This window comes from Rudanella paleaurantiibacter (assembly GCF_009184635.1).
In the GTDB taxonomy this organism is placed as follows: Bacteria; Bacteroidota; Bacteroidia; order Cytophagales; family Spirosomataceae; genus Rudanella; species Rudanella paleaurantiibacter.
Genome location: NZ_WELI01000001.1, coordinates 980,416 through 1,038,086, shown reverse-complemented (window position 1 = coordinate 1,038,086; position 57,671 = coordinate 980,416). Strand labels below are relative to the sequence as shown.

43 protein-coding genes (2 of these 43 only partly in view) are annotated in these 57,671 nt (G+C 55.9%); 19 read left to right on the top strand and 24 right to left on the bottom strand.

The genetic code is table 11. The annotated features are described in order from the left end of the window. Positions 1 to 1,007: the 5' portion of a site-2 protease family protein gene (locus F5984_RS03995; RefSeq protein WP_152122949.1), read on the bottom strand. Its footprint begins 160 nt before the window's first position; only the first 1,007 of its 1,167 coding nucleotides appear in the window; its start codon is at positions 1,005 to 1,007; its stop codon lies beyond the left edge, outside the window. A 31-nt stretch (positions 1,008 to 1,038) separates the two neighbouring features. Beyond that, positions 1,039 to 1,677, bottom strand: a complete 639-nt coding sequence (locus F5984_RS03990; protein WP_152122948.1) for an HAD family hydrolase — start codon at positions 1,675 to 1,677, stop codon at positions 1,039 to 1,041. Between the two features lie 237 nt (positions 1,678 to 1,914). On the opposite strand from F5984_RS03990, the gene F5984_RS03985 reads away from it, so the two are divergent. Next, entirely contained in the window at positions 1,915 to 2,700 is a 786-nt protein-coding gene (locus F5984_RS03985; RefSeq protein ID WP_152122947.1) for an SDR family oxidoreductase, read from the top strand. A 90-nt stretch (positions 2,701 to 2,790) separates the two neighbouring features. On the opposite strand, the gene F5984_RS03980 is transcribed toward F5984_RS03985, so the two are convergent. Then, positions 2,791 to 3,744, bottom strand: a complete 954-nt coding sequence (locus F5984_RS03980) for an acetyl-CoA carboxylase carboxyltransferase subunit alpha (RefSeq protein WP_152122946.1) — start codon at positions 3,742 to 3,744, stop codon at positions 2,791 to 2,793. A gap of 95 nt (positions 3,745 to 3,839) precedes the next feature. Further along, positions 3,840 to 5,270, bottom strand: a complete 1,431-nt coding sequence (locus F5984_RS03975) for an MBL fold metallo-hydrolase RNA specificity domain-containing protein (protein ID WP_152122945.1) — start codon at positions 5,268 to 5,270, stop codon at positions 3,840 to 3,842. A gap of 223 nt (positions 5,271 to 5,493) precedes the next feature. Between F5984_RS03975 and dacB the strand changes: the two genes are divergently transcribed. Continuing rightward, complete coding sequence (gene dacB, locus F5984_RS03970; protein ID WP_152122944.1) at positions 5,494 to 7,047, top strand: D-alanyl-D-alanine carboxypeptidase/D-alanyl-D-alanine endopeptidase; 1,554 nt, start codon at positions 5,494 to 5,496, stop codon at positions 7,045 to 7,047. Here the strand turns inward: dacB and F5984_RS03965 are convergent. From F5984_RS03965 to F5984_RS03950, 4 genes are all read right to left on the bottom strand, one after another. After that, complete coding sequence (locus F5984_RS03965) at positions 6,962 to 8,500, bottom strand: sensor histidine kinase (protein ID WP_152122943.1); 1,539 nt, start codon at positions 8,498 to 8,500, stop codon at positions 6,962 to 6,964. The two genes, dacB and F5984_RS03965, sit on opposite strands and share 86 nt — an antisense overlap. Before the next feature lie 99 nt (positions 8,501 to 8,599). After that, complete coding sequence (hslV, locus tag F5984_RS03960; RefSeq protein WP_152122942.1) at positions 8,600 to 9,142, bottom strand: ATP-dependent protease subunit HslV; 543 nt, start codon at positions 9,140 to 9,142, stop codon at positions 8,600 to 8,602. Continuing rightward, positions 9,142 to 10,038: a hypothetical protein gene (locus F5984_RS03955; protein WP_152122941.1), complete on the bottom strand. Its 897-nt coding sequence runs from the start codon at positions 10,036 to 10,038 to the stop codon at positions 9,142 to 9,144. Before F5984_RS03955 ends, hslV begins: the two co-directional genes overlap by 1 nt. A gap of 95 nt (positions 10,039 to 10,133) precedes the next feature. Beyond that, positions 10,134 to 11,834 (bottom strand): pyruvate dehydrogenase complex dihydrolipoamide acetyltransferase, encoded by a 1,701-nt coding sequence (locus tag F5984_RS03950; RefSeq protein ID WP_152122940.1) that lies wholly within the window; start codon positions 11,832 to 11,834, stop codon positions 10,134 to 10,136. Positions 11,835 to 12,108: 274 nt separating this feature from the next. On the opposite strand from F5984_RS03950, the gene F5984_RS03945 reads away from it, so the two are divergent. Then, the gene (locus F5984_RS03945; protein WP_152122939.1) at positions 12,109 to 12,480 is read left to right on the top strand and encodes a DMT family protein; all 372 of its coding nucleotides are present in this window, start codon (positions 12,109 to 12,111) and stop codon (positions 12,478 to 12,480) included. Positions 12,481 to 12,598: 118 nt separating this feature from the next. Here F5984_RS03945 and aspS read toward each other — a convergent pair whose 3' ends face one another. Then, positions 12,599 to 14,356, bottom strand: a complete 1,758-nt coding sequence (gene aspS / locus F5984_RS03940; RefSeq protein WP_152122938.1) for an aspartate--tRNA ligase — start codon at positions 14,354 to 14,356, stop codon at positions 12,599 to 12,601. A gap of 154 nt (positions 14,357 to 14,510) precedes the next feature. Then, a complete protein-coding gene (locus F5984_RS03935; protein WP_152122937.1) occupies positions 14,511 to 17,033 on the bottom strand; it encodes a S9 family peptidase in 2,523 nt (840 codons plus the stop codon). A gap of 135 nt (positions 17,034 to 17,168) precedes the next feature. On the opposite strand from F5984_RS03935, the gene F5984_RS03930 reads away from it, so the two are divergent. Then, the gene (locus F5984_RS03930; protein WP_152122936.1) at positions 17,169 to 18,044 is read left to right on the top strand and encodes a PE-PGRS family protein; all 876 of its coding nucleotides are present in this window, start codon (positions 17,169 to 17,171) and stop codon (positions 18,042 to 18,044) included. Then, entirely contained in the window at positions 18,041 to 19,594 is a 1,554-nt protein-coding gene (locus F5984_RS03925; RefSeq protein ID WP_152122935.1) for a phytoene desaturase family protein, read from the top strand. The genes F5984_RS03930 and F5984_RS03925 overlap by 4 nt, the downstream gene beginning before the upstream one ends. A 59-nt stretch (positions 19,595 to 19,653) precedes the next feature. Here the strand turns inward: F5984_RS03925 and F5984_RS03920 are convergent, their stop codons facing one another. Together F5984_RS03920 and F5984_RS03915 are read right to left on the bottom strand one after the other, a co-directional pair. Beyond that, complete coding sequence (locus tag F5984_RS03920) at positions 19,654 to 21,573, bottom strand: DUF3857 domain-containing protein (RefSeq protein ID WP_152122934.1); 1,920 nt, start codon at positions 21,571 to 21,573, stop codon at positions 19,654 to 19,656. Between the two features lie 2 nt (positions 21,574 to 21,575). Beyond that, the gene (locus F5984_RS03915; RefSeq protein ID WP_152122933.1) at positions 21,576 to 23,606 is read right to left on the bottom strand and encodes a transglutaminase domain-containing protein; all 2,031 of its coding nucleotides are present in this window, start codon (positions 23,604 to 23,606) and stop codon (positions 21,576 to 21,578) included. A gap of 354 nt (positions 23,607 to 23,960) precedes the next feature. On the opposite strand from F5984_RS03915, the gene F5984_RS03910 reads away from it, so the two are divergent. The 3 genes from F5984_RS03910 to F5984_RS03900 all read left to right on the top strand — a co-directional run bounded on the left by F5984_RS03910 (position 23,961) and on the right by F5984_RS03900 (position 28,971). Next, positions 23,961 to 25,142, top strand: a complete 1,182-nt coding sequence (locus F5984_RS03910; RefSeq protein ID WP_152122932.1) for a cation:proton antiporter — start codon at positions 23,961 to 23,963, stop codon at positions 25,140 to 25,142. A gap of 73 nt (positions 25,143 to 25,215) precedes the next feature. Beyond that, positions 25,216 to 27,300 carry an alpha-1,4-glucan--maltose-1-phosphate maltosyltransferase gene (locus F5984_RS03905; RefSeq protein ID WP_394367379.1) on the top strand — a complete coding sequence of 695 codons (2,085 nt, stop codon included), beginning with the start codon at positions 25,216 to 25,218 and terminating at the stop codon, positions 27,298 to 27,300. Between the two features lie 45 nt (positions 27,301 to 27,345). Further along, the gene (locus tag F5984_RS03900; RefSeq protein ID WP_152122931.1) at positions 27,346 to 28,971 is read left to right on the top strand and encodes a putative maltokinase; all 1,626 of its coding nucleotides are present in this window, start codon (positions 27,346 to 27,348) and stop codon (positions 28,969 to 28,971) included. A 141-nt stretch (positions 28,972 to 29,112) separates the two neighbouring features. Here the strand turns inward: F5984_RS03900 and trxA are convergent, their stop codons facing one another. Next, positions 29,113 to 29,442: a thioredoxin gene (gene trxA, locus F5984_RS03895; protein WP_152122930.1), complete on the bottom strand. Its 330-nt coding sequence runs from the start codon at positions 29,440 to 29,442 to the stop codon at positions 29,113 to 29,115. 202 nt (positions 29,443 to 29,644) lie between these two features. Between trxA and pgmB the strand changes: the two genes are divergently transcribed. The 7 genes from pgmB to F5984_RS03860 all read left to right on the top strand — a co-directional run bounded on the left by pgmB (position 29,645) and on the right by F5984_RS03860 (position 38,125). After that, positions 29,645 to 30,325 carry a beta-phosphoglucomutase gene (gene pgmB / locus F5984_RS03890; protein ID WP_152122929.1) on the top strand — a complete coding sequence of 227 codons (681 nt, stop codon included), beginning with the start codon at positions 29,645 to 29,647 and terminating at the stop codon, positions 30,323 to 30,325. A 32-nt stretch (positions 30,326 to 30,357) separates the two neighbouring features. Next, on the top strand, positions 30,358 to 30,924 hold the full coding sequence (locus F5984_RS03885) for a DinB family protein (protein WP_152122928.1): 567 nt from the start codon (positions 30,358 to 30,360) through the stop codon (positions 30,922 to 30,924). A gap of 22 nt (positions 30,925 to 30,946) precedes the next feature. Then, complete coding sequence (locus tag F5984_RS03880; protein WP_152122927.1) at positions 30,947 to 33,316, top strand: glycoside hydrolase family 65 protein; 2,370 nt, start codon at positions 30,947 to 30,949, stop codon at positions 33,314 to 33,316. Positions 33,317 to 33,680: 364 nt separating this feature from the next. Then, positions 33,681 to 34,463, top strand: a complete 783-nt coding sequence (locus F5984_RS03875; RefSeq protein WP_152122926.1) for a hypothetical protein — start codon at positions 33,681 to 33,683, stop codon at positions 34,461 to 34,463. A gap of 168 nt (positions 34,464 to 34,631) precedes the next feature. After that, positions 34,632 to 35,495, top strand: a complete 864-nt coding sequence (gene ypfJ, locus F5984_RS03870) for a KPN_02809 family neutral zinc metallopeptidase (protein ID WP_152122925.1) — start codon at positions 34,632 to 34,634, stop codon at positions 35,493 to 35,495. 621 nt (positions 35,496 to 36,116) lie between these two features. Next, positions 36,117 to 37,169 carry an SDR family NAD(P)-dependent oxidoreductase gene (locus F5984_RS03865; RefSeq protein WP_152122924.1) on the top strand — a complete coding sequence of 351 codons (1,053 nt, stop codon included), beginning with the start codon at positions 36,117 to 36,119 and terminating at the stop codon, positions 37,167 to 37,169. Beyond that, positions 37,166 to 38,125, top strand: a complete 960-nt coding sequence (locus F5984_RS03860) for a tryptophan-rich sensory protein (RefSeq protein ID WP_152122923.1) — start codon at positions 37,166 to 37,168, stop codon at positions 38,123 to 38,125. The genes F5984_RS03865 and F5984_RS03860 overlap by 4 nt, the downstream gene beginning before the upstream one ends. Positions 38,126 to 38,290: 165 nt before the next feature. Here F5984_RS03860 and F5984_RS03855 read toward each other — a convergent pair whose 3' ends face one another. From F5984_RS03855 to F5984_RS03835, 5 genes are all read right to left on the bottom strand, one after another. Beyond that, complete coding sequence (locus tag F5984_RS03855) at positions 38,291 to 38,764, bottom strand: hypothetical protein (RefSeq protein ID WP_152122921.1); 474 nt, start codon at positions 38,762 to 38,764, stop codon at positions 38,291 to 38,293. Between the two features lie 203 nt (positions 38,765 to 38,967). Then, positions 38,968 to 40,125, bottom strand: a complete 1,158-nt coding sequence (locus tag F5984_RS03850) for a zinc-dependent alcohol dehydrogenase (RefSeq protein ID WP_152122919.1) — start codon at positions 40,123 to 40,125, stop codon at positions 38,968 to 38,970. A gap of 94 nt (positions 40,126 to 40,219) precedes the next feature. Continuing rightward, positions 40,220 to 41,221 (bottom strand): bile acid:sodium symporter family protein, encoded by a 1,002-nt coding sequence (locus F5984_RS03845; RefSeq protein WP_152122917.1) that lies wholly within the window; start codon positions 41,219 to 41,221, stop codon positions 40,220 to 40,222. Positions 41,222 to 41,245: 24 nt separating this feature from the next. Further along, positions 41,246 to 42,478 carry a DUF819 family protein gene (locus F5984_RS03840; RefSeq protein ID WP_185155412.1) on the bottom strand — a complete coding sequence of 411 codons (1,233 nt, stop codon included), beginning with the start codon at positions 42,476 to 42,478 and terminating at the stop codon, positions 41,246 to 41,248. A 105-nt stretch (positions 42,479 to 42,583) separates the two neighbouring features. Further along, entirely contained in the window at positions 42,584 to 44,866 is a 2,283-nt protein-coding gene (locus tag F5984_RS03835; protein ID WP_152122913.1) for a GH92 family glycosyl hydrolase, read from the bottom strand. Positions 44,867 to 45,091: 225 nt separating this feature from the next. Between F5984_RS03835 and porQ the strand changes: the two genes are divergently transcribed. The 3 genes from porQ to F5984_RS03820 all read left to right on the top strand — a co-directional run bounded on the left by porQ (position 45,092) and on the right by F5984_RS03820 (position 46,848). Next, on the top strand, positions 45,092 to 46,138 hold the full coding sequence (porQ, locus tag F5984_RS03830; protein ID WP_246168806.1) for a type IX secretion system protein PorQ: 1,047 nt from the start codon (positions 45,092 to 45,094) through the stop codon (positions 46,136 to 46,138). Between the two features lie 97 nt (positions 46,139 to 46,235). After that, positions 46,236 to 46,433, top strand: a complete 198-nt coding sequence (locus tag F5984_RS03825; RefSeq protein ID WP_152122909.1) for a hypothetical protein — start codon at positions 46,236 to 46,238, stop codon at positions 46,431 to 46,433. Next, positions 46,417 to 46,848 carry a putative toxin-antitoxin system toxin component, PIN family gene (locus tag F5984_RS03820; RefSeq protein WP_185155411.1) on the top strand — a complete coding sequence of 144 codons (432 nt, stop codon included), beginning with the start codon at positions 46,417 to 46,419 and terminating at the stop codon, positions 46,846 to 46,848. Before F5984_RS03825 ends, F5984_RS03820 begins: the two co-directional genes overlap by 17 nt. A 3-nt stretch (positions 46,849 to 46,851) precedes the next feature. Here the strand turns inward: F5984_RS03820 and F5984_RS03815 are convergent, their stop codons facing one another. From F5984_RS03815 to F5984_RS03790, 6 genes are all read right to left on the bottom strand, one after another. Further along, the gene (locus F5984_RS03815) at positions 46,852 to 47,775 is read right to left on the bottom strand and encodes an FHA domain-containing protein (protein WP_152122905.1); all 924 of its coding nucleotides are present in this window, start codon (positions 47,773 to 47,775) and stop codon (positions 46,852 to 46,854) included. A 159-nt stretch (positions 47,776 to 47,934) separates the two neighbouring features. Next, a complete protein-coding gene (locus F5984_RS03810; protein WP_317163078.1) occupies positions 47,935 to 51,918 on the bottom strand; it encodes an FtsW/RodA/SpoVE family cell cycle protein in 3,984 nt (1,327 codons plus the stop codon). Positions 51,919 to 51,936: 18 nt separating this feature from the next. Then, complete coding sequence (locus tag F5984_RS03805) at positions 51,937 to 53,226, bottom strand: serine/threonine-protein kinase (protein ID WP_152122903.1); 1,290 nt, start codon at positions 53,224 to 53,226, stop codon at positions 51,937 to 51,939. Between the two features lie 5 nt (positions 53,227 to 53,231). Beyond that, a complete protein-coding gene (locus F5984_RS03800) occupies positions 53,232 to 54,797 on the bottom strand; it encodes a serine/threonine-protein kinase (protein ID WP_152122901.1) in 1,566 nt (521 codons plus the stop codon). A gap of 5 nt (positions 54,798 to 54,802) precedes the next feature. Continuing rightward, positions 54,803 to 55,861 (bottom strand): PP2C family protein-serine/threonine phosphatase, encoded by a 1,059-nt coding sequence (locus tag F5984_RS03795; RefSeq protein ID WP_152122899.1) that lies wholly within the window; start codon positions 55,859 to 55,861, stop codon positions 54,803 to 54,805. A 98-nt stretch (positions 55,862 to 55,959) separates the two neighbouring features. Then, on the bottom strand, positions 55,960 to 57,018 hold the full coding sequence (locus tag F5984_RS03790; protein WP_152122897.1) for an FHA domain-containing protein: 1,059 nt from the start codon (positions 57,016 to 57,018) through the stop codon (positions 55,960 to 55,962). A 173-nt stretch (positions 57,019 to 57,191) separates the two neighbouring features. Here F5984_RS03790 and hslU point away from each other — a divergent pair, with 173 nt between their 5' ends. Continuing rightward, positions 57,192 to 57,671 carry the beginning of an ATP-dependent protease ATPase subunit HslU gene (gene hslU / locus F5984_RS03785; RefSeq protein WP_152122895.1) on the top strand. The gene runs 933 nt beyond the window's last position, so the window shows 480 of its 1,413 coding nt (coding positions 1-480); its start codon is at positions 57,192 to 57,194; its stop codon lies off the right edge, out of view.

Sequence of the window (57,671 nt, the reverse complement as noted above, 5' to 3'; positions counted from 1 at the left end):
CCGGGGTAGCCCTCAAGCGTCGGAACGGCCCACGACAGAGCCAGTTGCGTTACCACCACCGACAACGCCAGAATCCAGGCATTGGTCCGGTTTTCGGATAACCGCGAGAAGCAGATAAACAGGAAGAAGACGTACAGCCCCAGATTAAGCAGTTTATCATAAAATGCGCCATCCTGCACTACATCGAACTCCTCGACCCGAAACCAACCCAGGCCCGCGTAAAACGCAAAGCCTACAAACAGAACCGGAGCTACCCACCGGAACCGGTCGCGGCCGATAAGCGCATAAAGTACATGGCCTCCGTCGAGCTGCCCAATCGGAATCAGGTTGAGCGATGTAAAAAACAGGGCCAAATATCCCGCCAGCAGGTACGGATAATGGATCATCTCGTAGGGATGCGGCAGCCGGGCGGGATCGGCCACGTAGGTTTTGAAGAACCAGAACAACAGGTTATCGCCGAAGCCGATAGCGCCCCCTTCGGGCAGGTTTTTGTACACATACTGCCCGAAATACATGCCGTACTTCTTGTATTCGGGGTGGATGGTGAAAATATACGAGGGGTCAGGCAGGTTCGTGAATCCGTACCAGAGCACAATCAGGGCCAGCACAAACCCCGCCAACGGCCCCGCAATACCAATATCGAAGTACTTCCGGCGGCTGTTGATGTAGTCCTGGATTCGGATAAATGCCCCCAGCGTGCCGATGCCCGTACTGCCAAACCAAAGCGGAATGTAATACGGGAGGGTAACACGAACCCGGTTGGCTTTGGCCGTGAAATAATGTCCAAACTCATGGACCGTCAGAATAGCCAGAAACGGAACCGAGTAGTGCAGGCCCGCCCAAAACTCCGACCAGCCCAGGGGAATCACTTTTTTTATCAGCGCGGGGTCGTCGGTCAGCCACGATGTCGGAATAAACGACCGCCCAAACATCCACTCAGCACCCGCCAGGGTAGTGGTGATGAGCGTGAGCAGGAAAAGCCCCCCGTGAATCAGGTACTTACGCATTCAATGTGTGAGTAAAGTTTGGCGCAGCGCCCTACAGGCCCTGCAAATAATCAATGATGGTTTGGGGCGGCACCACATGCACGGCCTCAATTCCCAACTGAGCAGCCGCTTCGATATTGGCCGCATTATCGTCGTAAAAAGCGGTTTCTGAGGCCTCCAGACCGGCTTCGGTCAGCACATGCTCATAAATGGCGGGCGAGGGCTTGGCCATACGAACGTCGTGCGAGTAAAACACCCGCTCAAACAGGTCTTCGAGGGTGGGCTTACCCAGCGCAGCGAGCATCTTGTTGACCTGCCGGATATGAATGGCGTTGGTATTACTGAGCAAAAACAACCGATACCGGCCCGACGCCCGCAACTCCTCCAGCCGGTCGACGCGCTCCACGGGTAGGTCGAGCAGAATCGAGTTCCAGGTGGTATCAATCACCTCGTCGGTCCACTCCTCGCTCGACGGTTGCCCTTTCTGCCGAAGCAACGCGCGCACGTGTTGCCGGAAGGCCGCATCGTCGACCATACCCGTTTCGTATTGCCGCCACAAATCATGCTGTTTCCAAAGGGTAGTCACATCGGCTTCGGGCAGACCCGCAAGCACCGAAAAATTACGAATTGGCGCACCCATATCGATGGGGATAATCACGTCGCCAAGGTCAAAAATCAGATTCTTCAGCATACTATCAGTAATGAGACGGGGCAGTGCGCCCGTGGTGCAGGACAAGTTTATTTTATTTCGACAGGATTACAGGATATACAGGATTTTCTTCTATAAAAATAATCCTGTATATCCTGTAATCCTGTCGAAGAAAGCTTTCATCGGGCTTATCACAAAGAACTTGTCCTACACCCGTGTGCCCAACAAGATAACCCAGAAGCCAAAGATACCGTTAGATTTGCAGACAACCCTTTTTGTATGCCCTTTACCATTGACCTTTCCGATAAAGTGGTGCTGCTGACCGGCTCAACGGCCGGCATCGGGCTCGGTATAGCCAGGCAGTTTGCCCGCGCCGGTGCCCATGTGGCCGGTTGCGGCTTAGAAGCCATTGAGCAGGCGCGCGAATTTATCCAGACTGTCCAGAGCGAATCGGGACAGACGCCCCTGTACGTACAAGCCGACGTCACCCAACCCGACGACTTAGCCCGGCTCGTGAGCGAAACCGTAGCCCGGTACGGGCGAATTGATATTCTGGCGTCGAATGCAGGCACCAATGTGTTTGCAGGTGTCGACGGATGCTCGGAAGCCGAGTGGGAAATAAACCTGAATTTGAATCTGGCCTCGCATTGGCGGCTGGCGAGGCTATGCAAGCCCTATCTGGAAGCCGCGCCCGGCGGTGGAATAATTGTGGTCAATGCGTCGTGCCATGCGTACAGCAGCCTGCCGGGCTGTTTTCCGTACAATGTAACCAAAACAGCCCTGATGGGGCTGGTACGCAGCCTGACGCTGGAGTGGAGCCCGACCATCCGAACGGTGGGCGTAGCACCGGGTTTTATCGACACCCGGCTCAACGAAGCCTGGTTCGATACGTTTCCCGACCCAGCCGCCGAACGAGCCCGCACCGAAGCGCAGTTTCCGATGCGCCGATTGGGTACGCCCGACGAAATTGGCGGCTGGTTTGTGTTTTTGGCGAGCGATTACGCCCGCTTCTCCGCCGGTCAAACCTACCTCATCGACGGTGGCCGGTCGGTAGTGATGATGTAAAAAGAGGAGAAAGGAGAAGGGAGGAAAGGAAGAAGGGAGTTGCCGCGCCTGCGTCCTTTCCTCCCCTCTTCCTTTCCTCCTTTTCCTTTTTTATTCCAACACCACGCCCATGTTGCAGAACTTGTCGATGCGCTGACTGATGCGCTCCTGCGGGGTCAAGGCGTTTAGTTCTTCGAGGGTAGCCAGAATGACGGTTTTCAGAATATCGGCCATCGCGGCATGGTCGGTATGGGCTCCGCCGATGGGCTCCTCCACGATACCGTCGATCAGGCCTGCCTGTTTCATGTCGCGGGCGGTGGGCTTCATAGCTTCGGCCGCCTGCTCTTTGTAGTTCCAGCTCCGCCACAGAATGGTTGAGCAGTTTTCGGGCGAAATCACCGAATACCAGGCATTTTCGAGCATCAGCACACGGTCGCCGATAGCAATACCGAGGGCTCCGCCCGATGCGCCTTCACCAATAACAATACAGATGACGGGCACTTTGAGGGTCATCATCTCACGCAGGTTGCGGGCAATAGCCTCGCCCTGACCACGCTCTTCAGCTTCAAGGCCGGGAAAAGCGCCCGGCGTGTCGATCAGCGTAATGATAGGCTTGTTGAACTTCTCGGCCAACTGCATCAGGCGTAGCGCCTTGCGGTAACCCTCTGGGTTAGGCATTCCGAAGTTGCGGTGCTGCCGCTGCTTGGTATTCCGGCCTTTTTGCTGCCCGATGATCATCACCGACTGCCCGCCGATTTCACCAAAACCACCCACCATGGCCGGATCGTCGCGCACGGAGCGGTCGCCGTGGAGCTCGATAAACTGATCGCACATGCGCTCAATATAGTCGAGCGTATAAGGCCGGTCGGGGTGCCGCGACAACTGAACCCGTTGCCAGCGCGTCAGGTTCTGAAAAATCTCGAACTGAAGCTTATCAATGCTTTTTTCGAGTATGTCGACGGCATCGCTAACGTCTACACCGGTCCGTTCGGCCAATTTTCGGGTTTCTTCCAGTCGCGCTTCCAGATCAGCAATGGGCTTTTCAAAATCGAGGTAAGTTCTCATAAACACAGGAGAATGGAAGAAAGGATAAGGGAGAAAGAAGTGGGCTAGTCATCACAAACCCTCCTGTTCCTTTCTACCTGTTCCCTTCTCCCAATTTAAAGTTCATACGTTTGTCCTTTGGTAGGAATTTCAACCTGATTATAGCCAACTTCAGACAGGGCTTCTTTGAAGGCTTCCATACCCGACAGCTCGCCGTGTACCAGAAACACCTTCCGAAGCGAGTCGGCCGGTTGCATTTTGACGAAGTTAATTAGATCATTACGGTCGCCGTGTCCGCTGAACACGTCGATTTTCTCAACCCGCGCATTCACAGCCTGCTCTTTGCCCTTGATGGTAAGGGTGGGCTGCCCGTTGAGCAAACGCCAACCGAGCGTGCCCTCGGCGCAGTAGCCGATCATCAGAATAGTGCAGTACGGGTTACCGATGTTGGCGGCAATGTGGTGCTCCACACGCCCCCCCTGCACCATACCCGACGACGAGATGATAATGCAGGGCTCGTTGTAATCCGACACGGCCTTGCTTGCCTTAGTCGACTCCAGAAACGTGAAGTTTTCAAAATCGAACAGGGCCTCGTTTTCCTCGTAAAAGTCGCGGGCCTCCTTATTCAGCAAGCGTATATTTTTGGTGTACACCCGCGAGCTATCGTAGGCCATCGGGCTATCCGAGAAAACCTTGATGGGCGGGAAATTATGCTCTGAATACAGCTTGTTGAGTGTGTACAACAGGGCCTGCGTACGGCCCACACTGAACGAGGGGATAATCAGCCGACCCGGAATATCGATACAGGTTCGCTTGATTACATCAGCCAAAGCCTCCTCGGGGGTCTCGGTATTTTCGTGGAGCCGGTTGCCGTAGGTGCTTTCGCAAATCAGGTAGTCAACCGGGGGTACCGGTGCCGGATCAATCAGCAGCGGGTAGTTTTTGCGGCCAATATCGCCCGAGAAACAAATGCTCTTCCGCTCCCCGTTTTCAAACACGTTGATTACAATGTGAGCGGCCCCGAGCAGGTGTCCGGCCGGAATAAAGGTAACGTCGAGCCCTTCGTGTACCCGAAACCGCCGGTTAAACGCAATAGGCACCACGTTTTCCATGGCGTCGCGGACTTGCCGCTCTAGATACAAATCATTTTGCATCTTGGCCTGCCGGTCTTTCACCCGCTTTTTCTTACTCGCGTTGAGGTCGTTGATGCGCTTCTGGTTAATGGTAGCGGCATCTTTCAGCAGAATTTCAGTGAGCGCAAACGTTGGTTCGGTGCACAAAATCTGCCCTTCGTACCCCTCGCGGTAGAGGTTAGGCAGGTTGCCCGAGTGGTCAACGTGGGCGTGGGTCAGCAAAACAAGGTTAATACCAGAAGCCTCAAACGGAAAGAAACTGGTAGCTGGCGTGGTGGGAGGTGCCTGCCCGTTCGAGGAAGAACGTTCGAGGTCCGAACCGCAGTCGATCAGGATTCGGTAGTCGTCCTGAACTTCCAGCAGGTACATACTGCCCGTCACCTGCCGGGCGGCCCCCAGAAAAGATAACTTCATGTGTATCGTTTAAACGTCGTAGAGAACGCCGATACTGGATACTGCCCACCTGATTACGGCCTGCCGCCACCGGTAGTCAACCTCCATTATCCAACGTTCATGTATAAAAACGCCCGTCGGGCGTATCAAATTCCGCTATTTTTGTCTTCCGGGGTTCAGTAACCCCAGGTTTGCAAAGTTACTAAGATAGAGCCGAATCGCCTAACCCGGCTTTAATGCCTCCATGCTTCCAGTTGCTCACTTCCATCGACTATACCTGACTCATCGGTTAGTTTTAAGTATCTGCCTGATTCTGGGCTCAATCCCACTTTGGGCTCAATCCGATACCGACTCTACCAACACCCAACGGTTGCTGTTACTTCTCGATCAGTTTCAGCAGGGCACCGTGGCCCGGCATGGTACGGTAGCCCTTTCGGTTCGGCGGGTGCGCGATGGTGAGCCGCTTATCGGCTACAACTCGCGGCAGAGCCTGTCGACGGCATCGACGCTGAAACTCGTCACCACCGCTACCGCGTTGGCCGTGTTGGGCGGGACCTACTCGTACACCACCGTTCTCGAATACGACGGACAGCTTCGCGATAGCACGCTCACGGGGAATCTGTACATCCGGGGTTCGGGCGATCCCTCGCTGGGCACCTGGCGGTATTCGAGCGGAGGCTCACTGCGCTCACCCGATCTGCCTACCTTGCTGGCCATCTGGTCCGACGTTATTCGGCGGGCCGGTATTCGTCGAATTGAAGGGCGGGTGGTTGGCGACGGGTTGATTTACAACGACCCGCCCGTGCCCGATACCTGGCCGTATGGCGATCTGGGCAACTACTACGGGGCCGGACTGAGTGGCCTCAATCTCAACGAAAACCTGTACCGGGTGTTTTTCAGACCGGGCAAGACCGTTGGCACGGCCGCAACCCTGCTCCGTACCGACCCGCCCCTGCCCTACCTGACGCTGCACAATACCGTGTCGACCGATGCCGCCGACACGGGCGATCAGGTCAATATTTACGGGGCTCCGCTCGCCAATCAGCAGTGGCTCACAGGTAAAATTCCGGTCGACAGCAAAGAGTTCAGCGTGAAAGGTTCGCTACCTAACCCGGCTTACTTTGCCGCCTACGCCCTCACCGAACAACTCCGGCGCGACAGTGTACGGGTAGGCAACGAGCCCGCAGCCTACGGGTCAGGGTTGCCCGCACCCAAACCGGCGGGCCGGCGCACCCTTCTGTACACCCACCGCTCCCCGTCGCTGACCGAGCTGGCCCAGCAAACCAACTTTCAGAGTGTGAACCTCTACGCCGAAGCTCTGCTCCGAACGGCGGCCCTACAGCTTAATCCGGGCGTTCAGAACACCGATGAAGCGGTGGCAGCGGTGGCTAAATTCTGGCGGAGCAAAGGCGTTAACCTCGACGGGTTTCGGATGCGCGACGGCAGCGGGCTGTCGACGGTGGGCGGGCTGTCGGCCGACAATATGACGGGAATCCTGAGCCGCATGGGTGCCGAGCGTACGTTTCCAGCTTTCTACGAAACCATTCCGGTCGTGGGGCAGTCGGGCACGGTACGGAGCCTGGCACGCAACACCGCAGCCGCGGGCAACGTGCGGGCCAAAAGTGGTTCTATTGAGGGTGTGCGGGCCTACGCGGGCTACTTCACCGCAGCCGACGGCGAACTGATGGCGTTTTCGGTTATGGTAAACCGGTTTACGCCGGGTCAGAACCGGGCGCTAACGGCCCAACTGGAGCGGATTCTGGCGGCAATGGTACAACTGAACGGGAAGAAGGAATAAGCAGTACGCCCTCATCGTCGGTTTCGGCCATAGCCAGTTTTTCGGGGAGAATGAGGTCAAACGTAGCCCCTTCACCCGGTTTGCTGTGGGCTCTGATATAGCCCTGATGCGCCATCACGATTCGCTTGCAAACCGCCAGGCCGATGCCGGTACCATCGTAAGCTGTTTGCGGGTGCAACCGCCCGAACAACTGAAAAATCCGCTCGGCATACTTCTCATCGAAACCAATTCCATTGTCAGAAACCGAGATTTTGACGTACGAACGATTCGAGGTAAGGTCGGCACAATCGGCTTCGTCAACCGGTTCCCAGGTAACCCGCACCATCGGGCGCGTGTCGGGTTTGCGGTATTTGATGGCGTTACTAATCAGGTTGGCAAACACCTGCTCCATCTGGCTCGGAATCACGGGCAGAACCGGCAACTGATCGACCCAAACGTCGGCAGCGAGCCCCTTAATCTGCAACTCCATATCGTCGAGCACCCGCCCAACAATATCGTTCATACTGACCATCTGGTAGTTATGCGCCTGATTAGATACCCGCGAAAACTCCAGCAGGTCTTTAATCATACGCGACATGCGATCGGCCGAACCGGTGATCTTACCCATAAACAGGCTCGTTTCGGTATCCAGCTTAGCGCGCTGGGTAATCAGGCCCGCAAATGATTGTATCTTACGCAGGGGTTCCTGCAAGTCGTGCGAAGCAATAAAGGCAAATCGTTCCAGTTCTTCGTTGGAGGTAGTAAGCTGTCGGATTCGCGCCTGAAGTTCGTCTTCGTAGGCCCGCAGCTGATCTTCGGTTTGCTGACGCCGGGTCAGTTCTTCATTGAGCGAATTGTAAGCGGCAATCAGGGTCAGGAACGTCAGCATAGACAGCAGAAAAATAACCACGATGGTCTGCTGGTACGAGGCAGCGGCTTTTTCGTTGCGGGCTTTCATGAGGCTCTTTTCCTCGGCAATCATCCAGGCCACCGACCGCCGGATGTTATCCATCTTGAGCTTCGCAATGAGCAATCGACTATTCAGGGCCCGCCGGTCAGTGCGGTAACGAATTTGCAGACTATCGATGGCCAGTTTGGTACGGGCCTGGGATTCGAGCGTATCCAGCCGGGCCAGCTGCCGGGGATTATCGCCCAGGGCTTTGCGCAGCCGAATCCAATCGTCGGGCAGTTCGCGCCGGGCCACGATGTACGCTTCCAGATACAGCGAGTCGCCACCAGACGCGAGGAAGCCGCGCGTGCCATTCTCGACGTCTTTCAACGACGACAGCACGTCTTCGAGCCCGTTAATGGCTTCGTGCGTAGCCTGTACCCGGTCACTATCGGCGCCATACCGGCTGTAACTGTAAAACGACAGCACAAAACCAGCGGCAATGAGCAATAGGGCAACCAGGAAAGCCAACGCAATCCGGCGGTCCGGACTGATAGCCGCGAATAGGTTACCGATTGATTTCATGTCAACACACCACGTGAAGGGTTAAAGGTAGCCGATTCGCACGGCCCCGCACCCGCCAGCCGTCTAAAAATTTAGGCAATGACCTTTACCTGCCAGTCCCTACCCGATTTTTTCGACGGTCAGGTTATGATTGGTGTAGATGCAGACATCGGCCGCAATGTGCAGGCTCTCGCGCACCATTTCTTCGGCCGTGAGGTGGGACGCATGTTTTTTCAGGGCAATAGCCGCCGACTGCGCAAAACTCCCGCCCGAACCAATAGCGGCCACATCACTATCGGGCTCAATCACATCGCCCGTACCCGAAATGATCAGCAAATCCTCTTTCGACGCCACAATGAGCATGGCTTCGAGCTTGCGTAAGTACCGGTCGGTGCGCCAGTCTTTAGCCAGTTCAATAGCGGCCCGCTTCAGGTTGCCGCCGTAGCCGTTGAGTTTTTCTTCAAACCGTTCGATGAGGGTAAAGGCGTCGGCCGTTGAGCCCGCAAAGCCCGCTAACACCTTGCCGCCAAGCAGCGAGCGCACTTTCCGAACGTTACTCTTGGCGACGGTATTACCCATGGTGGCCTGCCCGTCGGCCCCGAGCGATACTTGTCCGTTGTGGCGAATCCCGACAACGGTAGTGGCATGAATTGTCTGTTGCATTATTCTTCTTTACTTACCAGCCGCTCTTTCAATTGCTGGTTATACTCTTCAACCGTACCAGCCTGTACTCGGTTCAAATGCCAGTTAAAAGCAATACCTGCCCCGATAACACCAGCCATTGAGTAAACTAACGGGCGATTAATCGGATAAGTATGCCCTACACTGACGCTCCGTCTGAGTGAGTAGCCCAAAACATAACTCGCCAGAAAACCGGCGGCAAAACCTGAGGCAACCACCGAGATCGTTCGGGCTGTCCGGACATAGCGCATATTGGCAACCAAACGCCTATTGTTGAGGTATTCAAACGCCGGACGGAGGTTTTGTGCCGGATCAACCCGGATGCCGCGGTAAACGAATCTGGTAGACCCTTTCCGGGCAATCGTATCAGCCAGCGTCAGCCGTTCTGATCGCGGGATCAACGCAACCATAGGCTGGTAATACGAACTAGACTGCCCGCGTAAACGCCCATTGTATTGCCTCACGGCCCTTTCCATACTTTTTTCAACGGGTATAAAAAGCGGTACATACGTGAGCACCACACTACTCACCAGTAGACTTCGAGCCAGTAGCGGGTTATCCCGTCTCAGTAAAAAGCTACCTGTAAGCCCACCCAGCGTAACCCGGGGTATCGCCATTTTTATGGCATACAGCGTTTTGTAGTGCCGGATCAGCCGTTTGCCTTCGGGGTCAGCGTTTCGTTCCAACAAAGGAAGCAACTGGGGCGAGGTCAACGCGGTGGCGTGGTGATACCGATACTGACGGGGTGGGCCGAAAAACGAAATCTTCCCGTTCACCGAGATCGTATCTCCTACTGTTAACGAGTCTGTTTGGGCAAACCCGAAAAACGAAAAGCCCAGTATAAGGCAGAGCGTGAGGTAAATGGTGGATAATTTCATACACCAATGTAACCAGGTTTTACCAAAAACAAAAGTCGGTCCATGCTCACAACCGTTTGCATGGACCGACTTTTTGTTTTTGCTATTCTCTCCAATTACACCAGCATGCGCATGGGGTCTTCGAGCAACTGCTTGAACGTTTGCAGGAAAGCCGCCCCCGTAGCGCCGTCTACCACGCGGTGGTCGCACGAGAGGGTTACTTTCATCACGTTGGTTGGTTGAGCCACGCCGTCGACAAACTTCACCGACTCTTTGATAGCCCCAATCGCCATGATGCACGAGTCGGGCGGGTTAATGATCGCCGTGAACTCTTCGATACCAAACATACCGAGGTTCGAGATCGAGAAAGTGCTACCTTCCCAATCTTTGGGTTGAAGCTTCTTGTCTTTGGCTTTACCCGCCAGGTCTTTCACCTCGGCCGCAATAGTCGACAGCGTTTTCTGGTCGGCGTTGCGTACCACTGGCACCAGCAAACCGTCGGGGATAGCCACCGCTACACCAATGTTGACGTACTTGTACTTGCGGATTTTATCGCCGAGCCACGACGAGTTGACGTCGGGGTGTTGCTTGAGAGCTACAGCGGCTGCTTTCAGCACAAAATCGTTGAACGAAATCTTCACCGGGCTTACCGCGTTGACCGTTCCGCGCAGTTGCATCGCCTTGTCCATGTTGATTTCCATGGTCAGGTAGAAATGCGGAGCGGTAAACATGCTCTCGCTCAGGCGACGGGCAATTGTTTTGCGCATCTGGCTGACCGGGAAGTCTTCGAACTCGCCCGCCGGAGCCGGAGCCGCTTGCGGAGCGGCCTGCGGTGCTGGAGCTGGGGCAGGTGCAGATGCAGCAACCGGGGCAGCCGGTGCCGGTGCGGCTGCCGGAGCAGGCGCGGCTTTACCCGGCGCAAACGATTCTACATCGGCCTTCACAATACGGCCTTCTGGACCGGTGCCCTGTACCTGACGGAGGTCGATACCCCGCTCTTCGGCAATGGCTTTGGCGAGGGGCGATGCTTTCACCCGGCCGTTTTCCGACGACGCGGCTGCGGCCGGGGCCGATGCTGCGGGTGCCGCTTCCGTAGCCGGGGCAGCGGGTGCCGAAGCGGCCGGGGCGCTACCCGACGCACCACCTTCGAGCAGTACTTTGAAATTGGCTCCTTTTTCGCCCACCACCGCGATCACGGCGTCAACCGCTACCGATTCGCCTTCTTTCACGCCCACGTACAGCAGAGTGCCTTCTTCGTAGGCTTCGAGGTCCATCGTCGCTTTATCGGTTTCTACCTCAGCCAGGACATCGCCCGACTTCACGGTATCGCCTTCTTTCTTGTGCCAAGCTACAATGACGCCTTCCGTCATGGTGTCCGACATTTTAGGCATTCGGATCACCGACGCGTTTACTTCTTCGGCGGGGGCGGCCGATACCGTATTGGCGGCTGGCATATCGGTGTTTACCTGCTCCGACTTAATGTCGCCGGCGGGGGCCGCTTCGGGACCGTCCGGCGTTCCGGCGGGTGCAGCCGCAGGAGCCGGGGCTCCACCGTCGAGCAGGGCTTTGTAATCTTCGCCTTCGGCACCGATTATGGCCAGTACCCCATCAACGGGTACCGACTGTCCTTTTTCGACGCCGATGTACAGCAGTGTACCTTCTTCGTACGATTCGAGGTCCATCGTAGCCTTGTCGGTTTCTACTTCGGCCAGGACATCGCCCGACTTCACTTTATCGCCCACTTTTTTGTGCCACTCCGCAATGACGCCTTCGGTCATGGTGTCGCTCATTTTGGGCATTCGGATTAATTCAGCCATAGTCAGATTATGTATCGGATTGCGCTAAGACGTTGGATGCTATCGAGTAAGGGTCGACGGAAAGACAGACTACTCATCGACCGGCCGCCAAAATTAAAGCAAAGGCGCGAAAATCACATTCATTCGGGCCGGTTCTGTACGATTCCGCCCATTTGTTTGGTCGATAAGCACCTTCTTGTGGGTCAATCTGACCGGTGAATTAGGCATCTTGGGGCCTTACCAACCCGTTTGTACCCGTACCTTTGGGTCACTTAACGCCTGTTTGTTTATACGTATGAAAGCAATTTACTGCATTGGCCTGCTGGTAATCTCCAATGTGTTTATGACGCTGGCCTGGTACGGCCACCTGCAAGTGAAGCAATTTCCGGCTCTGGCCCGGCTCTCTTTCGCCGGGATTGTGTTGCTGAGCTGGGGCCTCGCCCTGTTTGAATATGTGTTTCAGGTGCCGGCCAACCGAATCGGCTCTACCGAAACCGGTGGCCCTTTTTCGCTTTTCGAACTCAAAACCATTCAGGAGGCCGTGTCGCTCATTGTGTTCACGCTGATTACGGTTTTTGTGTTCCGCACCGACAAGCTTGCCTGGAACCACCTGGTCGGGTTCTTTTTCATCGTTGTGGCCGTATTTTTTATTTTCAAGAAGTGGTGATGGGCTGAGCTGACATCTCTGGGAGCTTCAGCAATACATCTGGATAAAAAAAGAGATGACATCTCTCCAAACGAGATGTCATCTCAAAATAAGCCTGACAGGATTCTGAGCCCTCTTTTTACTTGGGTTCGGCCACCGATTTGATCTTCAACTCGTCGAGTTGCTTATCCGAAATAGTCGAAGGCGAATCGATCATGACGTCGCGGCCCGAATTATTTTTCGGGAAGGCGATAAAGTCGCGAATTGAGTCGGCGCCACCGAAGAGCGACGTTAACCGGTCGAAACCAAACGCGATACCCCCGTGCGGAGGAGCGCCAAACTCGAACGCATCCATCAGGAAGCCAAACTGTGCTTTGGCCTCTTCGTCGGAGAAGCCGAGCAGGCTGAACATCCGGGCTTGTAGCTCTTTGTTGAAAATACGAATAGAGCCCCCACCCACTTCGGTACCGTTGATGACCATGTCGTAGGCATTGGCCCGTACGGCACCGGGGTTTGTTTCGAGCAACGGAATATCCTCAGGCTTGGGCGAGGTAAAGGGGTGGTGCATGGCAAACCACCGCTGCTCTTCTTCACCGTATTCGAGCAAGGGGAAATCGAGTACCCAGAGAACTTTGTAATCGTCGGGGTTGCGCAGCCCTAAACGGGTGCCCATCTCAAGCCGCAGCTCGTTCAGTTGCTTGCGGGTTTTGTCGGCCTCACCAGCCAGCACCAGAATCAGGTCGCCGGGCTTGGCATCAAACTGAGTTGCCCAACCCGCCAGATCCTCGGGGCTGAAGAATTTATCGACCGACGATTTCACGGAGCCATCCTCGTTGACGCGGGCATAAATAAGCCCTTTTGCGCCAATTTGCGGGCGTTTGAGCCACTCGGTCAGCTCATCGATCTGCTTGCGGGTGTACTGAGCCGCGCCCGGCACGTTGATTCCCACCACGAGGTCGGCAGCGTCGAACACCGGAAATCCTTTACCCTTGGCCATGTCGGTCAGCTCGACAAACTGCATTCCGAAACGGGTATCGGGCTTGTCGGAGCCGTACAGGCGCATCGCATCGGCGTAGGTCATGCGGGGCACCTCGGCCAGGTCAATCCCTTTCACGGTTTTAAACAGCTGCCGCACCAGCCCTTCAAACATCACCAGAATATCTTCCTGCTCCACAAACGACATTTCGCAGTCGATTTGGGTAAACTCAGGCTGCCTGTCGGCGCGGAGGTCTTCGTCGCGGAAACACTTCACAATCTGGAAGTACCGGTCGAAGCCCGACACCATCAGGAGCTGCTTAAACGTTTGGGGCGACTGCGGCAGGGCGTAAAACTCACCGGGGTTCATGCGGCTGGGCACCACAAAATCGCGCGCACCTTCGGGCGTCGATTTAATAAGTACCGGTGTTTCGACTTCAATAAAGCCCTGCTCGTCCATGTACCGGCGGGTTTCCTGCGCCATGCGGTGCCGCAGTTCGAGGTTCCGGCGCACGGGGTTCCGGCGCAGGTCGAGGTAGCGGTATTTCATCCGCAGGTCGTCGCCCCCGTCGGTTTCGTCTTCGATCTTAAACGGCGGAGTGTTGGCCGTGTTGAGTACCGTCAGGGCGGTGGGGCGCACCTCAATATCGCCGGTGGGTACGTTGGGGTTTTTGGCTTTCCGCTCCACCACCTGCCCGGTTGCCTGCACCACAAACTCGCGGCCGAGCGTGCGGGCTGTCGCAAATAATTCAGCCGACGAAACGCCTTCTTCCAGAATCAGTTGGGTAATTCCGTAGCGGTCGCGCAGATCAATCCAGAGTACCTTTCCTTTGTCGCGGATGGTCTGGACCCAGCCAGAAAGAGTTACGGTTTTAGCGGCATCAGCCAGGCGAAGTTCGCCACAGGTATGAGATCGGAGCATATTTTTTATTGAGTGATTGAGTGCAAGAGTGATTGAGTGAATTTTATAAACTCGCTCAATCACTCACCGATACGTCGGACCGTCACTCGTTCACTCATTGAATTCAGGCCGCAAAGGTACAGACTTTAGGGCCAAGGGGCAAGGTTCATTTGTTTTACTCCCCGCCCCCGATTCGGGCAGGTTTCTGGCCGGTGGTGACCGGCTTGGGGTTCTTCACGTAGGCATCGAGCCAGCTGTTCATTTCCGACAGCATGTGTAGCAACGATTCCTTCGCCGTGTAGCCGTGGCTCTCGTAGGGCAGCATCACCAGCCGCGTGGTGGCCCCGAAGCCCTTCAGAGCATTGTAATACCGCTCCGACTGAATGGGGTACGTACCGGTATTGTTGTCGGCCTCACCGTGAATCAACAACAGGGGCGACTTCATTTTGTCGGCGTTCATAAACGGCGACATTTTGTTGTACACATCCGGGGCCTGCCAGTACGAACGTTGTTCATTCTGGAAGCCGAAGGGGGTCAGGGTTCGGTTGTAGGCACCGCTCCGGGCAATACCACCCCGAAACAACCGGCTGTGAGTGAGCAAATTAGCCGTCATAAAGGCTCCGTATGAGTGGCCACCCACACCAACCCGCGTAGAATCCACCACGCCCAGCCGAACGCCCTCATCAATAGCCGCTTTGGCGCTCGATACGAGTTGCTCCACATAGGTATCGTTGGGTTCTTTGTCGCCCTCACCCACAATCGGAATGCTGGCATTATCGAGAATGGCGTATCCCATCGTCACAAAGGCAGCCGCGCCCCAGTAGCTAATCCGGTTAAACTGGTAGGGCGAGCCTGACACCTGTCCGGCGGCATCTTTGCTTTTAAACTCAGCCGGGTAAGCCCACAGGAACGTGGGCAGCGGCCCCTGCTCTTTTTTGTAACCTGCGGGCAGGTACAACGTCGCGGTCAGGTCTACGCCATCGGCACGTTTGTAGCGAAGCTGCTGTTTTTGCACGCCTTTGAGTTGTGGGTACGGGTGCGGGAAGGCAGTGACCTGAGTCAGGGCGGGGCCTGCCTTCTTGTTTTTCGGATTCAGATTCCGAATGTAGTAGTTCGGGTTTTCGTCGGGTGTCTCGCGGGTGGTCAACACCAATCCTTTGGCGGCATCGAGCACACTGATGGGCCGCTCAAACACGGTGGCATCGGGGCCGGGGTTGCCTGAGCGCCAAACGATCCGGTTTTGCTTGGTATTGAGGTTTAGCACACTGACAAACGGCCGGTCGCCCTCGGGCGATGCTCCCTGCGCGTTGACCATCATAATTTCGTTGTTGGGCAACAGGTTGAGCACTTCACGGCCGTACTCGTTCCGGCGGGTATCGGGCGTGCCGGGGTTGTTGTAACGGTCCTCGTAGGAGCGGTCGAAAAGAGTAGTGGCGGCCCAGGTAGTGGGGTTTACCACTTTCGTGATTTCTTTCCGGCTCTGCCACCAACGCTCCTGCGCGAGGGCCGTGTTGGCATTGCCCCACTCAAACCCTTCAAACCGATAAGCAGCCGCATAAATTTCTTTGGGTTCGCCCGCAAACGGAGCTTCTATCAGATACACCTTGTCGCGAATGTCGGCTTTTACTTTGGGGTCGCCATTGTCCTGCGCTACGGTGTAGTAAATCGACGCGGGGGCATCGTTGCGCCAGCCAAACTCACGCGGGCCCGAGGGGGCACCGTCGGGGCTGTAAGGCACATTCTCCTGCAACGGGCCATCGTTGAGCGTTTTCACCAAAGCACCATCGGCTCCAAACACATCGGTACGCACCGGGAAGCGGTAAATAGGCACCAGGTACGAATACGGCTTGTGGTAGGTTTGTACCATCACATACCGGCCATCGGGCGAGGGCGAAGCTCCACCGATAATGCCCGGCTGACCAATGGCCCGCGTGCTGCCGTCGAGGCCCACCCGCATCACCTGACTGGTGGCGTAATAGGTAAACTGCCCCTCGTCGGACGGGTTTTTGAGCAAATCCTGATACGTTGGGGCCTGCCCACGCCGACCACCTACGTTTTCCTGCGTGGTGGGGCCTACGGGTATGCGGCTCGCTTCAGGAGCTGCCCCGCGGCCAGCCGGTACGGCCTTTACAATCAGGCTCCGGCTGTCGGATACCCACTGGTAGGGACTTCCCAACACGCCGTTGAGGGCTATGTCGGCTACGCGCCGGGCCGTAGCAGTGGCCACGTCGGCCACGTACAGTTCCATCCGGCTATCCGTCGAGTTGACAAACGCGATTTTAGTTTCGTCGGGCGACCACTGCACGTTGCTCAACTGGGCGGGCGACGGCAGGCCTGCAATTACCGTTTCAGCACCAGCAGGTAGTTTCTTGAGTTTCAGGTTGGTCAGGTACGTAGCCCGGCTCGGACCATTAATGGCCGGGTTAAGCCGCAAACCAGCCAACCGGAGTTCGGGCTGGGAAAGCTCGGCAATGGTTGGGTTGGCGGCCCGTTCCAGAATGAGCAGGTAATCGTCCGGTCGGCGTTCCGACTTACCCGATACGCTGACACCCGGCGTGGGCGGCACCGTTACCAGATCGGCAAGGGCTTTGGGGGGAGTCTGGTACGATTGAGCCCGCAACGTTCCGGCTGAGAGAAACGCCAGCCCCACGAGCATCGCCAGACGGTTCAAACGTCGTTCATGAAGTAAATAAAGCATAGCCATGTAGTTAACAATTCCCTCAAAAATACGCACTCAATAAAGTTTTTTATAACCGCTGCCCCCCTTTCCGGCGTTACTTTCTGAGGAATGGAGCCATTTTTGCTCCGTGTACCGTTTATCTGACCCGTGATCATGAATCGCTCCTCTCTCTTTCTTGGAATTGTCCTACTTGCCACAAACTGTAAACTACCGGGGGTATCGCCGAGTAGCACGGCTCAGTTTAGCTCCGACCCGGTTGCGGTGGGTATTCAACCCGGCCAAATTGATGAGGCTTCGGGGGTGGTCGACAGCCGAACCATGCCGGGTAACCTTTGGGTGCATCAGGACAGCGGCAGCCCAACCGAGATTTCGCTCCTCGGGCACGATGGCAAGGTGAAAGGGAAAATGGCGGTCCCAAATACGCAGAATATCGACTGGGAAGATATGAGCAGCGGCCCCGGTCCGCAGAACAACCGTAACTACCTGTACATTGGCGACATTGGCGACAACAACGGCGAGCACCCTACGCGGGTGGTTTACCGGTTTCCCGAGCCGGGGAGCCTCAGTGAGTCGATTGGGCAGGTGGAGCGCATCAACTACCGCTATCCCGATGGCCCACGCGATGCCGAAGCCCTGTTTGTAGACCCGCAGACGAAGGATATTTACATTGTCTCGAAACGAGAGTCGCGGGTGCGGTTATACCGGCTCAAGTACCCGCAGGACATCAACGTAGTTACGGTGGCCGAAGCGTTAGGCGAAATTCCGCTTTCGGTGGTAACGGGCGCGGGGATTTCGAGCGACGGCTCCGAAATTCTGCTCCGCACCTACACCAACATTCTGTATTACAAACGAAGCGATGGGCAGTCGGTAGCCGACGCCCTGCAACGGCAAAACAGCCGGGCACTCCCCTACCGGCTCGAACCACAGGGCGAAGCCGTTTGCTTCGACCGGGAGAACAAAGGGTATTACACACTGAGCGAGCGGTTTAACTCGCCAGCGATATCACTGTACTATTACGCGCGAAAATGAAAACGGCGGCTGTGATTGGCGCCGGCATCGGGGGCATTGCGGCCTCTATCCGGCTGGCGGTCAAAGGGTATGAAGTCCATGTATTTGAAGCTAACGAGTACCCCGGCGGTAAGCTATCCACGTTTGATGTAGCGGGAGCCTCGGGCACGTACCGCTTCGATGCGGGGCCGTCCTTGTTTACCCTCCCCCATCTGGTAGAAGAGCTGTTCCGGCTCGCGGGCGAGAACCCGGCCGACCATTTTGAATACCTCCGCCTGCCCGAAATCTGTCGGTATTTCTGGGACGACGGCACCCGGCTGACGGCCTGGGCGGATACCCATGCGTTTGCGCAGGAAGTGGAAACTAAGCTGGGCGAACCAGCACACCGGGTTACCAGTTTCCTGAAAGACAGCGCCTTTAAATACGAAGTCACCGACGGGCTGTTTCTGCACGATTCGCTGCACAAGGCGGGTACGTGGCTCAACCGCAAGGCATTGCGCGGCTACCTCAACCTACCCCGGCTGGGCGTATTTGGCACCATGAACGGCGCGAATAAGCGGGCTTTCGAGCATCCGAAACTCGTGCAGTTATTCAACCGCTACGCGACGTACAACGGCTCCGACCCGTACCAAACTCCGGCGCTGCTCAACATCATTCCGCATCTGGAATACAACATCGGGGCCTTTTTCCCGAAACAGGGTATGGTAAGCATTACCAACTCTCTTGTGAAACTGGCCAAACGACAGGGTGTACGGTTCCATTTCGGTACACCGGTAGAAGAAATTGTGGTCCAAAAGGGCCGGGCTGTTGGCGTAAAAATTGGCAAAAAGGGAGAACGTGTAGAAGGTCGCAAAGCCATGCCGCCCTCCCCTGCATCCCTTTCGTCCCCTTCGTCTCCCTCCTCCCGTTCCTCCTTTTTGCCCTTCTCCCGCATCGTCTCCAACATGGACGTGACGCCCACGTACCGGCGGCTGATGCCTACCCAACCCGCCCCCGAACGGACGCTCCGGCAACCCCGCTCGTCGTCGGGCCTGATTTTTTACTGGGGTATCCGGCAGACGTTTCCAGAGCTGGACATGCACAATATTTTCTTCTCCAACGACTACCGCACCGAGTTCGATTACTTGTTCAACAAGCGCGACCGGCTTTATGAGGACCCGACGGTGTACGTCAACATCACCTCGAAAAACAAGCCCGATGATGCCCCGCCGGGCTGCGAGAACTGGTTTATTCTGCTCAACGCCCCCGCCAATGAAGGGCAAGACTGGGATGCCATCATTGCCCAAACCCGGCAAGACGTAATTCGAAAGTTGAGCCGTAATCTGGGGGTCGACGTAGGTTCGCTCATCGAATGCGAGGCTATTCTGGACCCGCGCACGATCGAAGCCCGGACCTCCTCGGCCCAAGGGGCTTTGTACGGCACCGCGTCGAACAACCGGTTTGCGGCTTTTTTACGGCACCCCAACTTTTCGAGCCGGATCGACAACCTGTACTTTGTGGGGGGTAGTGTGCATCCGGGCGGGGGTATTCCACTCTGCCTGCTCTCGGCCAAAATCGCGACAGAACTATAAGCAACGAACAGAGAAACAATAGCAGTTAACAACGAGCAGGATATGAAACGTAACCGGTCTTATTTGGTGGCAACTTCCTGTTTCACCAGTACGACCTGCACTTTATCCTGTCTGGCCGCTCTACGCCGAAAATCGACCCATTCGGCATAAGCCGAAGCCGGATGACGCCCTCGCCGAACCGTTATCTGACGCATATATATCAGCCGACCGTCTTTCAAGCTGACCTGAGCTGTGTAATCGCCAAATTTTGACCGTATGCTTACTGGCGCGGGCATGAACTCGGGCGTGTACGAAGCCGGGAGCTGGTAGCTTACGGTATCGGTATCCTGCCAATCCCAGTTGGCATCGAGGTCCAACTCAAACTGCCGGGGCGCCGAAGCTGGCGTAACCGGGTCGAGTGCCGACATTAAATTGAGGGGCAAGAACAACCGCGCGCCACTCGGTGTGGCCCATTTGCGCACCGATAGTGTCAGATTCTCCGACACGGCCGGAATCGGGGTGCGGTGTTCGGTCAGCAAAAAATTAGTCAGCTCATAATTAGGGATCACAATGCGCTGTAGTAGCCAGTTGCGCTGCTCGGTTTGGCTCTTGCTGACCAATGCCTGAGCACGGCTCTCCTGCTGAATACCAGTGTAGAGGTTACGGGCTTCGGCGGTGGCGTTGCCGTCGGCCGTCAACACCACATCAATACGCCGAACCTGCCGGTTATCGGTCGGAGAATAGTGTCGGGTTTGGGTCAGTTTGCCGCCATCAGGGGTAACAAGTAACACGTGTCGGCCTCCCGTAAATGTACCGTTATAGCCCATCACTCCGCTTTGGTCGGTACATTCGAGGTAGAGCGTGTCCTGGTTGATCGGCACACACAGAATTACGTGATTGAACTGAAAACTGGGAAAATCAGTGCGGATGTCGGGGGCACCATTGCCGGCCCGCACCAGCGCATCGATAGCCGGAATACCAGCCGCTTTCAGTAAGGCTCTGGTGTAGTTGGTTAAGGCTTTACAATCGCCGTACTGAGTGTCGGCTACTTTACCAGCCTCAATAGTTTGCCAGCCACCGATACCCAGCTGTACGCTTACGTAACGCGTGCTTTGCTGCACCAACTCATACACTTTTTTGATTTTGCCCAACGCGGTTGGCTCATTCGCGGTGAGCTGCACAACCCGTTGGCGGAGAGCATCGGGAATCTGGTCACGATCTCGATTGAGCAAATAATAAAACCGGCCCAGATCACGCCAAGACTGCATTACACCTGCGTACCCCTGCACTTCGAAGGTTGTAGGGGCGGTATACACAGTAGAGAGTAGCTCCGATGCAGGCGGGGCCATTGGCTCCAGTTGCAAAGCAGGCTGATTCTGAATCGCCCAGCGATACACCGTCTGCTGGTTACCCGCTACGCGTTCAACCGGTGTTTTCATGTTCACCTCCTTGTAACGCAATGGCATGTTGGTTGGCATAACCATGGTCAAGGTCGCTTGTTCTAATGATACGTTTTCGTCCGACTGCGGAGTCCAGGTTGGGTAAAACATTAGATTCCGCTCCGTAGTCTCGTACACAAATTCAACAGTATACGGATACGAAGGCTGACGCGGAAAAATCGCTTGTTTCAGGCGGTTATCCGTCAAAAAACTAACGCCATCGTAGGCGCTTCGGTCGTCAATATCGGCTTTCCTGAGCTTTTTAATTAAACCCCCATCGGCACCATATAACGCGCCCCATATGTCGTCAACACGTGACAGCTTGTCATAGCGTACCACCAGTTGCGCCTGATCGTCGCCCTTGGCATCGAGCACGGTCACCACGGTCCGAACCCGGTGGGTAGCCTCGCCGGGGGCTTTGACGGTGAATACTGTTTCGTGCCGACGGATGACCGCGTGTGCGTTTGTGTGTAATGGAGCCGGAATAGCCGAGGCCCGGTATTCATCCTGAGCCACTCCCAGCGTCGGGAGTGCCAATAGCCATAAAAACAGTTTTTTCATACCTATTTTTTAGCTACTTCGCCCCGCTTGAGTACCACCCGTTCGGCATGTTTGGTCACGATCAACGCAAACAATTCCCGCAAAGCCCCGTATTCTTCGGCAAAGTAAATCGGCTTGCGCAACGACAGCCGACTCACCACCTGTAGCTGATTACCCGTATGTAAAACCTGATACGAAAACCGGCCGGCTTTATCGGGCAGGCTGATGACGGCAGCTTTAGGTAATTCTTCGACCGCAAACCCCTGCGGCAGCGTAAATGTTGCCATAAAAGCCTCTTCAATGGGTGCGCCGAAGTCGACGGGATAAAGCCGCGTTTTTTCTTTGAACGGATTTTGTGTACGTCCCTCGGTTAGCATGGGGTTCAGATAAATACGGTCGCCCGCTTCGGTGTACGCATCAGCAATAACCAGCGTGTGATTGGATTCAAAGGCGGCAGCCGGGTTGCTGACTCCCGTAATTTCGGTAGTATTGAGTTGCCAGTTAGGCCGTTTTTTTAGAATCTGCTCCAGATATTTCGCTTCACCGTCTGTCTGATACACCGAACGGGCACTCCAGCCGCTATAACCACCCCGCGAGTGTTTCATGGTTCCTTTCACCTCGCCATCGTCGGCAAGGGTAAACTGGCCTGACGTTAACTCAGTATCTCGCTCGGTGGGCAACAACGATACAAACCGGCTCTTCTGATCGGGCACAACAAGCCGCCCTGTCTGATTGAGGCAGCGCTTGGGTAGCATCCCCATTTTAATGAACGGGTCGGTAGCGTCGAGCATAATCTCCTGCCCGTTGGTATGCACATGAGCCACCACATAATCGAACTGCCGCGTGAGAGCATATTCTTCCATTACCCTTCCGTGCGAACGGGTACTCAGAAGAACCGGGTTCGCATCGAAATCAAGTTCACGCAGTAAGGCAATCAGCAAAAGGTTAATATCGCCCGCATCCCCTTTTTTCGCTTCAAATATCTTCCTGGTACTCTTGCACGAATAGCTGTTAGACCCATCCCATTTGATTGATTTGCGGATGTAGTCATAGGCCGCAGATAACCGGGCGAGCGAGTCGGTTGGGTTTTGCGAGCGAATCAAGGTGGCTACATCGCGCAGAAAAGGCGCTTTTTTGTATTGATTACCAAACCAGTCCGCCATCAGCAGGGTCTTATCCAGGGTTTCCCAACTAACTGTAAAGTCCTTAATCAACCCATTCGGAATCTGCACTTTAGCCAGCTCAAACTCCACTTTCGAGGTGTAGTCTCTGGTTGTCGTGATGTAATCTTCACTTTCCAAAGCCGGTACATTGGCTATAGCAAAGTGATACACAATAGCGGGCGTATCGGGTACACCGGGCAGCAAGTTCATGGACACCGAGCGTTGTTTTTGCTCGGTCAGCCCTAAGTAGCCCCCCATAATGATTTTGTAATAGAAATAATTGGGGATGGTGATGTTGTACTCACTCCACCGGACCGGAATTTCTTCCTGAAATGCCCAGGTTCGGGGGTTGTGAGCCACACTAAACGGCGTTTGGAGCACATACCGGTACTCGATAATGGAGCCCTCACGTACGTTGGGCAACGTAAATTTTTCGAGCGTAACCTGATCACTCACCCGCTCGCTTACCATACCCGCGCGGGTGAGCTTATCGGTCGTTACATTCTGCCCGTTCAGATTGTGCGTGTAGCCATCTATACCGACCATGTATTCGCGCTCGGCACCTTCCCCCTTAAACGTAGGAATCTCAACCGTGCCCCGGTTTAAAGCCGACTTTTTCAGAATCCTGATCCGCCGATGGCGGGTAAACTCCATTATAAATGTGTTGTTCCGCAAGTCAAAGCGTACACTGCCGTGATCATACAGAACCTCGGCCTCGGCGGTAGAGTCGAGGCCGCTAGCAGCAAGGTCAAAATCAGCCGCAGTAACCCGGCCTAATTTAACGATTGGAGCCTGCGTGGATGTCGCTTGGGCAACAACTGCTGTTGTATCCATGAACAAGAAACTCAACAGGGTCAGCACCCATATCCGTTTGTAGAGGTGGGAGTCCATATCATATGGTGTTAATATAGTTTAGTTCGAAATATAAGTAAAGTATAATTTGAGATACAAACCGATCAAATAAATAAATTAAATCATGGATAAAAATACCAACAAACATATATCTAACACAGGGTTACCGAAACGAGTCGGCCCGTACTTACGGCTCCATTCCGTACGTTTAATTTCGGGTTATAACCAGTTCCTATGGATCTACACGCTTAAAATAGCGCTCACACTAACCCCTCATTCACTCAATACAGTAACCGTGGCTCGTTTGTGCGTACTTTTGTCGAATCCCACCGCAAACCACTCCCTTGTTATTCTCTGTTCGTTGTTCCCTGTTACCTGTTCGTTGTTTGCTGGATGGATTCCTCGTATTTAATCATTGGGCTGAGCTTATCCGTACTGATTTCGTACGCTTTCGACCTGTTGAGTAGCCGCTTCAAGATGCCCTCCGTCATTTTACTACTGGCGCTGGGCATGCTCACCCGGCAGGTCACCGAGTACCTTGGCGTGCAGATTCCGTATGTGGCCCCTACGCTCTCCACACTCGGCACATTGGGACTTATTCTGATTGTGCTCGAAGGCGGTCTCGACATCGAAATCCAGTCAGCTCAGTTCGGACTACTCCGCCGAACGGCCCTTACGGCGCTCAGTTCGCTTGTTTTTACCACCTTGCTGCTGGCGGGGATGCTGTTTCTTTTACTCGAAGAAACGTTTTACCGGTGCCTCATCAATGCCCTGCCCTTTGCGGTCATCAGCCGAACGGTTGCCGTACCGGGCGCTCAGAATTTGTCGGAGCGGCAACGCGAGTTTGGCCTCTACGAAGCTACGTTTTCCGACATTATGGGGGTTATGCTGTTCAACTTCGTGTTGCTGGCCCAATCGTCGTCCGTGCTGGGGGCTACCCTCGTCTTTGCCCGCGATACCCTGCTGATTTCGCTCGTTTCCATCCTTTGCTGTCTGGGCCTGCTGTACCTCATCAGCCGAATCAACCATACGGTCAAATTTCTGCCCATCATATCCGTGCTGTTGCTGGTGTACGCCATCGCGCAGGTTTACCAGATGTCTTCGCTGCTGATTATTCTGGTTTTCGGGCTTTTTTTGAACAACACCGAGCTGTTTATCCGGGGGCGTCTCGACCAGATTTTCAAGAACGATCTATTTGAAAAAGAGCTCGATCAGCTTAAAAATCTCACGGCCGAGGGGGGCTTTGTCATCCGTACCTTTTTCTTTCTCCTGTTTGGCTACGCGGCCAACCTCAGTACCCTCATCGACCTCGACGCCATTATTGTCAGTGTGCTGTTTGTGGGCACCATCCTGGGCGTCCGGTATGTATCGTTGCGGGTGGCTCTGGATGGGCCGCTGAAGCCCCTGCTCTGGGTGGCTCCGCGCGGCCTTGTTACCATTCTACTTTACCTGAACATTCCCGAACCACTCCGGTTAACGGGCTTTCGGGAGGGGGTGCTGATGCTGACCGTTGTACTGTCGGCGATGGTCATGATGGGCGGCCTGATTAGCCACAAACCTACCACAGCCGAGTAATTGGGGTCGGTACAATAGACATTTTCGTATCATTGTGGTTCTAACAAGAGACCCGGCCCAGCCCGCCGGGTCCATGACAACGCAGAACCAACCCATGAGTAAAACGACCACCCCAAAAAAGCCGAGCAAGTCTAAAGCCACCCAAACCCCTACTGTCGATCTTTCGCTGGCCGATGTGTACGGGCAGGTCCGTGTGGTGATTGAACGTGTTAGCCCTGAGCTCGATGGAGGCCGCTTTCCGATCAAAGCCATTCCCGGCGACACTATTCAGGTAGAAGCCGATATTTTTGCCGACGGGCACGACTACGTGTCGGCCCGGCTGTTGTACCGCGCCCCGCACGAAAAGCACTGGCACGAATCCCCCATGCACAAGCTCGAAAACGACCGCTGGGCGGGTGCTTTTTCGGTAGAGCAGGTGGGCCGGTATCAGTACACACTCGAAGCCTGGGTCGATCATATTGGCTCGTGGCAGCATGAGCTGGACCTGAAAGTCCGCGACGGTCAACGCGTCACGAGCGAACTGCTGGCCGGGGCTACCCTGGCCGAGGGGATGGCCCACCGCGCGGGGGGCAGTCCGACCGGCGATACGGCAGGGAACGCCCACGACCAGGCCGAACTGTTCCGCATTGCCGAGCTGTTCCGTAACCCCGACGCCTACGACCAGGCCGTGCAGGTAGCGCTGGGCGATGCCTTTCATCAGTTGGCCGAGCAATACCCCGAGCGGCAGCACCCGGCCCGCTACAGCCGCGAGCTGGGCGTTGAAGTCGACCGGGCAAAGGCGGGTTTCAGCACCTGGTACTGTTTGTTTCCAAGGTCGGCCTCGATGACCGAGGGCAAGCACGGCACCTTCCGCGATGTGGAGCGGCTCCTGCCCCGGATTGCGGGCATGGGCTTCGATGTGTTGTATCTGCCCCCTATTCACCCGATTGGCACCGCCCACCGCAAGGGCAAAAATAACTCGGTAACCTGCCTGCCCGGCGAGCCGGGTGTGCCCTATGGCATCGGCTCGCCCGAAGGCGGGCACGACGCCATTCACCCCGAACTGGGCACGGTTGAGGACTTCAAGCACCTGATTGCCATTGCCCGCAATTACGATATGGAGGTGGCCATGGACCTGGCCATTCAGTGTTCGCCCGACCACCCCTGGGCTACTGAGCACCCCGAATGGTTCAAGAAACGCCCCGACGGCTCCATTCAGTACGCCGAAAACCCACCCAAAAAATATCAGGATATTTACCCGGTATGGTTCGAAACCGAAGACTGGCGTAACCTCTGGATCGAAATGAAGCGGGTGCTGTTGCTCTGGGCCTCGTGGGGGGTTCGGATTGTACGGGTCGATAATCCGCACACCAAACCGTTTGCATTTTGGGAATGGGTAATTGCCGAGGTGAAAAAGGAGTTTCCCGACATGATTTTCCTGTCGGAGGCCTTTACCCGGCCCAAAGTCATGCAGCAACTAGCCAAGCGGGGATTTGCGCACTCGTACACCTACTACACTTGGCGGAACTCCAAAACCGAGCTGATGGAGTACATGACCGAGCTGACCGCTACCAACGGCCAACCCGATGCCATGCGCTACTATTTCCGGCCCAACTTCTGGCCGACTACGCACGACATTAACCCGTACATTCTGCAATCGGGCCACGAGCCGCAGTTCCTCATCCGGTACTTTCTGGCCGCTACGCTGTCGAGCAATTACGGTATCTACGGCCCCTCGTTTGAGCTGATGGAACACGTGCCCAATGCCGGTAAAGAGGAGTTTCTGAACTCGGAGAAGTACGAGATAAAGCACTGGGACTGGGATCGTACCAACAAACTCACGTACCTGATTACCCTTACGAACCGGATTCGGCGCGAAAACCCGGCTTTGCAGCAAACGAACAACCTGACGTTTTGCCGCATCGACGATGACCACATCATGGCATACCTCAAAACAGCGGGCGACAACCGGCTGTTGACGATAGTGAATATGGACGCGTATAACCGACGGGCGGGCATGGTGCAGGTACCGATCTGGCAGTTGGGTATCGACGGCAATACGACCTACGTGGTACACGACCTGCTCACCGGCGCGCGTTACAATTGGAAAGGCGAATGGAATTACGTTGAACTCGACCCGTACATGTTGCCCATGCACCTGTTTCGGATTGAATTGTAAACTTGATGAGTTAGCCGAATTTATTGGCTAACTCACCCTCTTTTTATGCTCCAAACCCAACTTTCCTGGCCCGCTCTGGCTACCGAGGCCCCCTTCTGGGACGCGTTGGCTCGTGATGTGCTGCCTGCTTACGTGAATACCTGCCGCTGGTTTGCCGGTAAAGCCCGCACACAAACGGGCTTTGCCGTGACCTCGGTACATACGGTTCCAACGGTCCGCCAACCGGCCTATCTGCTTATCGTAGAGGCTACATACGCCGAGGGTGAGTCGGAGCAGTACCTGTTACCCGTAACCCTGCTGGCGGCCAACAGCCCCAACGAGGTTCCCGACAAAGGGAAAATCAGCCCGTTGGTCTGCGGCAATCAGGAGGGCACGCTCATCGACGCTATCTACCACCCCGACTTCCGCACGGCGCTTTTTGAGGCTATTCGGCAAAACACCGAACTGCCACAGCCCGACGGAAGCCTCACGGCGGTACGGGGCCGGGGCCTCGCCCCCGACGATACCCAGCCCAACAGCCGGGTTCTGCCCGTCGATTCGAGCAACTCGGCCATGGTGTTTGGTACCCCTAGGCAGGAAACGTACTTCCTGAAACTCTACCGAAAACTGTTTGCAGAAACCAACCCCGAAGTCGAAATGGTGGCATTTCTGACCGAAGAAGGCGGTTTTGAGCATATTCCGGCTTTTTGCGGTACGCTCGGCTGGAACCCGTCGGCTGGTCGACCCATTACGCTCGGTATGATGCAGCGGATGGTACGTAACGACAAGGATTCGTGGATGCAAACCGGCGATTACCTGAACGACTTTCTGTACGCCGTACCCAATCGGCTGTTTACCATCAAAGAAGACGTTTTCGATAAGGTTGAGTTGCTGGGCAAACGAACCGGACAAATGCACTGCGCCCTGTACCAGCCCCGCACCACCGACCCGGCCTTTGCCCCGGAGCCCTTCACCGACGAGTACCGTCAGTTTCTGATTGGCCGGTTTGCCGACCTGCTCGACCGCCGGTACGCCTTACTCATCGACAACTACACCCGGCTCGATGTACCGGCACAACGGCTGGCGTGGGTGTTTATGGAAGCGAAAGAAATGATCGAAGCCTTTGTGGAGGAGTTTCGGACGCGCCCGCTCGACTCGCTACGCATCCGAATCCACGGCGACTATCACTTGGGTCAGGTATTGGCTACCCCCGACGATTTTGTGGTGATCGACTTTGAAGGCGAACCCGAAAGCACCATCACCGACCGGAAAATAAAGCATTCGCCCCTTAAAGACGTGGCCGGCATGATTCGGTCGTACCACTACGCCGTTTCGGCCAAGCTATTCAATGCGGCCGAAACGCAGGGAATCTCGCCGGAGCATCTGCAACGGGTGTCGGACCGGTGGTTTTACCTCATCCGCGACACGTATCTGGATGCCTACCTGAGCGAGTTTGGAAGTCCGCATCCGTTGTTCAAAAACAACAACGAGATCAACTTTTTGCTGTTGGTGTACCTGCTCGAAAAAGCAGTGTACGAACTGGGGTACGAAATCAGCTACCGGCCCGACTGGGTGAAGATTCCGCTCAAGGGGATTATTGATGTAGTGCGCGAAATTGAGAAAATCCGCATCAGCGATCAGGGCCACCGCGAAGAGGTGCCTATGTTGCAAACCAAATTACTCAACGGGTAGCCCCCGGTTTAGCCCACAAAAAAGCCCCGGCTGTCGTCAGCCGGGGCTTTTTGTATAGTAGGGTTTTTGGTTTATCGTTTATCGTTTCTGGCGGCCAACGTTCCGGCTTCTACGACCAAAAACCAAAAACTATAAACCTTTTTACAACGCAGCCTGTAGCTTTTGCTCCAGAACCGCCTTAGGAACAGCACCAATTACTTTATCAACCAGCTGACCGTTCTTGAAAACCATCAGGGTCGGGATGCTCCGAATACCAAACTGCATAGGCACCTGGGCGTTCTGGTCCACGTCCATCTTGGCCACAACAGCTTTACCTTCGTACTCGTCGGCGAGTTGCTCAACCAGTGGCCCGATCATCTTACAAGGCCCGCACCACTCGGCCCAGAAGTCTACCAATACAGGCTTATCAGAATTAATGAGTTCGTTAAAATTTGCGTCAGTTGCTTCAAAGGCGCGAGATCCTGCTGCCATGACAATGATTGTTTATTGTTGTTCTTGACTAATTCAAGAGCATAAACCCGAACTACCTTATTAAGTTCCATTGGTTACCGACTGCCGGGTTAGCCTCTCACCGGCCCGGTTGGCAACGCCCGGTCGGTCCTGAACTTATCCGCTGAACGGGCAATACGCGCAACTTTGTGTTATTTTGCGTACTCAATTCAACCTGAAGTACATGCCTATCAGCGCATTCTTATTTGATTTAGACGGAGTTATTGTCGACACGGCCGTTTTTCATTATCAGGCCTGGCGCCGAATGGCCAACGAACTGGGTTTCGATATTTCGCACGAATTCAACGAAACCCTCAAGGGGGTAAGCCGCATGGACTCCCTCGACCTGATTCTGGCGCATGGTGGAGTTACCCTTACCGACGAGCGTAAACTCGAACTCGCTACCCAGAAAAACGACTGGTACCTCGAACTGGTCAGCCGCATGACGCCCAATGATATTCTGCCGGGCGTTGCGGGCTTTTTTCACCAGCTAAAACACGCCCAACCACCCCTGAAAACCGCCCTTGGGTCGGTGAGTAAAAATGCCCGGCTCATTCTGGAACGCATCCATATGGTCGACCAATTTGACGCGATCATCGACGGCACCAAGATTACGCGCGGCAAACCCGACCCGGAGGTCTTTCTGAACGGGGCGGCTGAGTTAGGCGTAGCACCGGCCGATTGTGTGGTGTTTGAAGACGCCGTGGCCGGGGTCGAAGCCGCCAAACGCGCGGGCATGTTTGCCGTGGGCATTGGCTCGCCCGACGTTCTGACCGAGGCCGACCTGGTAGTACCCTCACTCGAACACCTCACCGTTACCGAACTACTCGCGGCCGTCGAACGGGCGCAGGGACTCGGCTACTGACGGATTGAACGATTCCCAAACCCGTCTGTATCATGCAAAAGCTCACCACCGCTACTGATCTGCAAGCCCGACTGAACCGTATTCTCGACACCGTCGAGCGGGAGTTCAGGCCGCTAACCGACGCCCAACTCCGAACCAAACCGGCCAACGGGGGTTGGAGCATTATCGAATGCCTGCAACACCTGAATCTGGCCGAGCGGTTTTACATCCGGCAGCTTCAGCACAAGGTGGATCAGTTGGGGCTGGTGCAACATAGGCCAACCGATCAGACGCTCGAATCAGACTGGATTGGCCGGTTAATGATCAAGGTCGTTGACCCTAAGAATACTCGAAAAATACCGGCTCCGGGCGTTATCAAACCCCGTACCGCTGCCGACCTCGACGTAGGGCCGGTGCTCCATCAGTTTGTCGAATTGCAAACGCTACTGAACAGCCTGCTCGACAAAGCGATTTATCTCGACTGGAACCGCGAAAAAGTACCTACCCTGCTAGGCAACTGGCTCAAAATGAGACTAGGCGACGCCATTCAGATGCTGGTACTTCATACCGAACGGCACATGGCGCAGGCTATGCGGGTAAAAGAAGGTTTACCGTATTGAGGCCTGTTTAGGCATTTACACTATGAAAAATTACATCTCCCACGATCCCTGGAACATTGTTGAAGAGGGGTTTCACCGCGAGCACAACGAAATCACCGAAAGCCTCATGAGCCTCGGCAATGGCCGTATGGGCGGACGGGGCAATTTTGAAGAAAAGTTTTCGGGCAAAACCCTGCAAGGCAACTACGTGGCCGGGGTGTACTATCCCGACAAAACCCGGGTCGGCTGGTGGAAAAACGGCTATCCTGAGTATTTCGCCAAGGTGCTCAATGCCACCAACTGGATTGGTATCGACATTGATATTGAGTACGAATCGCTCGACCTGAACACCTGCGAGGTGCGCGACTTCCGGCGGGTGCTCAACATGCAGGAGGGGTACCTCGAACGGTCGTTTGTGGCCGTATTCAAGAGCGGCAAAGAGCTGAAAGTAGTCAGCAAGCGGTTCTGCTCCATCGTCGACGACGAAGCGGGGGCCATTCGGTACGCCATTACCCCGCTCAACTTCGACGCTAAAATTACCATTACCCCTTACCTCGACGGGGCCATTCGGAACAAAGACGCCAACTACGACGAGACATTCTGGGACGAAGTACGCAAAGAAACCGGCTACGGCGAAGCTTACATCGAACTCCGTACCCGTAAAACCGGCTTCCACGTAGCTACCGGAATGTGCGTTGAAATTGAGCAGGATGGCGTTCGGATCGACTACCAGTCGCAGCCGATCAAGTACGAAAAATACGTAGCCAACCGGATTACCCTCGACTGCCGACAGGAGCAGGAAACGGCCATTTACAAGTACGGGGTTAACCTGTCGTCGCTCAACCGTGCGACGGACCGTTACGATTCCGACGAGCTGCTTCAGGAGGCCCGCCTGTACATGCAGCGGGTATCGCGCAAGGGCTACGAAAAGATGCTCTTCGAGCAGAAGCAAGCCTGGGCCGATAAGTGGAAAATGAACGACATCACCATTGACGGTGATGACCGCACGGTGGCCGCTCAGCAGGGCATCCGGTTCAATATTTTCCAGCTCAACCAGACGTACACCGGCGAAGACGAGCGGCTCAACATTGGCCCCAAAGGCTTTACCGGCGAGAAATACGGCGGATCGACCTACTGGGACACCGAAGCCTACTGCCTGCCGTTTTACCTGGCTACGGCCGACCAGAAAGTAGCCCGTAACCTGCTCGTGTACCGGTACAAGCAGCTCGGCAAAGCTATTGAAAACGCGCAGAAACTGGGCTTCAAGGCTGGGGCGGCTCTGTACCCGATGGTGACCATGAACGGCGAAGAGTGCCACAACGAATGGGAAATTACGTTTGAGGAGATTCACCGCAACGGGGCTATTGCCTACGCCATTTACGACTACGTGCGCTACACCGGCGACGAAGCGTATCTGGTTGAGTACGGCCTTGAAGTGCTCATTGCCATCAGCCGGTTCTGGAGTCAGCGCGTGAACTGGTCGGAGGCTAAGCAGCAGTACGTGATGCTGGGCGTAACCGGCCCCAACGAGTACGAAAACAACGTCAACAACAACTGGTACACCAACTACATTGCCGCCTGGACCCTCCGGTACACCATGGAGGTAGTTGAAAAGGTGAAGGCCCTGAGCCCCGACAGGTACGCCGAGCTGTGCGACCGGATTCATTTTCAGGAAGAAAAAGAAATCGGGAAGGCGTCGCACATTGTGGGCCACATGCACTACCCCTACGACGAAACCCGGCAGGTATTCTTGCAGCAGAGCGATTTTCTGGATAAAGAACTCCTGTCCGTTTCCGACATTCCGAAGGGGCAACGGCCCCTCAATCAACATTGGTCGTGGGACCGGATTCTGCGGTCGTGCTTCATCAAACAGGCCGATGTGTTGCAGGGGATTTACTTCTTCGAAGACGAGTTTGACCACAGCACGATTGCCCGTAACTTCGACTTCTACGAGCCTATGACCGTGCACGAATCGTCGCTGTCGCCCTGTGTGCATTCGGTTCTGGCATCGTTGCTGGGCAAGAAAGAAAAGGCCTACGAAATGTACCTGCGCACGGCCCGGCTCGACCTCGACGACTACAATAACGACACTGAAGACGGCCTGCATATCACCTCAATGGCGGGCACGTGGCTGGCCGTGGTGAAAGGCTTCGGCGGTATGCGGGTCGAACAGACCGATGCGGGTCAGTATGGCCTCCGGCTCAGTCCGTACTGCCCCGATGGCTGGCAGAAACTGGCCTTCAAGATTCGGTTCCGGGGCGCCCTGCTTCAGGTTACCACCACTCAGCAAACCGTAACGGTCGAGAACTTCTCGGCCCAACCGGTGACGCTATTTGTGTATGGCGCACCGGTGACCGTTGCCGGTAACGGTACTCAAACGGTTGGGGTAAAAACCAATACGGCCGAAGCGTAACCTTCTGGTTATGTTACTCCGTTGGTGAACCGGGTTTGGAGTTTGAGATGTCATCTTGTTTAGAAAGATGACATCTCAAACTCCAAACCCGGTTTCGCTTTAAAATCAGATTAAAAGCATTTATTTCTAAACACTTTTTCGTGATCGGTAAACGGGAAAAAGACAATACAACTACCTGTAAATCAACACAAAAATACGCACAACGCACACCTTGTAACTATTTGGTACAGCTGCGGCCTTATGTCAACTAATAGTCTACTAACTTAGAGGTTGATTCAGAGTCAATGAGCCTATAATTTGGATGGCAAATTGCCCAGACTGATCTCATAGGGAGGCCAGTTTATCGGGTAAGAAACCGTTCACTATGAAAAAGAGTACCATAACTACCCTCCTCCTCCTCATTCTATCCGCTTTTCAATTTGTGAGTGCCCAGCGTTGGCAGCAAGTCGGTAATGCCGGCGACTGGGAAAATACCATCGATGTAGTGGCCATGAACGGCTCGCTGTATAGCATCGAGAAAGACGGAACTCTGTTCCAAACCGACAAGCAAGGTAATTACCGTCAATTGGGTGCTAAAGGCGAGTTCAACAATGTTGATATCCTGGTGGCAATGGACGGCGAAATCTGGACGGTTGAAGATGGCTCACTGTACCGTACCAACCCCAACACTGTATCGTGGAAGCAGGTAGGCCCCACCGGCGAGTGGAAAAACACCGAAGCCATGGTGTCTATGGGCGGTAAACTGTACAGCATCGAAACCAACGGTACCCTGTACGAAACCTCGAAAAGTGGTGCCTGGCAGCAGATTGGTGCGCGCGGTGAGTTTGGCGACGCCACGATGCTCGAAGCCATGGGGGGCTACCTCTGGACGGTTGAAAACGGTACCCTCTACCGCACCAGCATGCGTACCTTGCGCTGGGAGCAGGTTGGCAAAAAAGGCGACTGGGAAAACACCGTGGCTATGGTAGGCGACAACGGCATTCTGTGGAGCGTAGAAGCCGACGGCACCCTGTTCAAGACCGATACTAACGGTAACTACGAGCAGGTAGGTGAGCGTGGCTTGCTGAAAGAAGTGTCAATGATTGTGGCGCTCGACGGCTACCTGTACGTGGTTGAAAACGGCACGCTCTACCGTACCCGCGGCTAAAGAAACAAACCGGGGCACACGCACGATGACCCGCACGGGAAGCGTGCGCCCCGGTTCATCTCCGACCGTTATGTAAAGCCGCTCTAACCGGGGCGGCATTTTTATTGTTGTATCAATCTGGGTAGTATTGCCCTGTTAAAATGGGTATTTTTCTAAACTCTCTTTTCTATGCGTTGGCTGGGAGGTCGTGAAAGCGACAATGTAGAAGACCGCCGTGGATCGGGCGGCAGCGGAGGCCTGGTAATCGGCGGAGGTATTGGCAGTCTGGTGATTGCCTTAATCGTGTACCTGCTCGGGGGCGACCCATCGCAGATTATTGGTCAATCCGACGATAGTTATCAGAGTCCGACCATGCCCGGCGCGCAGGCCCCGGCCGGTCCGCAACCCGACGATCAGGCGGCCAAGTTTACGCGGGTTGTATTGGGTTCAACCGAAGACGTCTGGACCAAACTCCTGGCGCAGGAAGGGCAACAGTACCGCCCCCCCACCCTCGTGCTGTTTCGTAACCGTACACAATCGGGCTGCGGCACAGCTACGTCGGCTTCGGGGCCGTTTTACTGCCCCGGTGATAAGAAACTGTACATCGACCTGTCGTTTTACGACGAGCTCCGCGAACGATTCAATGCCCCAGGCGACTTTGCTATGGCCTACGTGATTGCCCACGAGGTAGGCCATTACTTACAGGACGAACTCGGTATTATGGACAAAGTGTCGGCGGCTCAGCAGCGGGTTGGTAAGCGGCAGGCCAATCAGCTATCGGTTCGGCTGGAGTTACAGGCCGACTTTCTGGCGGGTGTATGGGCCCGCAACAACGGCATGATTGAACCGGGCGACATTGAAGAAGCCCTACAAGCCGCCAACGCCATTGGCGACGACCGGATTCAGCGCGAGACACAGGGCTACGTCGTTCCCGATGCCTTCACGCACGGCACCTCGGCCCAACGGGTGTACTGGTTCAAAAAAGGCTACCAAACTGGCGATATCAATCAGGGCGATACCTTCAACAGCAACGAAGACGCCAACTTGCAGTAGACGCAAACAAGCAGTAGACGCAACCTATTGCGTCTCTACTCACAGTTACGAAAACACGTACCAAGCAAAACGCTCCGACGGCCAAAATGCCGTCGGAGCGTTTGTTATATGGCCTCACCGAAGATCGGCCATGAATTGAGACGCAACCTATTGCGTCTCTACTTCTGTTTTTTCTGCTCCTTTTCGGTACGGTTTAGACACCCAAACACATCGGTATTGAACGCTACAAAATGGACTGTCTTCTGTTCCGAAAAAATCTTGATGGTTGGCTGCGAAGGTGAGAATATCCCCCGGCCATTTGTCATTTCACTCGTCTTCATATCATACGGATTAAATTAGTAATCAGATAGTTACAAACAAAAACCATCTTCTTCCTATCATCTATTACAACAGCAGAAACCGCTAAATCGATTCCGGCATCCCTTTTTTATCTAATAACTCCTTCGGATGGCGCTATAAAAAAGGAGATAATTCTACCGATTCCCGGTGAAGTACAGTATTTGACTCAATTGGCAAAGTATAGAACCCCGATACGTAGCCTATAAAACCACTCGGATAGGAAACATCTGACTAAACAGGCAGTTAAAAGAGACAGTACCATAACTAAATCACTCAACAATTATGAATACAGAAGCCGGAAAAACCGCTTTGATTACGGGTGCCTCCAACGGCATCGGGCAGGAATTAGCCAAACTGTTCGCCAAAGACGGGTACAACCTGGTGCTGATTGGCCGTAACGATGACAAACTCCAACAACTCGCCGAAGGCTTTGAACAGGATTACGGCGTTCAAACCACGGTAATCGCCAAAGACCTCTCGCGCGAAAACGTAGCCGAAGAAGTATATAACGAAGTGACGGGCCGCGGCCTCACCATCAACGTGCTCGTAAACGATGCCGCCGTGAGCACATACGGCAAATTCGCTACCGACACCGACTGGGAGCGCGAAAAAGCCCTCATTCACCTGAATGTGCTCACCCTAACGCACATGACCAAGCTCTTTCTGAAAGACATGGTCACTCGCAACGAGGGTAAAATTCTGCAATTAGCCTCGCTGGTAGCCATTACGCCTTTCCCGCTGATGGCCGTATATGCCGCCACGAAAGCCTACGTGTACAACTTCACGCAGTCGCTCAATAACGAGCTGAAGGATACCAACGTCACCGTTACGGCTCTGCTCCCCAACGCAACCGACACGAATTTCTTCCGGGAAGCCGGTGCGCCCCAACTCAACGTTGAGGATCAGCTCGACGACCCGGCGGTAGTAGCCAAAGATGGCTACGATGCCCTGATGTCGGGCAAGCTGAAGGTGATTCCGGGTGGAGCTATGAACAAAGCCTACGAGGTGATGGCCTACACTATGCCGCAGGAAACGCTGGCCGGCATGATGCGCCACTACAACACGCCCAAAGAGGAATCGGAACGGGAGAAAGAAAGCAGCAGTACAACGTCGGCCTGGGCGCTGGGGCTGGGAATTGCGGCTGCCGTAGTGGCCGGCGTGGCTCTGGTGACGGCGTACAACAACGCCGACGCCCTTACCCGCGCCCGTTACCGCTACAAGGCAACCAAGCTTAAATACAAGGCCAACTCGGTACTCGACGATGCCAAAGAGGCTTTGGTAGATAGCTGGGACAAGGTGAAACATAACGTGCAGAACGCCACCACAACCGCATGAAAACGAGCTCATTCTGGCGCGTAGCGACGGCGGTGTTTGCGGTGGGCAGCATTATTTACACCACCACATCGAGCAGCCGCTCCCGGCGCACCAACCGACAAGCCAACCCGGACGAGGAACCTGAGTACGATGTACCCGCCGAATACCAGCAGGTGTTCGATAAAAACCTCATTGTACCGGCTGGTTGGGCCTTTGGGGCTGTATGGGGCACGGTGTACACCGGTCTGACGGCCTTGCTGGTACATCAGGCACTGCCCACGCAGGCGCACAACCCGCGTTACCAGAAAGCCCTGCCGTGGTGGTGGAGCAGCTTTGCCCTCAACGCCGTTTTTGGGAAGTTTTTTGCCCAGTCGGACCAGGAGAGCGTGGTCATCTCAGACCTAACCACAAAAGCTAACCTGCCCTCGGCGCTTGCTCTGCATCACAGCCTCGAAATTGGCCGCACTGAGGTACCTGCTCCTGAAAAATACCTTCGGATTCCGGTGAGTCTGTACAGTGGCTGGCTGACGGCCGCCACCGTAGTTGGCACGCCCGATACGCTACTGACGCTGGGCCTTTGGGAACGCGACAACGAACGCGACGTACCACTGGCGGCCGGTATTCTGGGGGCTACGGGTGGGGCCGGGTACGCCATTGCCCGGCACCTCAACGACCCCTGGTTTATGGTGCCGTTCATTGCGGGTTTCGGCGGTATTGCCACCCGGCATTGGAACAAGCCCGGCAAAGAACTACTGGCCTACACAGCAGCCGGTTTGGCCGCTGCTTACGCTGGTCTGGCAGCCTACTGGGTGCCCAAAGGTGGGTTTCGCCCCCATGAACGAGCGGTTCAGGATGCAGGTTACGAGGTTTTCCTCGACGAAACCGATCTAAACGGCTCGATTTATTCGGGGCAGCAGCACGCGGCCGAAATTGCCCGCGAACGGCTGGAACCGATTGAAGCAGAAGGGCTCGATTAGGGGATCAGATAGCAGAAAAATAAACGGCTGACGCGTAGGAGACTCCTACGCGTCAGCCGTTTATATAACACACACAAGTGAACGAACAATGATTTACCCTGCTGGTTATCAACCCACTCATTATTCACTATTCATTGTTCATTATACATTTTACATGTGCATTCCCTATCGTTTCACCTGTTGCCGGAGGTATTCAACGCGGTAACCGTCGGGCACTTTCGGGATCAGGACAAAATTGCCCCGCCCATCCACGGGTGACCCACGCTTGCAGTACCGCTCGGTCACAGTGTACACAATGCGTTTGCTTGCATCGTCGCGTTGTACGTCGTACACGTAATAGCTGCCCGTGTACGTCCCTAAGTTGACGGTCGATAGGCCGAGCACATCGTACCGACTGAAATCGACACTATCGAGCCGGGTAGCGCAGCAATGGGTAAACACTCGTTTGTACTCGTCGGCCGTAGAAATCCGGATGCCAAACCGCCCCAAATCTTCTCCCTGCCGGGTATCGTAGGCCAGGTACCCATCTGGAAACAGCCGGTTTATCAAGCCTGTTGTCTGGTCGGGTTCTTTCTCACACACGGTGTCTTCCCGACAACCCACGAGACCTATCAGGAGTAGTAAAACGAGCTTTTTCATACCGTAACGATTCGGCAGTTTCAGAAAAGGTTGGAATCAGGCAAAAATAAACCGATCGGCTGCCCCGTAAAGCCACCGACCGGTTAGGAGTTGATGTCGAATATACAATGTATAGTGCAGAATGAGTAATGCACAATTAATGGACCAATAATCAGCTTCATTACTCATTGTTCATTACTCGTTACCCATTCACTTACAAAGCGTTATGGCTTCAATACTACCTTGGTACAGTTATCCTCTTTGTCGCGGAACATCTTGTAGGCCTCGCTTACCTGCGAGAGCGGTAAGGTGTGGGTGATAATGTCGTCGAGAACCACCCGGCCACTTTCAACATACCCGATTAGCTCATCGATGTACGTTTGGGCGGGCGCCTGCCCAAACCGGAGCGTCAGCCCCTTATCGAACATCCGGTGCACGGGAAAATTGTCGTAGGGGCTACCGTAGGCACCCACCACGGGCACAATACCGCCCCGCTTTACAGCCTGCATGCACAGATCAATGACTTTATCGGTACCGGGTTGGAGCTTGATTACCGACCGTATTTTCTCCAGAAACGACCGCTCAGCTTCGGCCCCGACGGCATCTACGCACACATCGGCCCCGTAGCCACCCGTCATGTCGTAAATAGCCTGCACCACGTCCACATCGTGCGGGTTCAGCGTTTCGACCTTGTTAACCCGCTTGGCCATTTCGAGCCGGTAATTGAGCGGATCGACCGCAATCACTCGCCCGGCCCCTTTGATCCAGGCCGCTTTTTGCGCCATTAGCCCCACCGGCCCCGACCCAAATATCACGACGGTTTCGCCCCCTTGAAGGTTGGCCCAATCGATGGAGGTCCAGCCCGTAGGGAAAATATCGGTCAGAAACAGAACCTGTTCGTCGGTGAGTGAGTCGGGCACTTTGCGCGGCCCGAAGTCGGCAAATGGCACCCGTACGTACTCGGCCTGTCCGCCCTGATAGCCCCCGTAGAGGTCGGTATAGCCAAACAGAGCCCCGCCTTTGCCGTCGAGCAGATTACCCTGTGGGCCGTAATGATCGGGGTTGGAGTTTTCGCAGTGTGGCGGCAACCCGTGGGTACAAAAGTGGCACTGCCCGCAGGCAATTGGGAAAGGCACCACCACGCGGTCGCCTTTTTTGAGGTTACTTACCCCCCGCCCTACTTCTTCCACAATACCCATAAACTCGTGGCCGAGCGTCATGGGCCGAATCTGCGGAAATACGCCATCGAAAATATGCAGGTCGGAGCCGCAAATAGCCGTAGAAGTGACGCGAATAATGGCGTCGCGCGATTCGACGAGGGTAGGATCTTCGGCATTTTCGTACCGAATGTCGTTGGGTTTGTGAAAAACGGCTGCTTTCATAACGGAGCTACTTAGCTGGTTTACTTACTAATTTACCAGACTAACAGACCGCACCGCCTTTAGTTTCGACAAACCGACTAAATGAGTAGGCTATTTATTCACTCGCTTCGGTCTGAGCCGCCATCCGCTGCGCCAGGATACTGGCCACAATCAGCTGGAGGGCATGGTACACCATAATGGGCAATAGAGCTACCCCCGCTGTACTGGCCGAAAACAGAACTTTCGCCATCACACTACCCTGCACCAGCGATTTCTTGGAGCCACAAAACAGAGCCGTAATCTGGTCGGCACGGCTGAAGTTGAGGAATCGGCAAGCCAGCCATACCAGCCCATAAACCACAAAAAACAGGGCCAGCATACCGGCAGAGAGCCACAGCAGATCGGCCACCGAATAATCGGCAAACAGGTTGAGGGTAAACGACTCGCAAAACGACGTGTACACGATAAGCAAAATCGTGATCTGATCGAAGTAGCGCAGGGGCGTTTTGTACCGGGCCGCCAGCCAACCCAGCCGCTGGTTGAGCCCCAACCCCAGCAGTACGGGCACAATCACCTGCAACGATAGCTTAATCATAACGCCCTGCAAATCGAACGACCCATTGCCCGATGTGAGCAGCACGCTCATCCAGATCGGCGTGATAAACACCCCAATCAGACTCGAAATACTGGCGTTGAAAATAGCCGCCGGGAGGTTGCCCCCCGCCAGCGACACCATCACCACCGACGACGAAACCGTGGAGGGCAGGGCAGCTACGTAAAAGATACCCATCCAGAGCAGAACCGTGTCGGGCTGAATGAGCAGCGCCCGGGCCGCCAGCACCAGGGCCGGAAATAGGCCAAAGGTGGTCAGGTGAATAAGCAAATGCAGCCGGTAATTCCGCAAACCGGATTTCAGTTGCTCGAAATTGAGTTTCAGGCCGTAAAAAAAGAAGATGAACGACACACCCACGTTGGTGAGCGACGACAACGAGAGCGGCCCTGTTTGCATACCCGGTTCGGGCCAGAGCCGCGCCACGCCAATCATAGCCAGCAGAGCCAGCACAAACCAATCAAGCCCCACGCGGGCGAGTAACGCCGTAAACGATGTTTTTGCCATCCGTTCGTGTTGTTTATGAATCCCCTACGGCGACACCAACTGCATCAGAATGCCGCAGATATAGCCCATGTACGTACCTACCGCGTACCCCATAATGGCCATAAGCACCCCCACCGGAGCCAACGCCGGATGAAACGCAGCCGCCACAATAGGGGCCGTAGCCGGACCACCAATGCACGACATGCTGCCCACCGCCAGAAAAAAGTACGGTGCCCGCAACAACCGGCACACCAACACCATGATGAGCGCGTGAAATAGCATCCAGATCACGCCCACCAGAATCAGGCCCGGCTGCTCGGTAATGGCGAGAACGTCGGCTTTGAGCCCGATGGTGGCGATCATGATGTACAGAAAAACGGTGGCCACCTTAGACGCCCCCGCGCCTTCGAGCGAGCGAGCCCGCGTAAACGACAACCCGATGCCCAGAGCCGTAGCCACGCCCACAATCCAGAAAAACGGCGCATTCAGGCTGAACTGTTTCAGGGCCGGATAGTTGGCGTCGATGTGCGGAGCCACCCAGTCGGCCACGGCATGAGCTACGGCTGTGGCCCCGAAGCCGACTGCTACAATCGTAATCAGATCCGTTACCGAGGGATTGCGCCGGCCGGCTTCGGCCTGCTCAATCACCCGCTGTTTTACGTCTTCAACCGCCGACGCATCGGCCCGCAACCAGCGGTCGAGCGCAGCCGACCGACTAGCTCCGTACAGCAACAGGGCCAGCCAGATATTGGCCACAAAAATATCGACCGTGACAAAGGCCGAAAACAGACGGTCGCTCGGTAAAAACACTTCTTTGAGGGCTGTTTGGTTGGCCCCGCCCCCAATCCAGGTGCCCGCCATGGTCGCCATGCCCCGCCATACGGCTTCGGGGCCGGTACCGCCCACCAGGTCGGGGGCCAGTTGACCCAGCAACCAGACCGTAAGGGGGCCACCGAGCATTACGCTGATGGCCGAGGCCGCAAACAACTGTACCAAGGCCCGGCCCAGACGCCGAAACGCGCCAAAATCGACGCTGAGCGTAAACAGCACCAGACTCGCTGGCAACAGGAACTTCGACACTACCGGGTACAGGTTAGCGTTGGTTCCATCCACCAAACCCGTGGTATTGAGCAGTGAGGGCAGAAAATAACACAGCAGCGTGGCCGGTACGTAGGCGTAAAACCGTTGCCAGAATGGGCGCGAACTATCGGACGTTTGAAAGACAAAGGCCAGAATAACCAGCAGAATGCCAAGAACAACGGCGTCGTTTGTAATCATGCAGCAAAGAAGGGAACAGATGCGAAAGTCGAAATAGACCGGGCAAACCCGGATACAAAAGATTGCCCAGACACGCCAAATACGTGTCTGGGCAGTTGGCGTTGATTACTTGCCTTCCGTCGACATAGAGTACGGAAACGCGTCGGGCGTGGTGCCGCGCTGCGTGTTGGGCGTTGCCGACATATTGAAGTCAATCACGGCCCCTTTGAGCAGTTCGGTATGGCTCAACCAGTTTTTGGTGTACAGCTTGCGGTTTAGCTGCATCGTATTGACGTAGCGGTTCTGCTCACTATTATTGGGCGCGTTGATGACCAGTTGACGGCCATTTTCGAGCGTAGCCGTTACTTTTTTGAAGAGCGGGGCCCCCAGCACGTACTGATCGGTAGCCGGGCAAACCGGGTAGAAGCCCATAGCCGTAAACACGTACCAGGCCGACGTTTGACCGTTGTCTTCATCGCCACAGTAACCGTCGGGCGTAGGCAGGTACAGCCGGTTCATTACCTCGCGCAACCAGTATTGGGCTTTCCAGGGCGTACCGGCGTAGTTGTAGAGGTAAATCATGTGCTGAATAGGCTGGTTGCCGTGGGCGTACTGCCCCATATTGGCAATCTGCATCTCCCGAATTTCGTGAATCACACTCCGGTAGTAACTTTCGTCGTACACCGGCGGCAGGGTAAACACCGAATCCAGCTTGGCCACAAACTTCTCGCGTCCGCCCATTAGGTCAATCAGGCCCTGTACATCGTGAAAAACCGACCAGGTGTAATGCCAGCTGTTGCCCTCGGTGAAAGCATCGCCCCATTTGAACGGGTTAAAAGGCTTCTGGAAAGTACCATCGGCATTTTTGCCCCGCATCAGACCCGTTTCCTTGTCGAACAGGTTTCGGTAATTCTGGCTGCGTTTGGCAAAGCGTTCAATCTCGGCGGCCGGTCGTTTAAGGGCTTTAGCCAACTGGTAAATGGCGAAGTCATCGTAGGCGTATTCGAGGGTACGGGCGGCATTCTCGTTGATCTTCACGTCGTACGGCACATAGCCTAAGCGGTTATAGTACGGAGCCCCCCGCCGACCCACGGCGTCCATCGGGCCTTCGTTTTCGGCGTTTTTGAGCACGGCCTCGTACAAGGCATTGATGTCGTAGTTGCGCCCGCCTTTCAGGTACGCATCGGCAATCACCGAGGCCGAGTTCGACCCAATCATCACGTTACGCAGGCCGGGGCTTGCCCATTCGGGGAGCCAGCCGCCCTCTTTGTACGCGTTGGCAAGCCCCTCCTGCATCTGCGCGTTGAGCGTAGGATACATGAGGTTCAGAAACGGAAACAGCGACCGGAAGGTGTCCCAGAAACCGGTGTCGGTAAACATATACCCCGGCAGCACCTGCCCGTTGTAGGGGCTATAATGCACTACCTTCCGGTTGGCGTCGAGTTCATAAAACTTACGCGGAAACAGCAGCGAGCGGTACAGACAGGAGTAAAACGTCCGAATCTGCTCGGGGGTCCCCCCCTCTACCCGAATCCGGTTCAGTTCGGTATTCCAGGCGGCTTTAGCTTTTTGTTTGACTACGTCGAAGGTTGCGTTGCCGATCTCTTCCAGATTCCGTTCGGCCTGCTCGAAGCTAATAAACGAGGACGCCACCCGGGCATGTACCACCTCGCCTTTGGCCGTTTTGAACTGTACAGCAGCCCCGGCATGAGCCGCCTGCAACTCCAGCGTATCGCGGGCAATTGTTTTACCGTGCCAGGTTTGGGCCGTCACAAACGGTTTATCAAAGTAGATAACAAAGTAGTTTTTGAAGTTGGCCGGTACGCCCCCGCTGTTCTTGGTGGTGTAGCCAATAATCTTGCGCTCACGGGGCAGTACTTTCACATACGAGCCCTTGTCAAACGCGTCGATGAGTACATACGCGCTATCGGTTTTAGGAAACGTAAACCGGAAACTCGCAGCCCGTTCGGTGGGGGTAATCTCGGTGGTCACGTCGTGGTCGGCGAGGTACACGCTGTAATAGTACGGCTTGGCCACCTCGGCCTTGTGCGAATACCAACTGGCGCGTTCGTCCTCATCAATCCGAAGTTTGCCAGTCACAGGCATGAGCGAAAACTGCCCGTAATCATTCATCCAGGGCGATGGCTGATGGGTTTGCTTGAAGCCCCGAATTTTATCGGCTGCGTAGGTGTAGGCCCAGCCACTACCCATTTTGCCGGTTTGCGGCATCCAGAAATTCATGCCCCAGGGCAGGGCAATAGCCGGGTAGGTGTTACCGTTCGAGAGGCTGGGTTTAGAGTCGGTACCCATCAGCGTATTCACCAGCTCAACGGGGTCGGCGGGTTGGGCATAGGCAGTGGCCGACAAGGCAAATGAAAGAAGTAAACACCGGAAGGCTCGGTATAGCATACGTAGATTTTCTTTTTTCGTGCAGTCGACAAAGAAACGGCTTTCCGGGCAGAACATACCCGCTTAATTGGGCTTTTTGCCGTTTGGATGGCGCTGTTTACACGCATTGGTTCGGGCAAAAAAGCGGGTTGTGTGGGGTTTGATGTGTATTTTGGTGCCGAAATTCGGGCGGACTGGGTGGCAGAAACTCAGTCTGATTGCCGGTATAAACATGGGATTCGGCCTTTGACACGACTGACTTTTTTTGGGGTATTCCTTTGGCTCGGCACCATGCTCGCCCGCCCAACCGCCCACGCTCAGTCGTTTGGCGGGCAGCGGGTGTTCCCATTTCTGAATCTGCCTACCCACGCCCGCGTAGCCGCTTTGGGCGGGCAGGTGGCGTCGGCCACCGAACCCGATGGAGTTTATTTCCAGAACAATCCCGCCCTCGCCGACTCGCTCGCTCCGCACGAGCTGGGTCTTAGTTTTATGCCGTACCTGGCCGCAGCCCGGTACTACACCCTGCAGTACGGGCTCCCGGTTCGGAGTAAAGGTCGCTGGGCCGCTGGTTTGCAGTACCTCAGCTACGGCCAAATGAACCTCACCGACCCACAGGGTAACACCCTCGGTACGTTTTCGGCCAATGACTACGCCCTGGGCCTGACGCACGCCCGCACCGAGGGAGCCTTTAGCCTCGGGGCAACGGTGAAGGCCGTGGGTTCGGCCATTGAGACCTATTCGGCGTTTGGGCTGATGGCCGATTTTGGGGGCGTGTGGCGGCACCCCAAACAAGCCCTGACGGTGGGCATTACCGCTAAAAACGCGGGGGTTTTGCTGCGCAACTACGGCCCCTCACGCGAGGCCGAGCTTCCGTTCGATTTACAGGCTGGCGTTACGTTCAAACCGCGTTACGCGCCCGTTCGGGTCACGCTCACGGCTTATCAATTGCATCGCTTCGACATTGTTTACAACGACCCGGCCCTCAACGTCACCTTCGACCTGAACGGCAACGCCATTCCCCGACGGGTGGGTCTGGCGAACCGACTGGCGCACCACCTGATTGTGGGCACCGAGTTGCTCATCAGCCGCAACGTCAATGTGATGGTTGCTTACAATCACCGGCAACGGCAGGAAGGGCGCCTGCTCAACGGGGCCGGTTTATCGGGGCTATCATTTGGGGCTTCGGTACAGGCGCGGGCCTTTCAGCTCACCTACGCCCGGTTTGTGTACACCCCCACGGCAGGCGGCAACAGTCAGCTCTCCCTCCGCATTGATCTGGCCCGGCTGTTGTAAGGGTACTCGTATCATTTCACCAATACTGTTCAATTTTCTTGTAACTTGAGGTGTTATTATCAATAACCGGTTTATTCCACTGGTCAGATCTGATAGTATGATGACACAAACCGAATTTATAAAAACGTTTGAATCGTTCCCAGCAAAAGCACGATTAGCTATTGCCAGGAAAATTCAGGCACGAATGATCGACGAGTTGTTCGAAGAGCTTGATGCTGAACTACCCGATGCCCCGTTGACAACCGACGAGATTCAACAAGAGATTACCGCCTATCGCCGTGACCAAAAAGCGTAAAGTGCGCCTTGTGATCGATGCAAACTGGTTTATATCAGCGTGTATTAGCCGTGGATCACGACAAACACTGTACTATCGGATTTTGAAAGATCCACGGTTACAGGTGTTCTATTCCACAGAACTTCTTTCTGAATTTGATGGGGTAATCATGAGACCGAAATTCGCGAAGCTTATCAAGCAAGATCAAGTAAATCGCTTTAAAACTATTACACTTTCATTCCTAAAAAAGACAAACCCAATAAACAGCCCCGAGATTGTCCGTGATCCTAACGACAATTATTTATTAGGCATTTGTACAGGTTGCAAGGCTGATTTTCTTGTAACCGGCGACAAAGATTTGCTCTCTCTGGAAACCTACCAAAGTACTACTATCGTAACGATGGGTCAGTTTCTTTCTCTACTGACTTTGCTTTAAAATTTACAGCATCTCAATCAACAGCTTTGCTTCGCCCCCGAGCTCAATCTGATCGGCATGGGCCAGGCGATACCCCACGCCCGGCAGGTCGGCGCGCTCCACGGTATCATCTACGCGCAGGATTTTTGTTTTATTGCCGTTGGCTGGCAGCCCTCCGGCATCGGCAAAGAGTCGGTACTGCCGGTTGGCCGCATCGTACCGGATAGTAGCGTGTTGACGGCTCACACTCAGGTTGGGCTCGCCCCGCTGCGGGTCAAAATGAGGTTCGCCCGAGTCAACAAAGGCGATGTCGTTGGTACGAACCCGCCCCGATGCCGTTTGCACCATGTCGCCCCGGCCAATCCGAAACTCAGCCTGCACCGCCGGGTCGAGCAGATACGTTTCCTGTATGGTTTGGCCTGTTAGGGTCCGCAAGCGCGCCCGCAACGGCTGACTACTCTGCGGATGCACCACCGTCAGGCCCAGATTCCCCTGTTGGTACGTACAGTCGGGCGGAAGGGCATCACGTACAAACTGCCAGTCGAACTGCCAGGCCGGAGCCAGTTTGATGTACTGATTGGCTAAATGTCGGCTCAATTCGGCCTTGAAATGCCCCGGCTGCCCCGCGTACAGGGCTACTCCCATGCGGTCTTCCTCTTCCGGGCTTGCGCACCGAATCCACAAGGTCAGGCCCACCGGCAAGCCATCGGTTTCGCTCACGTAAGCCGCCAGTTTATCCACCACAAACCGGTACAACTGCTCGCGTTGCTGCGGAGTGGCGGGCATAGTGCCCCGCGCCAAATCGGGCGGGGGGGCCACCGGCGGAACAATCGGCCGCTGCTCAGGCGATTCGGCGGGTACCGGTTCCGGCCGTGCGCCATCTGGCCCAGACGAAGCCGCCCCCGAACCCAACCCAAAAAACTGTTTCAGATTATCGATAAAAGCCATGCACAATCAAATGTGTAATGTGTAATGTGTAATGTGTAATGTGTAATGTGTAATGTGTAATGAATAGCGAATAAACTGACAATCAACAAAATAATCCACAACCCATTATTCACTATTCATTCATTTCTATTCGCGCCCCGCACTCACTCATTCACTCTTTTAATACGTCCCCAAATACCCCCGCGCTTTCAGGATAGGCGCAACGGCTATATTGGCCAGCTTCACCGCATCGGCCGACGACTCCGTGAGTTCGATACGGATACAGGTGACCGTTTGGGAGCGGCCGTCGGGCGTAGGCGCGAAGAAGACGTACCAGCCATCGTTTTGCTTTTCGCCCATGACAATGCGCTCAGGTGTACCGGTTTTACCCGCCACTTTAGCGACTTCGATCTTGACCCGTCCACCCGGATTCGATTGCTCAATCATAAACTCCCGGAGCCGGTCGGCGTAGGCCCGGTCGCGCATCAGCGGCACGCCTTTGTCCAAAGCCACCCGCTTGCCCGCCCGCCGAACTACGTAACGCGAGGGCTGCATAATGCCCCCGTGGGCCACGGCCCCGGCCATCCGGGCCAGCGCAATAGGCGTAGCCGTGAGTTGCCCCTGCCCCCAGGCCAGCCCCGAAAATTCGCTCCGGTAACGCCGGGGGTAGCGCAAATCGTTGTACAGTTTCCGACGAACCACAAACGACGAATCGTGCCAGTGTTTCATAATCTCGGCCCGGTCGGTAGCGGTGTGCGGGTCGGTAAACGAGTAGCCACCCACGTAGTCGATGTTCATGCCCGTAGCCAGGTAAAGGTTCGCCATTTCATTGTCCAGGGCGTATTCATTGGCCAGACGGATAAAATACACGTTGCTCGACCGAACAATGGCCTGCCGCATATCCACCGCCCCCCCGCAAGGCTCACTCTCGACCTTACCCCGACGAATAATTTCGCCACAGCTTACCGGAAACCGTACGTCGGCCCCCTCAATACCCAGTTTGTTCAGCCCGGCCGTAGCGGTCATAATCTTGGCCGTGGAGCCGGGGGCTGTTGGGTAGGTCAGGGCCAGGTCGCGCTCGGTGACCAGATACGGCAGAGCCAGCCGGTCACGGTCGGGCAGGGCCAGCTCGTCGGGACGTTTCAGGTTGGGCAACGGGTACACGGCCGACGCCAGCACCTCACCCGAAGCGGCATCGAGCACCGCCACCGACATCCGTTTGTCGTTGAACTCCGACTGGGCCAGTGCTTTCTGTAATTCAACCTGCAAGGCCGCATCGACACTCAGGCACAGATTACGGTTGCGGGCCCGGTATTCCTCCACCACCTGCCCGTCGATTCCCGACCGGATGGCCGGGGCCAGTTCACGGTAATCGTACAGGGGGAGGGTCAACGCCCGGTCAACGGGGGCCGTAAAGCGGTCGGGCCGGTAGCGGGTGGTGAGAAGTGTATTTTGACGGGGATGATTATCAAAGCCCCGCAGGTCGCTCAGGTGCGATGCTTCGGCAAAGTAGCCGTTTTGTTGCGCCCAGAACAACCGGGTATTGGCATCGCCAACCCAGTAAAACAGCTGCTCACCAAAGGGGTAAAACCGCTTCAGCCGCCGTCGGCTGAGGGCAGTCAGGTCGGCTGGGTCGAGGCCCGCCTGCCGAAGCCGGGGCAGATTCCGGCGGACGGTATCGGGCGAACTTGTAGCCAGCACCTGCCCGTTCCGGTCGTAGAGGGTACCGGCCGCCAATACATCGGTCAGGCGGTTGATACGCGGATTATAGCTGTAAACGGGCAAGCCATCGCGACTCAGCACCCGGCTCGGCCGCACAATATAGTCGGACCAGTTGAGCAGGGCCACCTCGCCCGCCCGCCCAATCAGCACCAGCATCCCGATCAGAAAACCGGCAATCCCGGTAGCGAGCACAGGGTCGTACTGTTTTTCCAGATACACATGCTGTTGCACATCGCCGGGCCGGGTCGAGAGAGCAAACACCACGCCCATAGCCGTCAGGTTGATAATGAGCGACACTTTACCGTAGCTCAGAAAAGGCACCGAAATGCCCGTGAGCGGAAACAGCCCCAATGAGCCGCCCGCAATCAAAAAAAACTGAACGCCCGTAGCCAGCGCAATACCCGCGCAGAGGTAAAAACTAAACGGCTGACCCGCCCGCCGGGCGTGGAGCAGGGTTCGGTGCAGGAGAATAAACAAGAGCAAACAAATGGTCACCAGCCCGGTCCAGCCCAGTTCTTCGGCCAGGCTCGGCAGCACCATATCGGTATGTGCGGCAGGCATGGCCGTTGCAAACCCTTTGCCAAGGCCCTGCCCGGTCCAGCCGCTGGTGGCCAGCGTCCAGAGGCTATGCGCAAGGTGGTCGCCCCCATACACGTCGTTATTCCACGGGCTAAGCCACATGGCTTTGCGGTCGGCCAGGCGGTCGCCCACCACCGGAATCTGATCGCCGAAGGCAAAAGCAGCCATTACCAGCACGAGCAACACCGGCCCTTCGGCGGCCAGGGCCAGCCAACCCGCGGGCGTGGCCGACCGGGCATGGCCCGTCAGCACCAGCAGGCCGAGGGCCACAATCACCGCAACCCCGGTAGCCAGCCCCACCGGCAGTAACCAAAGTGCTACGCCATACGCTACACCCGTGAGCAGCGTGATACCCAGCGTTTGGCGGGCAATGGTGTAAAACAAGAGAAACGTGAAGCCTACCACCAAAGCCGGGCCCATGTCGCCAAGCAACAGGTACAGCCCCATGAGCCCACTCACCCCCATAAACACCCCGGCACTCACACGCCAGCGCCAGCGCAGGTCGGGCAGGGTGCGAAGCTGCTCTTCGTGGGCGGCAAAAAAGCCCGCCAGAAACAGCAGAATGAGGTATTTAGTGAGTTCGCTCGGTTGAAAAAGCAAGCCACCTACGTTCAGGTTGACCCGCACCCCACTCCCTTCGGGGCCGGTGCCGAAAGCGAGCGTGAGGCCCGCCAGCGCAAAGGCCAGCACGAGCCAGGTCCAACCCGTGAGCCGAAACGTTGACCGACGGCGCAGGTTCACCAGCGGATCGAACCACCAGCGGGTGTAAAAGCGACCTACGTTCAGTTGCGACACCAACGCCAGCCCCAGCAAACCCAGCCCCACACCCAGCATGGTTTGGCCACCGTAAAACGTGTCCTGCAACGGGTCTTGAATCGCCATCAACGTAAGCAACGACAATCCGGTGAGCAACATAAGCACCGGCAGTAACAGCGGGTCGGGCCGAAACCGTCGAATCGACCAGAAGCCATACACCGCCCAGAAGGCCAGTAAAAACAAACCCACCTGTAGCCAGAACAGCCCCGCAAACTGCGTGGGCGTACGCACCGTGAAAGCTCCGTCGCTTTTGAGCTGCCCGTAAGCCACCGGGCCAATGAGCCGCAGGGTGTGCGGGCGGGCCGAAAACTGAAAATCGAGTGAACGGGTCAGGTTACTTGTGCCCCGCCGACCGCCAAATTCAAACCCCGGCCGAAGTGGTAATACGCTGTACGACCCCTCAGGTTGCAGGCCCCCAAACACAAACCGGCCGTCGGCATCGGTGCGGGCGTACAGAAGCGAGTCGCTACGCCGGGCGTCGCTACGCCGGGCGTCGTAACGCTTAAGTTGCACAAGTACGTCGGCCAGTGGGCGGGGCTGTTCGGCGTTGTCGAGCACCTGCCCCGACACTTGTAGGCCACCCGCTCCTACCACCGACGGGTAAGGGCGCGGATTTTTCAATTCCCGCACGTAACTGACCGAATCGAAGCCAATCAGTTGCCGGGACACCCGCAGTCGGCTGGCAAAGTTATCGCCCCCAATAGGGCTTTTCCACGGCAGGGGCGTCCTAATGGCAAAGGCCCGTTTGTTGATGGTGCCCAAATTGTCGGGGGTTCCCTCCTGCCGCAGTTTGGCGGGCAGTGAATCGGCAATCAGACCAACATCGCGGCTATCCGACAGGTAATTTCCTTGCCGAAACAGCCGCCGGATAGCCTCGCCCCCCAGACCCGGTTCGAGGTTGAGCCGGTTGCCGGTCAGGTAGGCCTGTTCGGCCTCGCGAAGCACCGGCACCCGGTTGATATACAGGCGGGTAAACAACAGCAACAGCAGCACCGTAGCTCCGAGCAGATAACCGCGCCCGGCCGGAAACAATCGTTCATTCATCATGCAGGAATAAGCTGACGTCTAATTTTGTGTCGTGTCGGGGGCGGCTTCCCCAACCGAATCGGGTACCGCTGTCTGCTCCTGAGGAATTTCCTCCGAGGTCGTTTCGGTCGCAAGGGGGCCGGCCTCGTTCTCACGTTCGGTATCACCCTCCCCCTCCGTAGCGGTATCGGGCGAAATAGCGTTTGATTCAGGCTCCCCCAGCGTACTGTCGACAGCTACAACGGCGGTCGAATCAGTCGGAAGCGTCTGGTTTTGGGCATTACCGTCGGCGGGGCGGGTGTACAGAAACAGGGCCAGAGCCGCAGCGGCAACCCCACCCCCAATGCCCCACCACGCCCACGGGCTGGTACGTGGCTCATCGACAGGCACCACCGCATCGGGTAACCGCTGGACCGTTGGGCCAATCCTTGTTTTGGGACCGTATCCGGCGGGTTCTTTCGCCGACCAATTGGCCTGCAAATGCTCTACCCGACTTTGTTCGAGGGCCAGTTCCAGTTCGTCGGGGTTCCGAAGGCGCTCCTGCGGATTCCGTTCCAACAAGCGCATGAGCAGGTTTTGCAGGCGGAGCGGAATGGGCTCGCCCGATGGCCGTACCGGTGCGGGTATGGGCGCCGTAAGCACTTGCTGCATGAAATACGCCAACCCCGTTTCATGCTCCAGCCGAAAGGGCACCTGCCCGGTGAGGCACTCGTACAGCACCACACCCAGGGCGTAGTAATCGGCAGCCTCGTCAATCTGACGCGGATTATCGAACTGTTCGGGGGCCGCATACTCACAGGTCATCATCGACTGCCCGGTGCGGGTGCGGGCGTTGTCGTCCGACCAGAATTTGGCAATTCCAAAATCAGTAAGCAGCACATGCAGCTCTCCACTCACCAGCTTTCGGTACAGAATATTTTCGGGTTTTAGGTCGCGGTGAACCACCCGGAGCGGGTGTACCGCCCGAAAAGCCTCGGTCAATTGCAAGCCTAACCGGATCACCATTGGAATAGGCAACGGCCCCTGCTGGCGTAACAGCCCGCGCACGTCGCCCCCTTCTACATAATCCATCACCACGTACGGCATGGCTGCGGTGAGTTGCACCTCACGCACCCGCACTACATTGGGGTGATTCAGTTGGGTCATAATGACCGACTCCCGCTCAAACCGCCGGAGCGTATCGGGGTCGGCCGGGAAAGCGTATTGTTTAATAGCCACCACCTCGCCCGTAGCCGTGTGCCGCGCTTTGAGCACGCGGGTGTTGCCCCGGCCCAGTTCGGCCAGCACCTCATAACCGGGCAGGTGTGTGTTAAAATTAACCGTCGACATGACTATCAGGGGTTGGGCAACGAGGAGGTTGAAGCAAGGCTGTCGGGCGGGGCGGCATCGGCCCGAAGCACACGGGCACTGAACCGGATGCCCCGTTGGCTGTCGGGTGCCCGACGGGTGATGGTGCCGCCGGGGCCGATATTGTTGAAGTACATGATCGGCGATTTAAACGTTTCGCCATTATCTTTCACATACGTCACCTGCACCGCCACCGACTTAAACGTGACCGCCGACGGATTGTTCAGCTTCACCGATAAGCCTTTCACGCCCCCGAAAAAGCCTACTTTTCCGCCAAAGGCAGTTGCTTCGAGCTGTTTGGTTGCCCGGCTAACCTCTTCCTGATAGCGTTTGCGGGCCGCTTCGAGTGCCTGTTGTCGCCGACGCTCTTCCTGCGCCCGTTTTTCGGCAGCCGACACTGTCAGGTCTGAAAATTCAAACGTTTCCGAGTCACTTTCGGGGTTTTCGGTACGGCTCACACCGGCCAAACCGGGCCGTACCGACCGAGATGCTGTCGGGGAGAAATACCAGTACACCCACAGTCCGGTCAGCAACAAAGCCCCTACCAACGCAGTCATTGGCCATACCGAACGGCTCCGACGAGGTACCGCTATGCTCTCTCTATCCGTGTTCGATGCCGGACGAACGGGGGGCTCGGGCGCGGCTTTTTCCCGTACCGGGGGCCGAAACGCCACCGTTTGCCCCGAAACGGGTTTTTGCTGATGGTATAACTGCTCCACCTCAGCCTGTTTGAGAGCCAGCTTGGCCACATCGGGATTATGTAGCCGTTCGCGGCAATTTTTGGTCAGCAACTGATCCAGCAGAGCCACCATGCTCCCCGGCAGGGCTTCGCCCGAAGGCAGCACAGGCGGAGGGGGTGGGGTACTGAGCACCATGTTCATAAACGTGACCAGCCCGCTCTCATCGCGCATGGCAAACGGTACGCGACCGGTCAGGCATTCGTACAGCACCACGCCCAGAGCGTAGTAATCGGCGGCCTCGTCGATTTGACGGGGATTATCGAACTGCTCAGGGGCCGCGTACTCGTACGTCATCAGCGACTGCCCGGTTACCGTAACGGGCTGTTCGTGCAGACGCGCCACGCCAAAATCAGTCAAGAGAAAGTGTAGCTCCCCACTCGACAGCTGCCGGTACAGGATGTTTTCGGGCTTCAGATCGCGGTGGATAATGCCCTGCGTGTGAATGAGCCGGAACACATCGAGCATTTGCAACCCCAGCCGGATAGTCACATCGACGGGCAGGTTATGTTGCGTGCTGAGCAAATGCCGCAAACTGCCCCCTTCCACGTAGTCCATCACCAGATAAGGCAGGTCGGTATCGAGCCGGACCTCGCGCACCCGCACAATGTTGGGGTGGCTCATTCGGGTCATAATGGCCGATTCGCGCTCGAAACGGCGTAAGGTATCGGCGTCCGTATTGAGCGAAAAGTGTTTGATGGCCACCAGATCGCCGGTGGCAATATGCCGGGCTTTGAGCACGCGGGCGTTGCTGCGGTTTATCTCGCCCAAAACGTCATAGCCCGGAAAATTGGTATTGAAACTAACGGTTGGCATAGTCGTCAAGGCGTTCGAGTTGAGTCAATCGTTGTGAATGGTTTCGGGGTTCGGGCCGAGTCGGCTCGTACAGGTTGGGGGCGCGGTGTAGGTTCGGAGGGGCTAAGTTGCCACCAGAGTACCCCAGCCAATACCCCCAACACAACAAGCACGAGTGCACCCCACCGGCGTTTGGGCGGCTGTTCGGGTAAAGCCTCAGCGGCCAGAGTGGCCTCCGATTGCATCAGCCCCTGGGTTCCCACCCGTATCGAGGCCGTAGCTGACCGGGAGTCATCTATCGGAAGGGCCGGGGCTATTTCTGCTCCCTCCGGTGCTGAATAACGACCGAGCACCACCGTAATATTGTCGTGCCCACCCGCTTCGTTGGCCGCTTGAATCAGGGCCTCAATCTGTTCGGCTACCGGCATCGGCCGACCAAGTACCTCCACCAGTTGAGCCCGCGTCAGCATATCCGTCAGGCCGTCGCTGCACAGCAACAGCACGTCGCCCGGCTCAAAATCGCTTTCACCCGATTCCAGAAAATCGGGATCATCGACCCGATGAGGCATGGAGCCCACATCGCGAAGAATTTCGTTCCGGCGCGGATGCCGCATGGCCTCCCGTTCGGTGAGCTGATTGGCGTCTTCGCGTACGCCCACGAGTGAGTGGTCGTGGGTGATTTTTTCGAGTTGGCCCTGCCGGAATCGGTACAGCCGGGTGTCGCCCACGTGTACGTAGTACAGGCGCCCGAGCTGCGCATCGGCCACCACAACCGTCAGCACACAACACATCCGGGCCAGGGCCGGGTTTTGCTGCCGTTGCTGCACAATCTGGTTATTGGCAAACACCACGGCCTCGCGGAGCATGGTGAGTGTGTCGCCCGTAGGTGTAGCCATGTACTGCCCAATCGACTCCCGCGCCAGGGCTGCAGCCTCGGCTCCGCCCGCGTATCCGCCCACACCATCGATCACCGCCAACAGCACACTATGGTCGGTCCAGAGCGGCCCGGCCAGATACGTATCCTGATTGTCGTGCCGGTTCTGACCCACGTCGGTCTGACCAGCTATCTCTAAAAGCGTCGTCATGCGGCAGGGCGTTATTGGGGCAGATTTAGGAAGTGCCGCACCAGCAGCACGCCCACAAACACGGTTAACACGAGCGCAATAATCACATCAATCATACGTCAGTCGGTGCGGGTAAACGTGAGCGTAACAACCCCATTGAGCAAAATCTGCGACGGGCTCGGCAACTCCACCCAAACCGGGTTGGTCGGTTCGCTGCGGGCCACAATCTGCTCGTTCAGGCGGGTTTCGTGTCCGCTGAACGAAGCCAGCTGAAACACCCCGGCGGAGGCATCGTACCGAATCCGGGCGTGCGGGTTCGACACGTAGGGCGACCGAAGCCGGATGTAATTGGCAAACGCGCCATTGTCGGGCTCATGCCGGGCAATAACCACTTCGCGGTCTTTCATCCAGTGGGTTTCTTCGGTGTTCTGATCGGCCATGTAGCAATCAATCCGGGCCAGGTGTTCGGGCCGGACCGGAGCTACTGGTGGCACTACTGGGCCGGGCGCGGTGGCGGGTGCCACCGACTGCGGGGCCGGGGCATTCGCTGATGCAACCCCGTCGGTAACAGCCGGGCCGGGCACCGGGGGGGCCAACCGGGCCGGGTCGATACGCACGGCAAACGCCCCCGACTCGCGGAAGTCGATGTGCCCAAAAGCGGGCAGGTTCACGTCCATTTTTTCGTAGACGTTCGTGTTTTTCACCTTGCGCGTAGCCTTCAGATTACTGTTTGCCGACGGCCGGGGGCCGGGGTCGATTTCGAGCGAATGCCCGGTCAACGAGCCAATCACCTCAATATCGGCAGGGCCAATGGCGCGGCCTTCAAACTCGGTGCCCGGCCCAAACTTAAACTGCCAGTGCGAGGCCACGGTCACAATGCGGTCGTCTCCGCCCTTGCGCCGGTCTATGGCGGCATAAAACGCATTGACGGCCTCGTTGACAATCACAGGCAGAGCCGCCAGCCGTTCGGTATAGCTCGACGGGTGGAGAATGACAATGTAGTGGGCATCAAAAAGCAGGCTGTTCCCAATGCTTTCGCGGTTGAGCGAGGCCTCAAAACAACGGATCAGCTCGTGCAGAATCCGGTCGCTTTTGATTGGCTCGGGCACGCCCGACTGCCGCTTGGGCACGAGCAGGTTACTTAACTGATCCCAAAAGGTCTTGGGTTGCTTTTCCATCGGATACATAACGAACCTTTGCCGCAAACGTACACACAGTATTTTTCTTGCGGCCAATAAGTTCGTTAATGGCTCCTGGCCCCCACCAGCCGAATTAATCCGGCCCATTCTGGCACAATTTTGCCCCGAATACGTTTCTTTAACCAAGAGCCACCACAAGGCCTGTTAACCGAATGACCCCATTACTGAAAGACCTTACGCCCCGGCAGATTGTTGCCGAACTGGACGGATACATTATTGGGCAGCACGATGCCAAACGCAACGTAGCTATTGCCCTGCGCAACCGCTGGCGCCGGATGAATGCCCCGGTCGATATGCAGCGCGAAATTACCCCCAACAATATTCTGATGATCGGGGCCACCGGCGTCGGTAAAACCGAGATTGCCCGCCGACTGGCCAAACTGGCCGATGCGCCCTTTACCAAAGTCGAAGCCTCGAAGTTTACGGAGGTTGGCTACGTAGGCCGCGATGTCGAAAGCATGGTACGCGACCTGGTTGAGCAGGCCATCAATATGGTGAAAGCGGCCAAAAAAGAAGCCGTGAAAGTACGGGCGAGCCAGATTGTCGACGACCTGATTCTGGACATTCTCATTCCGCCGGTGCGGCCATCATCGTCTATGGTGCGGCCGCTGGGTTTTGGCGATACAGGCGAC

Bases quoted from the DNA above. Each gene is read 5' to 3' on its own strand.
- F5984_RS03990 (WP_152122948.1), bottom strand. From the start codon at position 1,677: ATGCTGAAGAATCTGATTTTTGACCTTGGCGACGTGATTATCCCCATC.
- F5984_RS03985 (WP_152122947.1), top strand. From the start codon at position 1,915: ATGCCCTTTACCATTGACCTTTCCGATAAAGTGGTGCTGCTGACCGGC.
- F5984_RS03980 (WP_152122946.1), bottom strand. From the start codon at position 3,744: ATGAGAACTTACCTCGATTTTGAAAAGCCCATTGCTGATCTGGAAGCG.
- F5984_RS03975 (WP_152122945.1), bottom strand. From the start codon at position 5,270: ATGAAGTTATCTTTTCTGGGGGCCGCCCGGCAGGTGACGGGCAGTATG.
- dacB (WP_152122944.1), top strand. From the start codon at position 5,494: ATGCTTCCAGTTGCTCACTTCCATCGACTATACCTGACTCATCGGTTA.
- F5984_RS03965 (WP_152122943.1), bottom strand. From the start codon at position 8,500: ATGAAATCAATCGGTAACCTATTCGCGGCTATCAGTCCGGACCGCCGG.
- hslV (WP_152122942.1), bottom strand. From the start codon at position 9,142: ATGCAACAGACAATTCATGCCACTACCGTTGTCGGGATTCGCCACAAC.
- F5984_RS03955 (WP_152122941.1), bottom strand. From the start codon at position 10,038: ATGAAATTATCCACCATTTACCTCACGCTCTGCCTTATACTGGGCTTT.
- F5984_RS03950 (WP_152122940.1), bottom strand. From the start codon at position 11,834: ATGGCTGAATTAATCCGAATGCCCAAAATGAGCGACACCATGACCGAA.
- F5984_RS03945 (WP_152122939.1), top strand. From the start codon at position 12,109: ATGAAAGCAATTTACTGCATTGGCCTGCTGGTAATCTCCAATGTGTTT.
- aspS (WP_152122938.1), bottom strand. From the start codon at position 14,356: ATGCTCCGATCTCATACCTGTGGCGAACTTCGCCTGGCTGATGCCGCT.
- F5984_RS03935 (WP_152122937.1), bottom strand. From the start codon at position 17,033: ATGCTTTATTTACTTCATGAACGACGTTTGAACCGTCTGGCGATGCTC.
- F5984_RS03930 (WP_152122936.1), top strand. From the start codon at position 17,169: ATGAATCGCTCCTCTCTCTTTCTTGGAATTGTCCTACTTGCCACAAAC.
- F5984_RS03925 (WP_152122935.1), top strand. From the start codon at position 18,041: ATGAAAACGGCGGCTGTGATTGGCGCCGGCATCGGGGGCATTGCGGCC.
- F5984_RS03920 (WP_152122934.1), bottom strand. From the start codon at position 21,573: ATGAAAAAACTGTTTTTATGGCTATTGGCACTCCCGACGCTGGGAGTG.
- F5984_RS03915 (WP_152122933.1), bottom strand. From the start codon at position 23,606: ATGGACTCCCACCTCTACAAACGGATATGGGTGCTGACCCTGTTGAGT.
- F5984_RS03910 (WP_152122932.1), top strand. From the start codon at position 23,961: ATGGATTCCTCGTATTTAATCATTGGGCTGAGCTTATCCGTACTGATT.
- F5984_RS03905 (WP_394367379.1), top strand. From the start codon at position 25,216: ATGACAACGCAGAACCAACCCATGAGTAAAACGACCACCCCAAAAAAG.
- F5984_RS03900 (WP_152122931.1), top strand. From the start codon at position 27,346: ATGCTCCAAACCCAACTTTCCTGGCCCGCTCTGGCTACCGAGGCCCCC.
- trxA (WP_152122930.1), bottom strand. From the start codon at position 29,442: ATGGCAGCAGGATCTCGCGCCTTTGAAGCAACTGACGCAAATTTTAAC.
- pgmB (WP_152122929.1), top strand. From the start codon at position 29,645: ATGCCTATCAGCGCATTCTTATTTGATTTAGACGGAGTTATTGTCGAC.
- F5984_RS03885 (WP_152122928.1), top strand. From the start codon at position 30,358: ATGCAAAAGCTCACCACCGCTACTGATCTGCAAGCCCGACTGAACCGT.
- F5984_RS03880 (WP_152122927.1), top strand. From the start codon at position 30,947: ATGAAAAATTACATCTCCCACGATCCCTGGAACATTGTTGAAGAGGGG.
- F5984_RS03875 (WP_152122926.1), top strand. From the start codon at position 33,681: ATGAAAAAGAGTACCATAACTACCCTCCTCCTCCTCATTCTATCCGCT.
- ypfJ (WP_152122925.1), top strand. From the start codon at position 34,632: ATGCGTTGGCTGGGAGGTCGTGAAAGCGACAATGTAGAAGACCGCCGT.
- F5984_RS03865 (WP_152122924.1), top strand. From the start codon at position 36,117: ATGAATACAGAAGCCGGAAAAACCGCTTTGATTACGGGTGCCTCCAAC.
- F5984_RS03860 (WP_152122923.1), top strand. From the start codon at position 37,166: ATGAAAACGAGCTCATTCTGGCGCGTAGCGACGGCGGTGTTTGCGGTG.
- F5984_RS03855 (WP_152122921.1), bottom strand. From the start codon at position 38,764: ATGAAAAAGCTCGTTTTACTACTCCTGATAGGTCTCGTGGGTTGTCGG.
- F5984_RS03850 (WP_152122919.1), bottom strand. From the start codon at position 40,125: ATGAAAGCAGCCGTTTTTCACAAACCCAACGACATTCGGTACGAAAAT.
- F5984_RS03845 (WP_152122917.1), bottom strand. From the start codon at position 41,221: ATGGCAAAAACATCGTTTACGGCGTTACTCGCCCGCGTGGGGCTTGAT.
- F5984_RS03840 (WP_185155412.1), bottom strand. From the start codon at position 42,478: ATGATTACAAACGACGCCGTTGTTCTTGGCATTCTGCTGGTTATTCTG.
- F5984_RS03835 (WP_152122913.1), bottom strand. From the start codon at position 44,866: ATGCTATACCGAGCCTTCCGGTGTTTACTTCTTTCATTTGCCTTGTCG.
- F5984_RS03825 (WP_152122909.1), top strand. From the start codon at position 46,236: ATGATGACACAAACCGAATTTATAAAAACGTTTGAATCGTTCCCAGCA.
- F5984_RS03815 (WP_152122905.1), bottom strand. From the start codon at position 47,775: ATGGCTTTTATCGATAATCTGAAACAGTTTTTTGGGTTGGGTTCGGGG.
- F5984_RS03810 (WP_317163078.1), bottom strand. From the start codon at position 51,918: ATGATGAATGAACGATTGTTTCCGGCCGGGCGCGGTTATCTGCTCGGA.
- F5984_RS03805 (WP_152122903.1), bottom strand. From the start codon at position 53,226: ATGTCGACGGTTAATTTTAACACACACCTGCCCGGTTATGAGGTGCTG.
- F5984_RS03800 (WP_152122901.1), bottom strand. From the start codon at position 54,797: ATGCCAACCGTTAGTTTCAATACCAATTTTCCGGGCTATGACGTTTTG.
- F5984_RS03795 (WP_152122899.1), bottom strand. From the start codon at position 55,861: ATGACGACGCTTTTAGAGATAGCTGGTCAGACCGACGTGGGTCAGAAC.
- F5984_RS03790 (WP_152122897.1), bottom strand. From the start codon at position 57,018: ATGGAAAAGCAACCCAAGACCTTTTGGGATCAGTTAAGTAACCTGCTC.